Annotated in this window: 47 protein-coding genes (2 of these 47 cut by a window edge); 28 read left to right on the plus strand and 19 right to left on the minus strand. The window is 38.3% G+C overall.

Annotated features, from left to right (window positions below; all coding sequences use genetic code 11):
- On the plus strand, nt 1–335 hold the 3' end of the coding sequence (locus tag IEX65_RS07630; protein ID WP_188765450.1) for a bifunctional helix-turn-helix domain-containing protein/methylated-DNA--[protein]-cysteine S-methyltransferase. The gene continues 514 nt to the left of window position 1, outside the view; the window shows 335 of its 849 coding nt (coding positions 515–849); its start codon lies off the left edge, out of view; it ends in the stop codon at nt 333–335.
- Between the two features lie 40 nt (nt 336–375).
- On the opposite strand, the gene IEX65_RS07635 is transcribed toward IEX65_RS07630, so the two are convergent.
- Both IEX65_RS07635 and IEX65_RS07640 read right to left on the minus strand, forming a co-directional pair.
- Entirely contained in the window at nt 376–639 is a 264-nt protein-coding gene (locus tag IEX65_RS07635; RefSeq protein ID WP_188765451.1) for an Ada metal-binding domain-containing protein, read from the minus strand.
- Nucleotides 636–1,328, minus strand: coding sequence for a 2OG-Fe(II) oxygenase (locus tag IEX65_RS07640; protein WP_188765452.1), 693 nt, complete (start codon nt 1,326–1,328; stop codon nt 636–638). Before IEX65_RS07640 ends, IEX65_RS07635 begins: the two co-directional genes overlap by 4 nt.
- A 160-nt stretch (nt 1,329–1,488) precedes the next feature.
- Between IEX65_RS07640 and IEX65_RS07645 the strand changes: the two genes are divergently transcribed.
- The 7 genes from IEX65_RS07645 to IEX65_RS07675 all read left to right on the plus strand — a co-directional run bounded on the left by IEX65_RS07645 (nt 1,489) and on the right by IEX65_RS07675 (nt 6,285).
- Entirely contained in the window at nt 1,489–1,980 is a 492-nt protein-coding gene (locus tag IEX65_RS07645) for a MarR family winged helix-turn-helix transcriptional regulator (protein ID WP_188765453.1), read from the plus strand.
- A 66-nt stretch (nt 1,981–2,046) separates the two neighbouring features.
- Nucleotides 2,047–2,538, plus strand: coding sequence for a GNAT family N-acetyltransferase (locus IEX65_RS07650; protein WP_188765454.1), 492 nt, complete (start codon nt 2,047–2,049; stop codon nt 2,536–2,538).
- 121 nt (nt 2,539–2,659) lie between these two features.
- The gene (locus IEX65_RS07655) at nt 2,660–4,105 is read left to right on the plus strand and encodes a pyridoxal phosphate-dependent decarboxylase family protein (RefSeq protein WP_188765455.1); all 1,446 of its coding nucleotides are present in this window, start codon (nt 2,660–2,662) and stop codon (nt 4,103–4,105) included.
- A 6-nt stretch (nt 4,106–4,111) separates the two neighbouring features.
- The gene (locus IEX65_RS07660; protein WP_188765456.1) at nt 4,112–4,582 is read left to right on the plus strand and encodes a GNAT family N-acetyltransferase; all 471 of its coding nucleotides are present in this window, start codon (nt 4,112–4,114) and stop codon (nt 4,580–4,582) included.
- A gap of 233 nt (nt 4,583–4,815) precedes the next feature.
- Nucleotides 4,816–5,577, plus strand: coding sequence for a triose-phosphate isomerase (tpiA, locus tag IEX65_RS07665; RefSeq protein ID WP_188765457.1), 762 nt, complete (start codon nt 4,816–4,818; stop codon nt 5,575–5,577).
- Nucleotides 5,578–5,764: 187 nt separating this feature from the next.
- Nucleotides 5,765–6,013 (plus strand): hypothetical protein, encoded by a 249-nt coding sequence (locus IEX65_RS07670; protein ID WP_188765458.1) that lies wholly within the window; start codon nt 5,765–5,767, stop codon nt 6,011–6,013.
- A complete protein-coding gene (locus IEX65_RS07675) occupies nt 5,998–6,285 on the plus strand; it encodes a type II toxin-antitoxin system RelE/ParE family toxin (protein ID WP_188765459.1) in 288 nt (95 codons plus the stop codon). Before IEX65_RS07670 ends, IEX65_RS07675 begins: the two co-directional genes overlap by 16 nt.
- Before the next feature lie 4 nt (nt 6,286–6,289).
- On the opposite strand, the gene IEX65_RS07680 is transcribed toward IEX65_RS07675, so the two are convergent.
- Both IEX65_RS07680 and IEX65_RS07685 read right to left on the minus strand, forming a co-directional pair.
- Nucleotides 6,290–7,465, minus strand: a complete 1,176-nt coding sequence (locus IEX65_RS07680) for a glutathionylspermidine synthase family protein (RefSeq protein WP_188765940.1) — start codon at nt 7,463–7,465, stop codon at nt 6,290–6,292.
- 105 nt (nt 7,466–7,570) lie between these two features.
- Complete coding sequence (locus tag IEX65_RS07685; protein ID WP_188765460.1) at nt 7,571–8,242, minus strand: Cj0371 family chemotaxis-regulating polar lipoprotein; 672 nt, start codon at nt 8,240–8,242, stop codon at nt 7,571–7,573.
- Between the two features lie 128 nt (nt 8,243–8,370).
- Here IEX65_RS07685 and IEX65_RS07690 point away from each other — a divergent pair, with 128 nt between their 5' ends.
- The 4 genes from IEX65_RS07690 (at nt 8,371) to IEX65_RS07705 (ending at nt 12,874) form a co-directional block, all read left to right on the plus strand.
- Nucleotides 8,371–9,270 carry an MBL fold metallo-hydrolase gene (locus tag IEX65_RS07690; RefSeq protein WP_188765461.1) on the plus strand — a complete coding sequence of 300 codons (900 nt, stop codon included), beginning with the start codon at nt 8,371–8,373 and terminating at the stop codon, nt 9,268–9,270.
- A gap of 169 nt (nt 9,271–9,439) precedes the next feature.
- The gene (locus IEX65_RS07695; protein WP_188765462.1) at nt 9,440–10,483 is read left to right on the plus strand and encodes a DUF2971 domain-containing protein; all 1,044 of its coding nucleotides are present in this window, start codon (nt 9,440–9,442) and stop codon (nt 10,481–10,483) included.
- Nucleotides 10,484–10,498: 15 nt separating this feature from the next.
- On the plus strand, nt 10,499–11,206 hold the full coding sequence (locus IEX65_RS07700) for a hypothetical protein (protein WP_188765463.1): 708 nt from the start codon (nt 10,499–10,501) through the stop codon (nt 11,204–11,206).
- Between the two features lie 21 nt (nt 11,207–11,227).
- Nucleotides 11,228–12,874, plus strand: a complete 1,647-nt coding sequence (locus IEX65_RS07705) for a S8 family peptidase (protein WP_188765464.1) — start codon at nt 11,228–11,230, stop codon at nt 12,872–12,874.
- Nucleotide 12,875: 1 nt separating this feature from the next.
- Here the strand turns inward: IEX65_RS07705 and IEX65_RS07710 are convergent, their stop codons facing one another.
- A complete protein-coding gene (locus IEX65_RS07710) occupies nt 12,876–13,742 on the minus strand; it encodes an SDR family oxidoreductase (RefSeq protein WP_188765465.1) in 867 nt (288 codons plus the stop codon).
- A 192-nt stretch (nt 13,743–13,934) separates the two neighbouring features.
- Here IEX65_RS07710 and IEX65_RS07715 point away from each other — a divergent pair, with 192 nt between their 5' ends.
- From IEX65_RS07715 to IEX65_RS07765, 11 genes are all read left to right on the plus strand, one after another.
- Nucleotides 13,935–14,948, plus strand: coding sequence for a proline iminopeptidase-family hydrolase (locus IEX65_RS07715; protein ID WP_188765466.1), 1,014 nt, complete (start codon nt 13,935–13,937; stop codon nt 14,946–14,948).
- Between the two features lie 116 nt (nt 14,949–15,064).
- Nucleotides 15,065–16,831, plus strand: a complete 1,767-nt coding sequence (locus IEX65_RS07720) for an AMP-dependent synthetase/ligase (RefSeq protein WP_188765467.1) — start codon at nt 15,065–15,067, stop codon at nt 16,829–16,831.
- Nucleotides 16,832–16,997: 166 nt separating this feature from the next.
- Entirely contained in the window at nt 16,998–18,542 is a 1,545-nt protein-coding gene (bshC, locus tag IEX65_RS07725; RefSeq protein ID WP_188765468.1) for a bacillithiol biosynthesis cysteine-adding enzyme BshC, read from the plus strand.
- A gap of 44 nt (nt 18,543–18,586) precedes the next feature.
- On the plus strand, nt 18,587–19,366 hold the full coding sequence (locus IEX65_RS07730; protein WP_188765469.1) for a hypothetical protein: 780 nt from the start codon (nt 18,587–18,589) through the stop codon (nt 19,364–19,366).
- Nucleotides 19,367–19,598: 232 nt separating this feature from the next.
- Nucleotides 19,599–20,231, plus strand: a complete 633-nt coding sequence (locus tag IEX65_RS07735) for a TetR/AcrR family transcriptional regulator (protein ID WP_188765470.1) — start codon at nt 19,599–19,601, stop codon at nt 20,229–20,231.
- Nucleotides 20,228–20,578, plus strand: a complete 351-nt coding sequence (locus IEX65_RS07740) for a DUF4260 domain-containing protein (RefSeq protein WP_188765471.1) — start codon at nt 20,228–20,230, stop codon at nt 20,576–20,578. The genes IEX65_RS07735 and IEX65_RS07740 overlap by 4 nt, the downstream gene beginning before the upstream one ends.
- A gap of 3 nt (nt 20,579–20,581) precedes the next feature.
- Complete coding sequence (locus IEX65_RS07745; RefSeq protein ID WP_188765472.1) at nt 20,582–21,019, plus strand: PaaI family thioesterase; 438 nt, start codon at nt 20,582–20,584, stop codon at nt 21,017–21,019.
- A gap of 157 nt (nt 21,020–21,176) precedes the next feature.
- On the plus strand, nt 21,177–22,538 hold the full coding sequence (locus IEX65_RS07750) for a TolC family protein (protein ID WP_188765473.1): 1,362 nt from the start codon (nt 21,177–21,179) through the stop codon (nt 22,536–22,538).
- A gap of 40 nt (nt 22,539–22,578) precedes the next feature.
- On the plus strand, nt 22,579–23,157 hold the full coding sequence (locus IEX65_RS07755; RefSeq protein WP_188765474.1) for an NAD(P)H-dependent oxidoreductase: 579 nt from the start codon (nt 22,579–22,581) through the stop codon (nt 23,155–23,157).
- Nucleotides 23,158–23,163: 6 nt separating this feature from the next.
- Nucleotides 23,164–24,204 carry an efflux RND transporter periplasmic adaptor subunit gene (locus tag IEX65_RS07760; protein ID WP_188765475.1) on the plus strand — a complete coding sequence of 347 codons (1,041 nt, stop codon included), beginning with the start codon at nt 23,164–23,166 and terminating at the stop codon, nt 24,202–24,204.
- Between the two features lie 157 nt (nt 24,205–24,361).
- Nucleotides 24,362–27,403, plus strand: a complete 3,042-nt coding sequence (locus tag IEX65_RS07765) for an efflux RND transporter permease subunit (protein ID WP_188765476.1) — start codon at nt 24,362–24,364, stop codon at nt 27,401–27,403.
- Between the two features lie 40 nt (nt 27,404–27,443).
- On the opposite strand, the gene IEX65_RS07770 is transcribed toward IEX65_RS07765, so the two are convergent.
- From IEX65_RS07770 to IEX65_RS07805, 8 genes are all read right to left on the minus strand, one after another.
- Nucleotides 27,444–28,118: a TVP38/TMEM64 family protein gene (locus IEX65_RS07770; RefSeq protein WP_188765477.1), complete on the minus strand. Its 675-nt coding sequence runs from the start codon at nt 28,116–28,118 to the stop codon at nt 27,444–27,446.
- A 77-nt stretch (nt 28,119–28,195) separates the two neighbouring features.
- Nucleotides 28,196–28,819, minus strand: a complete 624-nt coding sequence (locus IEX65_RS07775) for a hypothetical protein (protein WP_188765478.1) — start codon at nt 28,817–28,819, stop codon at nt 28,196–28,198.
- Nucleotides 28,812–29,285 (minus strand): hypothetical protein, encoded by a 474-nt coding sequence (locus IEX65_RS07780; RefSeq protein ID WP_188765479.1) that lies wholly within the window; start codon nt 29,283–29,285, stop codon nt 28,812–28,814. The genes IEX65_RS07775 and IEX65_RS07780 overlap by 8 nt, the downstream gene beginning before the upstream one ends.
- A gap of 168 nt (nt 29,286–29,453) precedes the next feature.
- Complete coding sequence (locus tag IEX65_RS07785) at nt 29,454–29,915, minus strand: isoamylase early set domain-containing protein (RefSeq protein WP_188765480.1); 462 nt, start codon at nt 29,913–29,915, stop codon at nt 29,454–29,456.
- 478 nt (nt 29,916–30,393) lie between these two features.
- The gene (locus tag IEX65_RS07790) at nt 30,394–31,791 is read right to left on the minus strand and encodes a hypothetical protein (RefSeq protein ID WP_188765481.1); all 1,398 of its coding nucleotides are present in this window, start codon (nt 31,789–31,791) and stop codon (nt 30,394–30,396) included.
- A 69-nt stretch (nt 31,792–31,860) separates the two neighbouring features.
- On the minus strand, nt 31,861–32,436 hold the full coding sequence (locus IEX65_RS07795) for a pentapeptide repeat-containing protein (RefSeq protein ID WP_188765482.1): 576 nt from the start codon (nt 32,434–32,436) through the stop codon (nt 31,861–31,863).
- A gap of 39 nt (nt 32,437–32,475) precedes the next feature.
- The gene (locus tag IEX65_RS07800; RefSeq protein ID WP_188765483.1) at nt 32,476–33,546 is read right to left on the minus strand and encodes a hypothetical protein; all 1,071 of its coding nucleotides are present in this window, start codon (nt 33,544–33,546) and stop codon (nt 32,476–32,478) included.
- Between the two features lie 17 nt (nt 33,547–33,563).
- Complete coding sequence (locus tag IEX65_RS07805) at nt 33,564–33,752, minus strand: hypothetical protein (protein WP_188765484.1); 189 nt, start codon at nt 33,750–33,752, stop codon at nt 33,564–33,566.
- 233 nt (nt 33,753–33,985) lie between these two features.
- Between IEX65_RS07805 and IEX65_RS07810 the strand changes: the two genes are divergently transcribed.
- On the plus strand, nt 33,986–34,480 hold the full coding sequence (locus IEX65_RS07810) for a dihydrofolate reductase (RefSeq protein WP_188765485.1): 495 nt from the start codon (nt 33,986–33,988) through the stop codon (nt 34,478–34,480).
- A gap of 272 nt (nt 34,481–34,752) precedes the next feature.
- Nucleotides 34,753–37,737 (plus strand): DEAD/DEAH box helicase, encoded by a 2,985-nt coding sequence (locus tag IEX65_RS07815; RefSeq protein ID WP_188765941.1) that lies wholly within the window; start codon nt 34,753–34,755, stop codon nt 37,735–37,737.
- 9 nt (nt 37,738–37,746) lie between these two features.
- Here the strand turns inward: IEX65_RS07815 and IEX65_RS07820 are convergent, their stop codons facing one another.
- The 6 genes from IEX65_RS07820 to rpoB all read right to left on the minus strand — a co-directional run bounded on the left by IEX65_RS07820 (nt 37,747) and on the right by rpoB (nt 48,103).
- Nucleotides 37,747–38,088 (minus strand): hypothetical protein, encoded by a 342-nt coding sequence (locus IEX65_RS07820; protein WP_188765486.1) that lies wholly within the window; start codon nt 38,086–38,088, stop codon nt 37,747–37,749.
- 170 nt (nt 38,089–38,258) lie between these two features.
- On the minus strand, nt 38,259–38,708 hold the full coding sequence (locus IEX65_RS07825) for a T9SS type A sorting domain-containing protein (protein ID WP_188765487.1): 450 nt from the start codon (nt 38,706–38,708) through the stop codon (nt 38,259–38,261).
- A gap of 287 nt (nt 38,709–38,995) precedes the next feature.
- Nucleotides 38,996–39,499, minus strand: coding sequence for a DUF6169 family protein (locus IEX65_RS07830; protein WP_188765488.1), 504 nt, complete (start codon nt 39,497–39,499; stop codon nt 38,996–38,998).
- Nucleotides 39,496–39,675, minus strand: coding sequence for a hypothetical protein (locus tag IEX65_RS07835; protein ID WP_188765489.1), 180 nt, complete (start codon nt 39,673–39,675; stop codon nt 39,496–39,498). The genes IEX65_RS07830 and IEX65_RS07835 overlap by 4 nt, the downstream gene beginning before the upstream one ends.
- A 170-nt stretch (nt 39,676–39,845) precedes the next feature.
- Nucleotides 39,846–44,162 carry a DNA-directed RNA polymerase subunit beta' gene (gene rpoC, locus IEX65_RS07840; RefSeq protein ID WP_188765490.1) on the minus strand — a complete coding sequence of 1,439 codons (4,317 nt, stop codon included), beginning with the start codon at nt 44,160–44,162 and terminating at the stop codon, nt 39,846–39,848.
- A gap of 83 nt (nt 44,163–44,245) precedes the next feature.
- Complete coding sequence (gene rpoB, locus IEX65_RS07845) at nt 44,246–48,103, minus strand: DNA-directed RNA polymerase subunit beta (protein ID WP_188765491.1); 3,858 nt, start codon at nt 48,101–48,103, stop codon at nt 44,246–44,248.
- 518 nt (nt 48,104–48,621) lie between these two features.
- Here rpoB and IEX65_RS07850 point away from each other — a divergent pair.
- The 3 genes from IEX65_RS07850 to IEX65_RS07860 all read left to right on the plus strand — a co-directional run.
- A complete protein-coding gene (locus IEX65_RS07850; protein WP_188765492.1) occupies nt 48,622–55,182 on the plus strand; it encodes a PAS domain-containing protein in 6,561 nt (2,186 codons plus the stop codon).
- A gap of 168 nt (nt 55,183–55,350) precedes the next feature.
- Nucleotides 55,351–57,063, plus strand: a complete 1,713-nt coding sequence (gene lysS / locus IEX65_RS07855; protein ID WP_188765493.1) for a lysine--tRNA ligase — start codon at nt 55,351–55,353, stop codon at nt 57,061–57,063.
- A gap of 125 nt (nt 57,064–57,188) precedes the next feature.
- On the plus strand, nt 57,189–57,671 hold the beginning of the coding sequence (locus tag IEX65_RS07860) for a hypothetical protein (RefSeq protein WP_188765494.1). It continues 1,140 nt past the right edge of the window; 483 of the gene's 1,623 nt are visible here — the first part of the coding sequence; the start codon lies at nt 57,189–57,191; its stop codon lies beyond the right edge, outside the window.

Consider the following 57,671-nt stretch of genomic DNA (forward strand, 5'->3'; position numbering starts at 1 on the left):
ACTTCACGAAGCCATTTATCGAACAAATTTTCTATGAAAACATCAACACAAGCGAACCGCTCACGCTTTTGTTGCGAGGAACAAATTTTCAGATAAAAGTTTGGGAAGCCCTTCTTAAAATTCCGTTTGGACAAATGGTCAGCTACGAAACCATTGCCAACGCCATCGGCAAACCCACTGCCCAACGAGCTGTCGGGACAGCCATCGGAAGCAATCGACTTGGCTATATTATTCCGTGCCACCGAGTGCTGCAAAAAGTAGGAGGAATTGGCGGCTACCGTTGGGGTACAACTCGTAAAAAAGCAATTTTGGGCTGGGAAATGGGGCATTCGTAGCACAAGTTGCCCGTAACCGCTACGGCGGACCGTTCCGATTTCAAATTGTGCCTTTCCAAATCAAATACTCCGACCGCATACAAATCGCACAGGGGCGATAACCAAGATTTATCGCCTCTGCTTCGCTCTGAAAAAATACTCTATTTTCCACTTTCATTCGTTTCCCCGCTCGGCAATCCAAACGTCCAAAAATCTTCAATTTTCTGTTTCCCCCTAATGAGATTTCACCTGATTCTATTTTCAAAAATAGATTTCTCGAACGCTCAAAATTACTTTTTCCTAAGTCAATATGTTTTAAACTCACTTCGCATCATGAAAAATAATTCCAAGATTAATTCTTTTACCGCTCCGTACTTCACTTACCCCATGCCGCATTGAAGTTCGATAATACCCACGGCTGCCCAGCGTTGGTCGGAAATTCGTTGTAAAAATCACTGCATCGCCTTTATTTGGCTGTAAAACTATTCCCTTCGATTGCATTCTTGGGCGATTTTCGAGCATCATAAATTCTCCACCCGTATAATCACCATTAGGTTGAGTCAAGAAAATAACCATCTGAAAAGGGAAAAAGATTTCACCGTATAAATCTTGGTGCAGGGCATTCCAATCGCCAGTTTCGTATTTCAAAATCAAAGGAGTTGGGCGGTTTTGCCCATTTTCGTGACACAATTTCAATAACTCACTCAACTGATTCGGGAAAGTTTTCTCGATACCCAATTTTATCATCCAATCATTGGCAATGTGTGCTAAATGTGGATAAATCTCATGCCGTATTTCATCAATAATAGTAGGTAGCGGATACTTAAAATATTTGTATTCACCACTTCCAAACTGATAACGTTTCATATTAATTACACTTCTGAAATTCTCAGATTCATCATAAGTTGTGGCCAATTCATCGCAAATTTCATCCGAAAATAACTTGGGCAAAACTGCATAACCATTTTGATTAATATTAGCTAAATGAGTTTTAAAATCTATATTTTTAAGCATTTTTCATTTGTTTTTCTGCAAAAATGACATACTTTCTTGCATTTATCAAACCGAATCTTGCTTTGTTTTTAGTAGAAAAATAAAAAAATAATCGTCTTCATCTTGCAAATCTTTTTAATCGTGCTACTTTTGCGTAATCAATTACGTAACTAATTACATAATGCAAGATGTTTTTTCAAAACTGGGGCCATTAATCATTGCCAGCCGAATGAAACGCATGAGCGATTATATCATGCGAGCAGGGGCAGAATTTTATCGGAGTAATGGAGTGGAGTTTGAGCCTAAGTGGTTTCCGTTATACTATTTGCTTTCGCAAGAAAAGGAACTGGGTATTATGGATATTGCCCAAAAACTCAATATTTCGCATCCAGCGGTTATTCAGTTGGCCAAAGAATTAGAAAAAGAAGGTTGGATAACTTCTACAAAATCGAAAGAAGACGCTCGCAAAAGATTATTAAAATTAAGCAAGAAAGGGCTTAGTATGCTGCCGCAACTACAACTTATTTGGGACGATATTCGAGAAGTAAACCGCCAAGTTGTAGAGTCTCAACCAACCAATATTTTAGATGCTTTAGGTGAAATAGAATTGTTTTTTGCTTCAAAATCTTACACCGAACGCATGAAAGAATTTCAAGAATCGAAGAAAAAATAGTTGTAGGGGCATATCGCATACGTCTGCTACGGAATAATATTTAGTCAATATTAATAAGAAAAATTTATGAAAATTTCAATACAGACATATTCAAATATCTACCAAAAGCAAGTTGAGAAATTAGTTTTGGGCATTCAAAACGACGAATTTGGTTTAGGATTGACCGCACAAGACCAACCAGATTTGCCAAATATCGAAGAATTTTATAAAAACGGGAGGTTTTGGATTGCACTTGATGAAAATAACCAATTAATGGGAACAATCGGTATAGAGCCACTCACTGGTAGACAAGCTTCACTACGAAAAATGTTTTTGGATAAAACCATGCGTGGAAATAAAGATGAAAATTTAGCCCAGCGACTTTTTGAAACCTTGCTTCAATACGCCAAAGAAAAAGGTTATCAAGAATTATGGCTCGATACGCCGCCGCCAGCAAAAGCTGCCCACCGATTTTATGAACGAAACGGTTTTGAGCTGATGCCCGTTGAAAGTACGCCTTCAACCTACAAGCACCCAGCCATTGAAGGTTTGAAAATTTACCGATTGACAATAAAATAAAGGTTTTCGTAGGAACGTCCAAACTGGACGTTCACAAACAGATGAAACAAATTGTAATTTTCATTGAGAACGTCCAATTTGGACGTTCCTACGGTGGAAACAAATCTAAATTAAATAACCTATGAATAATAATACTTTAGATTTTAGTCAAGAAGAGTTTAGTAAGATTTTGGAGAAAGCATCTTCGATGATTCTTGAAAAATACGCCAATCTTGATGCTATCAAGGGGTTTAATGTAAACTCCCAAGAAGAAGTTGAAAGTTGGTTTGATGAACCACTTCCCCGAATTGGAAAAGATAGCTTTGAGCTGCTCGACGAAGTAAAAACAAAGGTTTTTGATAGTGCAACGGGCAATTTGGGCAAAAATATGTACGCCTATGTGATGTCGGGTGGAAATCAGATTTCTACGGTGGCCGAGTTGTTGCTCTCAACCGTCAATCAAAATAATACGAAATGGCATTTGGCTCCAGCCATGACCGAAATCGAAAAACGTGTCATTAAATGGGCGGCCGAAATGATTGATTATACACCAGAGGCGGGTGGTGCAATGGTGAGTGGTGGCTCGGAAGCTAATTTGGCTGGTTTGACGGTTGCCCGAAATATCTTTTTCAAGAAATTTGATATTAAACGCAACGGGCTTTTTGGCTTAAAGCCTTTTATGGTTTACTGCTCAAAAGAAACCCATAATTGTACTGATAAAAGTTTATCATTGTTGGGTATCGGCACAAATCAACTTCGTAGAATAGACACAAACGCTGATTTGACGATTGATGTAAATGCTCTTGAAAAACAAATCGAAGCCGATATTACCAGTGGTTTTATGCCTTTTTGTGTAGTGGGAAACGCTGGAACAGTGAATACGGGTGCTATTGACAACCTAACTGCATTGGCCGATATTGCCCAAAAATACGAAATGTGGTTTCACGTTGACGGTGCTTATGGTGGTTTGGCTTCGGCTTTGCCTTCAATCAAACATAAATATGCAGGTTTGGAGCGTGCCGATTCGATTGCCCTTGATTTTCATAAATGGCTCTATCAGCCTTTTGAAATCGGTTGTGTTTTGGTGCAAGATTGGGAGAAAATGCGAGAAACGTATTACAAAGAAGCAGATTATTTGGCGACTGAATTGCAGACAAATGCCAATGCTCGCTTGGAATTTAATGAGCATTATTTCCAACTTTCTCGCAATGCAAAAGCCTTTAAAGCATGGATGTCGGTGAAGGCGTATGGTTTTGACCGAATCAGAGAGATGATTCAAAAAGACATTGATTTGACCAATTATTTGATAAAACTCGTGGAAGAATCGACTGATTTTGAATTGAAGTCAAAGGCCGATTTAGCAGTGGCGTGTTTTAGGTATAAAGGAAAAATGGCTGATAATGAGGCGATTAGCGATTTAAATCAAAAACTGATTCCTGCTCTCGAAGCTGATGGACGAGTGTTTATTACCAGTACAAAACTTAATGGAGAGTTTGTGTTACGGGCGTGTATCATCAATCACCGAAAAACTGAAACTTCGATAGAATATTTGTTGGATACAATTCGTGATGTGGCTTCTAAACTATAAATTATCATGCAAAAAATAGAAATCATCGAACTTGACCCAAATAATGAAGCCCAAAAATTGGCTTTCAAACAAATCAATTATGAGTGGATTGAGAAATATTTCAAAGTAGAAAAAGGTGATTTGGCTTCGCTCGAAGACCCCGAAAAATATTTCTTGATAACTGGCGGAGCGGTACTTTTAGCACGTAGAGGAGAAGAGTATCTCGGAACTTCTGCTTTAAAACCAATGGGCAATGACTCTTATGAACTTTGTAAAATGGGCGTAAGTGAAGCCGCTCGTGGCTTAGGAATTGGTGGACTAATTGGTGAGGCAGCTATTCAGAAAGCCCGTGAGTTGGGAGCCAAACGTGTATATCTCGAAACCAACTCGAGTCTTACGCCTGCACTCACACTTTATGCAAAATTGGGTTTTGTACGAATCGAAAACTTTACATCGCCCTACGAGCGTGCCGATGTGGCTATGGAGTTGTATTTGTAACACAATTCTCCGAATTGTAATCTTGACCAAACAATTTAGAAAATTGTTCTACAATTTCAATTTGTCAGACTATTAAAAAAGCGGTATCTTTGGGCGTTTAAGAGGGTATTTTATGTAATGTAAGTGTAAAACATAAAATTATTACCCCAAGTCAACTATTAATTAAATTAGTCGTTTTCTGTGGACTGTCGTCTATTGACCATCGACTAAAAACAATCAAAGATTCTAAGAAAATGAGAAAAAAAATCGCCGCTGGTAACTGGAAAATGAACAAAACTTTTGAAGAAGGTCAAATCTTGCTTTCGGAAGTTGTAAATATGGTAAAAGACGAAGTTGTAAATCCTAACGTACAAGTTGTGATTTGCGTACCGTTTCCTTATTTAAGCACTTTCGGAAAATTGATTGATACGCCAAAGGTTTCGTTGGGTGCTCAAAACTGTTATCCAAAAGCTTCGGGTGCATATACAGGTGAAGTTTCGGTACCGATGTTGAAATCAGTTGGCGTTGGTCACGTAATCATTGGTCACAGTGAGCGTCGTCAGTATTTCAATGAATCTGATGCGTTTTTAGCTGAGAAAGTCGATGCTATTTTGGCTGAAGGTCTTACACCGATTTTCTGTTGTGGTGAAACTTTGGAACAACGCAACGAAGGTATTCATTTCGATTTCGTTTGTGGACAAATCACTAATAGCCTTTTCCATCTTTCGGCTGAAGATTTGAAGAAAACCGTAATTGCTTATGAGCCAATTTGGGCAATCGGTACGGGTGTAACTGCTTCAAACGACCAAGCACAAGAAATGCACAAAGTTTTGAGAGACCACTTAGCATCAAAATACGGTCAAGAAGTAGCTGACGAAATCTCTATCCTTTATGGTGGAAGCGTAAACGGAGGAAATGCTCAAGAACTTTTCGCTTGTCCAGATGTTGATGGTGGCTTAGTTGGTGGAGCTTCGTTGAAATCAAGAGAGTTTACGAATATTGCAAAGTCATTCTGATTAAAATAAATTTTGTTAGAAACCTTACAGGATTGAGAAGTGTTGCAATCTTGTAAGGTTTTTTATGTAAGACCCTTTTATAGGAATTCTATCAATAGTTGTAACTTTTTAGTATATAATTTTAAGTACCTGTTTTTACAAAAATTTGAAATATATCTTTATATTTGTTTCAAAACATATAAGAAATATGCTAACTGATGCACAGTTGAAACCTGCTTTTCATCAATTAATTGATACGATTGATAATAAAGAGTATCTGCGTGAACTCTACGATAGCATTGCAGGTCTTTTACCTATCAAAGGAGATATACTTGATGGTTTAACTCAAAAAGAACTTGAAAGAACGCAACAATCTATTAATCAAGCTAAATCAAATGAGACAATATCTGACGATTTAGTTCGTCAAAAAATTGCTCAAAAATGGAATATTCAATAGTTTGGACTACAACTGCTGAAGCAGACTTTGATGCAATTATTGGATATATCTCAACAAGTCAAAATCATGAACGAGCTATTGATTTTGTTCGTTTGGTTTATAGTAAAATTGATTTGATTGCAAAAATGCCCTTTATTGGTATCGAATCTCAACAAATAAAGACAATTCGTCGTATTTTAATTTCAAAAAACTACTCCCTGCTTTATCAGGTAAATAACGAACAAGTGCTTCTAATCAGAATTGTAGATAATCGAAGTGCATTTAGTTTTTGAAAGTTTAACCTTCAATCAAATGTCCGCAAAATTGAGCTTTATTATCTAAAATTTTCCCACCTCTACGATAACCCAGCCCACAGGCTTCACCTACAAAAAATACACCTGCTTGGTATGAGTTTCCTGCATTATCTTTCAAAAAATCGGTATATTCTTGAAAAACTGTGTTTTGTTCAAAATACTCTCCTTCGGTCGAGGTTTCGGTAGTGCCTGATGGCGAAATGATGCGAATATTTGCTCCTTCTCGCCCAAAAAGTACTTTTTCTACACAAGTTTTGCCTAAAATTGCTTGCGAGGAAGTCTCTAAAAGTAGAGGATGATTTGGGTACAATTCCCACAGAATTTTCAAAATTGCTTTTGATTGAAAAAGTAATGTATAGGCAGGATTCAGAATTACAGCCTTTTGGTTTTTCGAGATTTCGGTTAAAATCTGAGCTAATTCGGGTTCGTCCCAACCAATATATTCCCACGGAATAAGTTTGAACCAAAAGTCATATTTCGTAAAACTTCCACTATCAGTGTTGTACTTGAAAATACCTTCAATGGCCGAAAATTCCACGTTTTCGATATAATCAAACGTTACTTCAAAGCCTGCTTCTTTGGCGGCTTCGCCCAAAACTTGCATGTTGGTATCGTCTTCGGGAAAATCTTTCATCGTCGAAATCAGCAAAGTTTTCTGAAAACTCGGATTTTGGCGGTGCAATTCTCTGAATTTTTCTACGAAAGTTTCATACAAAGTATTGAATTGTTGGCTTTCATCGAGATAATTTGCTTTCAACGAAGCCCACTGCACAACGGCAGTTTCTGGAATACAAGTAGCCGTATCGGCATTGAATTCTATCAATTTTATTGGTTTTCCATCAACGCCACCACTCAAGTCGAATCGGCCATAAATGTGCCAATTTGCATCGTTTTCCCACGAATATTCAATTAATTCAATCAAATTTTCAGGAATACCGAGTTCGGCGTAACGCTCGTTATCAATTACATGTTGGGCGGCTGCAATGTACATTTCGTAAAGCTCATTGGCCGCATCGAAATAGCTTTCGGCTTCTTCTTCCGACACAACCACCATTTCGTTGGTAATATAAGGCAAGGTATCTTCGCCGAGCATCCAATTCCAGCCAATGTTGCGGAGCGATGCTTCGGGTGAGATTGTGAGATTTTTTAATTTCATGATTTTTAGTCCATGGTCAAGAGACAATTGTCCATGGTCATTAAATATGTTTTGTCTAAAAACTTTAAATTTATACTGTTGACTATCGACGGTTGACCGTGGACTTTCTTACGAACTATGGCTACTATGGCTCGAACTATGGAAAAATCCGCTACGGCCACCCACGGGGCGTGCCATCGTAGTACGAGAATTACCGATGTTTTGGTGAATTTGGTTCGACCTATCAAACGCACTTCGAGTGGCGTAATAAGTCATTAATCCAGTACCACCAAAGTGATGACGACGATGACGTGAAGTATCTGCCCTTGAACCCGAATTTTGTGCAACACCATTAACATCGGGGCGATAATTGGCATAATTCGGACTCATCGTTTTAGCCAATAAATAGCCCATTCCGCCAAACAAAAGAGCATTTGAAAGATTACTGCTTTGGCCAATTGTGTTCGGACTTGTTTTCACTTCGCTGTCGATAAGGCCTTGCACAACTTTGGGTGATAGACTATCTTTTTTACCATCGAGGTAGGTTACGATGGCTACCGAACTATCAATCGGCACCTCTTTTTCGTTAGTGATTTTGAAAACTCCTTTTTCGGTTTCCGAAATATAGGTTTTCACACCTTTGGTATAAACTTCTTCGTATTCATACTCTTCTTCGTCGGAGCTATCGCTTCCACAGCTTTGGAGTGCAACACTATTGCCCATAATTGTAAGGGCGATTGTGCCACTAATGGTAATATCTTTAACTTTTTTGATAAAAGTTTTTTTGCTAATAGGAGTCATTTTTCGATATTGTAAGAGCGGTTTAGTAAATTTATGTGTCAAATATTTAGTAAATGCTGCAATTAAGAAAGAATCTTGGTAGGAATGGTTATTTTTCCTTGTAATTTGGTGTTTTTCTCGGACAATTTATGAAGTATTTTCTGTTTTTGATATTTTTAGGATTTGGGAGGGCAGTGGCTCAAAACCCTTATGTACAGGTGCTGGGTGTGGCACAAGATGGCGGTTTTCCGCAGGCAAATTGTCAAAAAGAATGTTGTAAAGCTGTTTTTGATGGAAAAACTGCCCGCCAGTTTGTTTCGTGCATAGCGGTTATTGACCCAGTTTCAAAACAACAATGGATATTTGACGCCACACCAGATTTTACGCAGCAATTACATTTGCTCAATAACCCCGTACCTAAAAACTTGGGTATTTTCCTGACCCACGCACATATTGGGCATTATACGGGAATTATGTATTTGGGTCGAGAAGCAATGGGAGCCAACCAAGTGAAGGTTTATGCCATGCCCAAAATGAAAAACTTTATCGAGCAAAATGGGCCGTGGAGCCAGTTGGTAGCCTTACGAAACATTGATTTACAGCCAATTAAGGAAGATTTGGTCATTGTCTTAAACGAACGTGTGAGCGTACAGCCTTTCAGAGTGCCACACCGTGATGAGTTTTCGGAAACGGTTGGTTATAAGATATTTACGCCCAATAAAAGTTTAGTGTTTATTCCTGATATTGATAAATGGCAAAAATGGAATAGAAGTCTGGAGGAGCTAATCAAATCAGTCGATTATGCTTTTTTAGATGGTACTTTTTATAAAGATGGAGAAATTAATCGCCCAATGAGTGAAGTACCGCACCCGTTCGTGACCGAAACGATGGATTTATTGAAAAACTTACCAGCTACCGAGAAAGCCAAAGTACATTTTATTCATTTTAACCACACAAATCCTGTAATAAACCCTAAATCTTTAGAAAATAAAGAAGTCAGACAGAAAGGTTTTAAAGTAGCTTTTCAAGGGGAGAAAGTGGAATTGTAAAACTCGATTTAATCGGGGGAGGGATAATAGAAAGAATCGCAACTCTGAAAGGGTTAAACCCATTTAGGGTTCGTTTTTGTATTTCAACTTTTACACCGATTAGCAATCGGTGCTATTCGAGTTTGACACTTTTAGTGTCATTAAATACATGATTGACTAATTAGAAAATATGAAAGGATATAAATATAGAGGGAGAGATACTTTTGAAAGAGATTTGGAGAGCATTTTAAATAATCAACTATATGCGTCTTCATTTGACAAATTGAATGACCCATTTGAAGCTACTTTTAAAGAAGAGATTTCTCAATTTGGTGAAACTCTTAAAATGTTAGGAGTAGATTCAAGTGAGGTTAAACACAATTTCAAAGAGGTACTTGATTACACTTCAAAATTGGGTATTTATTCTTTATCTTATACTCCAATAAATGAATTGATGTGGGCACATTACTCTTCCTCTCACGAAGGTTTTTGTATAGAATATGATATTGAAAAAATCAAATGGAGTGAGTTTGAAAATAGGTTTATAAAAGAGTTGGATGTAGATTATAAAGATGCTATACCTGTACTAAAATGGGATGATATTTATGATTTAGAAAATGTGTTAAAAAAAATGTATGCAACTAAATCGTTATCATGGCAATATGAAAAAGAGGTACGACTATTATTTGATAATTATGGATTAAAGAGTTATCACTCCTCAGCTCTGACAGGGATTTATTTTGGAGCTAAAATGTCAGACAATTTGAAACAAATACTGATAAATTCTTTGAAAAACAGAGATATAAAGTTTTATCAAATATCAAAAGGACTAAACTCTTATCATATAGAAAGTAGATTAGTACATGAAAATAAGCGAATAATAATCAATAAATTAGATTTTGATTCCTTTGAAATACTAAGAACTAATCATTCTATACAAATAGAGGTTTTTGATATTTGGTATAAAGATAATGATATAAGCACTGATGCTATTCTTTCCTTCGTTAAAGCATTTACTGAGAATATCTCAACAAAAAAATGTATAATAAATATATTTAATGATAAATCTATTCAGCATTTACTTGGAAAGTCTCCTTTGACAAAAGAAGAATATTTACAATTTGCAGATTGTTATATTGCCGACTATAATTACGTAACTCCTAATGTTATTTATCCATATCCTTACCAAGATATAAGGTATAAAGAATATGGCGGTCAAAACTGGAAAAAGTAAAACAAACACAATTATATGGACAAAAAACACCGCACATTGCTCATCATTATATCAATCGTTGGCTGGACTGCTATTGGTGGTTTGGGTTGGTATTTTATCAATAGCTATACTTCTAAGCCTAAAAAGGTTCGAGGTGTGGCCGAGTACGATACGCTCGTTCAGCCGACGCATTACAAAACGATTCCATCACAAGCTTTCAAAAATGTAATACTCGAAACGGATTTAGGCCCAGTACAAATTTATTTTGAACCAAGCGAAAAACATTCGGTAAAATTTCATCAATCGTATCTAAAATATGTAGATATTGCATACAGGGGAGATACCTTAGTCATTCATGCCAAAAAGACACCAAAATCTACCAAAGAAGAGCCAGTGTTTAAGCAAATATATGTTTATACGCCCGATATAAAATATTATCAAGGAGAAGCAAGTCAGACTACTTTTTCGTATTTTAACATTGAGAAACTAAAAGTTGACAGCCGTAGCAGTTGGATGCGTTTTTACGGGTGCAAAATTGAAAATTTAGAACTTCTCACCGACCATCCGTGCAATTATCGTTTAGAAGAAAACTCTTATTTTGGCAAAGTGAGAGCCGATATAAACGAAAATAGTGCCATGACTTGCCTGAGTTATATTCAGAATGACCTCATTATCAAAACCAAAGATTTCAAGAAAATTGATATTAGTAAGGAAAATGTGAAGAAGTTATTGGTTGAAAAATAGCCTGAGTAAATATTTGAAGCCATGAAACAAGGATATTTATTGGTAATGTATTTTATTTTAGGATCAATTACTGATGCTTACTCTCAAACAAAATACAAATACCTTGTCTTGCTCAAAGACAAGGATAATTCGCCATATTCGGTAAATACGCCTCTTGATTTTCTTTCAAAAAAAGCCCTTGACCGACGCTTTAAGCAAGGAATTACTGTAAAAACTACTGATTTACCGCCAAATCCCGCTTATATTTCGAGTATTCAGCAAACAGGGGCAACGGTCATTTATAAATCTCGATGGATGAATGCAGTTTTGGTAGAAGCCACCGAAACACAAAAAAATACAATTTTGGCCTTGCCATCGGTCAAAGGAGTTGAGTTTAATCGACCACTCAAACAAGCTCGACAGCAGTTAGTAAAAGATAAGTTTGCCATTGAAAACACCGAAAGTCTAAACTATGGCGATGCAACTGCCCAAATTCAATTATTGGGAGCAGATGCGATGCACAATTTTGGCTTTCATGGAGAAGGAATGCTGGTGGCTTTGCTTGACGATGGTTTTCTGAATGTCAATACGAGTGCATGTTTGCAGCATCTCGTTCAGCAAAATAAAATCGTAAAGGTGTATGATTTTGTGGATAATGACAATACTGTTTATACGCAAGGCGGACACGGAACTGCTGTATTGAGTACGATGGCGGGTTATATTGATAGTCAGATGATTGGCCCCGCTTTTGGTGCATCAGTGGCATTATTTCGGACAGAAGATATTTTTTCAGAAACACCACTCGAAGAAGCAAATTGGCTTTTTGCCGCCGAAATGGCCGATAGTTTGGGGGCTGATATTATTAGTTCATCGTTAGGGTATAGTACTTTCGATAACTCAGCCGATAATTATACACCCGCCATGATGGATGGTAAAACCGCCCTCAGTACACGAGCAGCCGATTTGGCTGCTGCAACGGGTATGGTCATTGTGATTTCGGCAGGGAATTCGGGCAATGACCCTTCTTGGCAAATAATCACTGCTCCAGCCGATGCCGATTCTGTTTTGGCGGTTGGTGCGGTAACTCGTGCAGGAGTTTACGCTTCGTTTAGTTCGAGAGGGAATTCGGCCGATGGACGAGTAAAACCCGATGTGGTAGCAGTTGGCAGCGGAACCGCTCTTTGTAATACTTCGGGATTTGCTTCAACCAGTAATGGTACTTCGTTTTCAGCTCCTTTGGTGGCGGGTTTGGTAGCAGGATTTTGGCAGGCCAACCCGTATCTTACGGCACAGGAAGTAACGAGGGCTATTCGTAGGTCGGGACATCAGTTTGTATCTCCGACCATTCAGTTGGGTTATGGATATGCCAATTTTTCGAGGGCAAATACGGCCGTACTGAATGATTTTCCATTGACAGTCATCGAGCCAAATGCTGACTTAGTCTCGGTGGCGGTTTTGCCTTCAAATAAGTCGGATATTAGCTTGAAATTTTCTAATACACTCATAAACAATAGTTTACGTGTTAGCCTCATAGACCAAAATACTAAACAAATTGTTTTTCAAGAAACTTTCACACTTTTGGCCAATCAGGTTACAAAAACCATTTCGCTTAATACGCTCACGCCCGATATTCTACTCCGAATCGAAGACCTAACACAAAAAAAGACTTTGAAAATTATGCGTTGGTAGGCTACAAACTTTCGGCAAAATCTTTTAGTGTAATACTCGGCTTACCCAATAAATCCCATGTTGATTGTGCTTCAAACTTTTCGGGATATTTATTCAGAGCCTCTACGATATGATAGCCATAATCGAATTTCTGACTGAATTTACCCATGATTTTCATCACAAACATCGGAGCCCACATCGTGCGAAGCTTTTCTTTTTTATAATGCTGAATAAAAGTTTCGGCGGCTTTGTCTTGCGTAAAAGCTTCTAATCCCTGTATCACAAAATCTCGATTTTCGTTTTCTTTCAAAACCTCAAATGATTTAGCTACTTGTCGGGCATAGTCTTCGGCAGCAACATAATACATCGCATACTCCGATTTTCCACCCAGAGCAATCATGCTTCCTTGCTTTGATTGATGTATGATGCTTTCCATAAAAATAGAAGGATAAAAAATCGTATAGACAATACCCGAATTCTTGATTTTCTGCACAGCTTCTTGTTTGATTCTAAATACCCACCAGTCAAAATCATTCATGCCTTGATACAAATGCACCAACGAAGAAAGATAAGCTATTCGCTTTATTTTTAGTTTTTGAGCAACTGTCAAAATGGAGTCAAGACCTTCTCCTTCGGGGTGAAATTCGTTGGGTTTTTCGGTCTGTTTCACTGATAAATTTAAGAAGACTGCATCTTGGCCTTGCATGGCCGTTTCAATATCTGCACGATTGTTTATATCACCTTTAATGATTTTTGTGGTAGGAAAAAGCTCTGTTGCCAAGTCGGTACTACGCACCAAAAGAGTCAGTTCAAACCCTGCTGTAATTAATGCCTTCGTGACGGGTTTTCCGAGCAAACCAGTTGAACCGATGATAAGTATCTTTTTCATAATGTTTTTTATAAAAATAGCTTTTGCTTGATAGTCAACGTTTTATGTAGCTACATTGAATGCTTAAACAAATAAAATACTGAAAACTAATAAAGCCAACCTTTCAATAACTTTATTTAAAAAATCTGTGTAGAATGATAACCATGCTCATTTTTATGAGTTATTTTGTATGAATCTAATCAAACTGACCTTATGAAGAATCTTTTTGTAATATTGGCTGCGGTCATTTTACTCACAAACTGCGAAAAAAAGACAAGTAATGAAATTTCTCAAGCCTCAACGACGGTTTCGGACGAAATCCAGACAGGAGGAGTGAAGATGGTAGAAATCGAAACTTTAGCTGGAAAATTTAAAGTATGGACTAAAAAATTTGGTGATAATCCACGAATAAAAATCCTATTGCTACACGGAGGCCCAGCCATGACCCACGAATATATGGAGTGTTTTGAGAGTTTCTTCCCGAAAGAAGGCTTCGAGATGTACGAATATGACCAACTTGGCTCTTACTATTCAGACCAACCCCAAAATGATTCTCTCTGGACAACCCCACGATTCGTAGAAGAAGTTGAGCAAGTACGCAAGGCTTTGGGCTTGAACAAAGATAATTTTTATCTCCTCGGAAACTCTTGGGGTGGTATTTTGGCAATGGAGTATGCCCTCAAATATCAAGAAAATCTGAAAGGATTGATAATCAGCAATATGATGCCGAGTATTCCTGATTATGCCAAATACAATGAAGTGTTGCGAAGCCAAATGCGTAAATCATTGGTTGATTCGCTCAATGCTTTTGAAGCCGCTGGAGACTTCAAAAACCCAGTCTATGTCGATTTGGTTACTCGTGAATATTACAACCAACACATTTGTCGCTTGCCCGAATGGCCTGAGCCAGTCAATCGTACTTTTAAACACTTAAACGAGCATGTTTATGTTTTGATGCAAGGCCCAAGCGAGTTTAAGGTAGGTGGAAGATTACTGACTTGGGATAGAAAAGCGAGTTTACCGAATATAAAAGTTCCAACGCTCGCCATCGGAGCAAAATATGATACAATGGACCCCAAAGCAATGGAGTCTATCAGTAAATCGGTGCAAAAAGGGCGTTACCTATATTGTCCAGATGGCAGTCATCTTTCTTTTTGGGATGACCAAAAAACTTATTTCCCAAATGTTATTCAGTTTATAAAAGACGTTGATGAGAATAGGTTTTAAAAATAGCCTTATAAGCTATTACTTTTGAAATGAGTGAAATTTCAGATAGTTTTGCTATTATTATATGGGCAAATATCCAGTTTGTCCTACTGTTAACCTATTGAACACCATAAAAGATGTCACAACCTATAAACCGAGTTTTCGAATTATTAGATACTTCTATTGCCAAATACAATAAACCAGATGTTTTTGCTTCAAAAATAAAAGGCGAATGGCACCGTCTGACAGCCAACGATTTTTTACAAGCCATTAATCAGTTAAGCCTCGGTTTACTAAGTATTGGCATCGAAAAAGACGATAAGATTGCGGTTATTTCAGAGAGCCGTCCCGAATGGAATATCGTAGATTTTGCCATTCAGCAAGTTGGAGCGATTGGCGTACCACTTTATCCAAATATCACGGTTGACGATTATAGCTATATATTCAATGATGCCAGTATAAAATTGGTTTTTGTGGGCGACGCCGACCTTCTCAAAAAAGCTCAAGAGGCAGCCAAAGAAGCCCCCAGTGTACAAGAAATTTATTGTTTCGATAAAATTGTCGGTAATAATTATTGGAAAGAAATTTTAGAGAAAGCCAATAGCAAAGATGGCGAAAAGCTGGAAAGCATTAAACAAGGTATCAGGACTGACGATTTATTGACAATCATTTACACATCAGGTACAACTGGTAATCCAAAAGGTGTGATGCTTTCGCACCGAAATCTGATTAGTAATTTCGAATCATGCCGAGATAACTTTCCGATTGATGAAACCTGTCGAGCTTTGAGTTTCCTGCCACTCAACCATGTGTATGAGCGTATGGTTTTGTATCTCTACATGAGCAAAGGGATGTCGATATATTACGCCCAAAATATGGCAACAATCGCCGACGATTTGCGTGATGTACAACCACATATATTTACAACCGTACCACGATTGCTCGAAAAAGTATATGATAAAATTGTGGCAAAAGGCTACGAACTAAGCGGGCTAAAACGTCGAATTTTCTTGTGGGCTTTAGATTTAGGTCTGAAATATGACCCTAATCAAGAGTTTGGAGCGTGGTATAGTTTTCAGCTAAAATGGGCGAGAAAGCTTGTTTTTAGTAAGTGGCAGGAGGCTTTGGGCGGAAATATCCGCATGATTTGCTCGGGAGCGGCAGCTTTGCAGCCACGCTTAGCGAGAGTTTTCTGGGCGGCGGGCATTCCTGTTTCGGAAGGATACGGCATGACCGAAACATCGCCCGTAATTGCTACTAATCGAGTAATGCCTTTAGATTTAAGGATAGGCACAGTAGGCCCAATCATTGACGGAACGACAGTAAAAATTGCCGAAGATGGCGAGATACTCGTAAAAGGCCCCAACGTGATGCTGGGATATTATAATAAACCTGAACTTACGAAAGAAGTAATCGACCACGACGGCTGGCTGCACACAGGCGACATTGGCAAACTCGAAGAAGGAAAGTATTTGAAAATCACCGACCGTAAAAAAGAAATTTTTAAGACATCGGGTGGAAAATACGTTGCTCCGCAAGTGCTTGAAAACAAGATGAAAGAGTCGGTGTATATCGAACAAATGATGGTTGTGGGCGAAAGTCAGAAATTTCCTGCGGCCTTGATTATTCCTGAGTTTGTGTCCCTTCGGGAATGGTGTAAATCGCAAGGAATTGCCTATACTTCTGACGCCGAAATGATTAAAAATCAGCAAGTCTTGAAGTTAATTTTTGGTGAAATTGCCAGATTCAATAAAGAATTTGCTTCTTATGAGCAAGTAAAGAAATTTACGCTTTTATCAAACCCGTGGACGGTTGAAGGAGGTGAAATCACGCCAACCCTAAAACCTAAACGCAAGGCAATCATGGCTAAATACAAAGATGTGATTGATAGAATGTATGAGTGATTTTTAATGTAGAATTAAGAATGTAGAATTAAGAATGCAGTGTAACTTGTTGATTGTCAGTTTAATATGTCGATAATTATTAATTATTAATTCTTAATTCTTAATTTCATTGAAACCTGTCGGCATTTTTTCGTGTTGTGTTTAGAGCAAAGAAAAAAACCTAAATATGCCCTCTCAACAAATAGAGTTAAATTCGGTCGGTGCATTTCCGAAACTGTTTTTAGATTATATTTCAAAAAACGAAAATCTTACAAAATTCTACAATCAATATCCTGATTTACAAGGGTTTAGTAAAGTAATCGAATCAAGGAAGTTTTCGGATGATAAACGTTCTACCTTGGTTTCGGTTCTCAAAAAACAGTATCAAGGCTTAGAAAATACCCCCGATTTTGATGCCCTATTGCAAGCCAATACTTTTACCGTAACAACTGGCCACCAGCTAAATATTTTTACTGGCCCGCTTTATGTGATATATAAAATTGTTACGATTATCAATTTGGCAAAAAAATTAAAAGCCGAATTTCCTGCTTATAATTTTGTGCCTGTTTATTGGATGGCCAGCGAAGACCATGATTTTGCCGAAATCGCTTCTTTTAATCTTTTCGGAAAGACCTATAAATGGGAAACCGAACAAAAAGGAGCAGTTGGACGCATGAACCCTGCTGAATTGCAGACTATTTTCGACGAACTTTCTGAAAAACCAGCACTATTCGAAGAGGCGTATCTGAAAAACCCTACATTATCGGCGGCGGTTCGCCAGTATATGCACCAGCTTTTTTGTAGCGAAGGTCTGATTTGTTTAGATGCCGATGATGTTGCCTTGAAAGGTATCTTTAGCGATATTATCAAAGATGATTTATTGCAAAATTCAGCCAATAAAATTGTCAGCGAAACTTCAGAAGAACTCAATAAAATGGGTTATCATACCCAAATTACGCCTCGTGAAATCAATTTCTTTTATCTCGAAAATGGACTTCGTGAAAGAATAGTTTTTGAGGAAGGACAATTTAAAGTGCTAAATTCTGAGTTAGTATTTTCGCAAGACGAAATTCTCCAAATACTTAAAGAACATCCCGAACGCTTTAGCCCGAACGTGGTTTTGCGTCCACTTTATCAAGAAACAATCTTGCCAAATTTGGCCTATATCGGTGGTCCGTCAGAAGTGCCGTATTGGTTACAACTCAAAGGTATTTTCGACCACTATGGTGAGCAGTTTCCGCTGTTGATGCCACGAAACTTTGCTTTGGTAGTCAATCAAGCCAATAAAAAACGCATTGATAAACTCGGTATCACGACCGAAGAACTTTTTGCCGATGAAGTTGCTCTTCGCAGAAGTTTTGTGGAGAGAAATTCAGAAAATTCACTGAGTCTTGCCTTTGAAATTGATGATGTAAGCGAAGTTTTTGAACGCATCTTGAAAAAATCATTGGTAATAGACCAAACAATGAAAGGTGCGGTAGAAGCCGAGAAAGCAAAAATCATTACTTCGCTCGAAAACCTCGAAAAACGCATCAAGAAAGCCGAAGAACGTAATCAAGAAACAGCAGTTACCCAGCTTTTAGGTTTAAAACAAAAACTCTTCCCTGATGGTGGTTTGCAAGAGCGTAAAGAAAATTTCTTGAATTTTTATCTCAACGATAAGGAATTTATCAACAAACTCCTCGAAGCTTTCGACCCGATTGATTATAGCTTTAATATTATTGAGATTTAAAGTATAAATCAAATATAGAAAAATATACAACCACACTAAAAAACATGAAAAGACTCATATTTTCTGTCTTAATACTCTCATTCATTAGCTGTGAGCAAAGCACAATAACAAAAAACATTGATACTTCTTGTTTTTTGGAAAAAGTATCCAACGAAAATGGTACTTTTAATAGTTCATTTAAATATGATGTACAAAATAGAGTAACAAACTTTACCGCTTTTAATAGTAAACTTAACTTTGATATTTCTTACGACGATTCTAAGCGTTCTAAAACTATTAATAGTTCATTTTTAGGACAAATACAAATATTTTATGATGCAAGTGGAAACATTACATCTGCAAAAACTCAGTATGGGGATTTTTCATTTCAATATGATGGAGAAGTAATTAAACAAATAACCGTAGAATCTAACGTTTCGCAGATTGTTTCGGGTAGTAAGACTACAATATTTAGATTTGAGTTTTTAGGTAGAAATGTAAAAAAGGTATTTCTCAATAAAGGTAGCCAACTTCAAAACTTTTTGATTTTTGAAGGAGTCGATTATGATAATAATAAGACAATCTATTCGAAGGAGGCAAAAGAGTATTTTTTAATTGCTAATATTATAGGTTATATCAGTAGTAATTCTGAAATAGACTTTTCGGTAATTAGTGATAATAATGTATTAGCAACTAATATTTATAATTTTAAAGGAACAGGGTATTTCGCTAACCAAAAATACAATTACAAATACAATACGAATGGTTATCCAGTTTCACTACAATATTCTTTACAACCTTCGGGGGCAACTGTAATTTATAATTACTCTTATATTTGCCAATAGAATAACTTTATGATCTCGGAACGTATACCTCCTAAGGCAATTTCAAAATCAAGTTTTGAATATTGTTTGCACAAAAGTATATATTGTTTAGCTTGATTTTTAAGGTTTTAAAAGTAAAAAATTAATAGGTGTGGTACGTTTTAAAAATGTGCCACACTTTTTTTATAAAATATTTGCATTTCTGAACACTGTTCATTTTATTTGCATCGTTAAGTAGAAAATTGATTTTCAAATGGGTGTAATTGATAGAAAAGAAAGAGAAAAAGTTGAAATGAAGCGACAAATTTTGGATGCCGCTCGGTCGCTTTTTTTAGAGCAGGGATTTGAAAAAACGAGTATTCGTAATATTGCCGAAGTAATAGAGTATAGTGCCGGTACAATTTATTTGTACTTTAAAGATAAAAACGAGATTCTTTTCGCTTTGCACGTAGAGGCCTTCGGGGCGTTGATGCAGGCCATGCAAGCGGGTATCATGAGCGAAAATGACCCTTTTGAAAGATTAGTTGCACTCGGTAAGCATTATCTAAAATACGCTTTTGAAAACCCCGAACTCTATGACTTAATGTTTGTCATGACGGCTCCGATGGAAACCTTGGAATGTCGTGAAGAAATTTGGTGCGATGGTGAACGTGCCTTTGAAACCCTCAAATTTGTGGTTGGCGAATGTATGCAAGCAGGGTATTTTGAAGGTTTCGATAACGAGACGTTTTCGGTGATGGTTTGGAGCTTGGTGCATGGCTTGGCTACACTTCATTTACGCCGCCGAACCATGATTTTTGCCGAAGAAAAAAGAATTCAACTATTAGAAGATGCTTATGCCCAATTTGTGCAAATAATCAAACAATACAAATCTTTGGCAGCATGAAAAAACTTCTAATTCTTGAAGAAATTGCTCAGTTTTTACTCGGAATATTTCTTTTTAGTCAATTAAATTTTGCTTGGTGGTGGTTTCCTGCATTGATTCTTGTACCCGATTTTAGCATGGTGGGGTATCTTATAAATCCGAAAATTGGAGCGTGGCTTTATAACTTTTTTCATCATAAATTATTGGCCGTAATTGTTTTTGTTTTAGGGTATTATGTTGATAGTCAGTATGTTATTCTTGCAGGTGTAATTCTTTTTGCTCACTCGGCAATGGATAGAATTTTTGGATATGGTTTAAAATATGAAGATGCTTTCAGCAATACGCATCTCGGAAAAATTGGAAAATAGAAAATGACAAATCAAGTTTTAGATTATTTTATATCAAATATTGGTAAAAATGCCGCCGACATTAGTCCATCGGCTTTGGGGCGTTGGCTAAATGGTAAGTTGATTGCGGTTGAAGAAGGTTCTCTCACGGTTGAGTTTGTGGTGCGTGAAGAAATGACCAATCCTGGCAAAATCTTGCACGGAGGCGTAACGGCTTCGATGCTCGATGATGTGATGGGAATGACGGTTTTTTCGTTGGGTCGTGAAAGTTTTTACTCTACCATCAATCTAAGTATTGATTATCTGCTTCCTGCCAAAGTAGGCGATAGTGTCTATGTAAAATCGAAGGTGATTAGAGCAGGAAAAACGGTTATTAATATGGAGTGCGAGGCACGTAATTCGGAGCATAAAATTATAGCTAAATGTACTTCTAATTTGGTCACTACGGGTATTAAAATATGATTTTTGAGGTCTGACTATAAGTCTGACCTTTTTTCAGAAATATAACTTAACAGTGTTCAGAAACTATCAAATGGTTATTTTAAATGTAGCGAATATTAAATAAGGGCAATAAAGTTGGAATTGCAATTCGATTTGTCTAAGATTTTATACATGATTTATGAAAAAGTTACCTATTTATTTACTTTTCGTGCCTTTTGGGGCATTCGCACAAGCTGGCAGTATTCCTTCGTCACCCATTCTTGAATCATACATTCAGGAAGGATTGAAACAAAATTTGGGTTTGAAACAAGAACGTCTCGAACTCTTAAAATCTGCCGAAAACATCACGCAAGCGAAGGCTAATTTTATGCCGAGAGTGACATTCAACCCCAATTATACTTTGGCAGCGGGTGGGCGTAGATTAGAGTTCCCGATTGGAGATTTGTTGAATCCAGTTTATTCTACGCTCAATCAACTCACTAAAACCAATAATTTTCCGCAGGTCGAAAACGTCAATCAGTTACTTGCCCCCAATAATTTTCATGATACAAAACTGAGTTTTCAGTACCCCATTTTCAATACTGATATTCGTTATAACTTGCTCATTCAGAGAGATTTACTTTCGGCACAAGAAGCAAAGAAACGGGTTTTAGAAAACGAAATCAGATATAGTATCACGACCGCTTATCTACAATATTTACAAACCCTCGAAGCCCAAAAGATTTTCGATGCGTCTCGAAAACTGCTCACTGATTTCGTGAAACTCAACGAAAAACTGGTGGGTAATAATGTAGCTACCAAAGATGTGATTTATTCGGCCGAATACGAAGTGAGCAAACTCGACCAGCAAGTAGCGGTTTTGGATAAAAACAGGCAATCGGTGCAGGTTTTTTTGAATTATTTAATGAATCGTGATTTTTCTGCCGAAATCGTTGCTGATACCAACTTAGTAAGTGCTCCCATCTTAGCAAGCAACTTGGCCGAACTAAAAGCCGATGCTCTCAATAATCGTCAGGAATTAAGCCAGCTACGTACAAATATAAAGGTTAGCGAAACCGCCATCAAATTACAAGAAATGAATGCCATTCGTCCGCAGGTTTTTGTGGGTGGAAGCACTGGTTTTCAAGGGTTTGGCTATACTTTCAAAAACCAAGCTTATATCATTGGTCAGATTGGTTTGAGTTGGGATTTATACCACGGATACGAAAAAAAATCGAAGATTCAGCAAGCAAAAATCCAGAAAAATATACTCGATGTAAAGTTTGAAGAAGTACAAAAACAGATTCAATTACAGATTTCGCAGGCATATTTTGAGCTGGAAGCAGCTAAAAAAGCACTGAATACAGCAAAAGATGGTACTATAAAAGCTGAAAAATATTTCAAAATAGTAGAGAGTCGCTACCGAAATGGGCAAGCGATAATGATTGAGTATTTACGGGCATCTAACGAAATAATCACGGCTCGTTTGCAGGAGTCAGTTGCCAAATATGATGTTTTGGCGAAGCAAGCAAATTTAGATAAGGTTGGGGCGGTGAAGTAAATATTATCGGTACGAATGTCATTATAACAGCTATATATTTATGAAAAAGATATTAATTATTCAAGGACATCCCGATGACGAAAGCTTCAATTTTGCTCTTTATGAAGCCTATAAAAAAGGAGCAATTGCTTCGGGTGCAGAAGTAAAAGAAATCATCGTTCGAGATTTGCAGTTTAATCCAAACTTACAATATGGCTACCGAAAACGTACTGAATTAGAACCCGATTTGCTCGAATCCATCGACAAAATCAAGTGGGCCGAGCATATTGTGCTATTTTATCCAGTTTGGTGGGGTTCTATTCCTGCTATTCTGAAAGGTTTTTTTGATAGGATTTTCTTGCCAGGAATTGCCTATGAAAAAATCGAAAATTCGTTGTGGTGGAAAAAACTCTTGTCAGGCCGAACAGGACACATCATCAGTACGCTCGACCAGCCAGCTTGGTTTTATTGGCTTTATTACGGTCGCCCGAGTTATCATGCAGTTAAGCAACTTACGTTTCACTTTGTGGGCATAAAGCCAGTCCGCACAACTACAATCGGCCCAATTCGATTGTCGAAAGATTCATTTAGAGCTAACTGGTTGAAAAAAATAGAAAAATTAGGTTTTGAACAAAAATAAAAATATATGAAAAGTTATACTTACATAATTCTTGCAGCTACCTTATTGATAGCCAGTTGCGGAAAGAAACAAGAAACGAAAAAGGCCGAAGCCGAAGAAACCTTAACGGTTGAAGTTCAACCCGTTAGCCGGAAATCGTTGAGCGAACCAATTATTGCGAGTGGGGTACTTTCGTCAAAATCAGAAATGAAATTGGCGTTCAAGACTGGCGGAATGATTCGCCGTGTGTATGTGCAAGAAGGGCAGTTTGTAAAAGAAGGTCAGCTTTTGGCCGAACTCGATTTATCAGAAATTGATGCCCAAGTTCGTCAAGCTAAATTGGGCTTAGAAAAATCGGAAAGAGACTTGGAGCGAGCAAAGAAACTCTACGCCGATGAAGCCGCTACGCTCACAAACGTACAAGATGCTACCACGGGCTACGATGTGGCCAAGCAAAGCGTGCAAGTAGCTGAGTTTAACCAAAAGTTATCAAGAATCTACGCCCCAACGAGCGGACGAATCCTTAGAAAAATCTCTGAGCAAGGCGAACTCATCACGCCTTTTGCTCCTGCTTTTATTCTCGGTACGGGCGAAAGTGCCTATATTGTAAACGTAGGTTTGGCCGACCGTGATGTAGTGAAAGTAAAAATCGGCGATGTGGCCACGGTTTATTTAGATGCCTATCCAAACGAAGCTTTTCAAGCCCGAATCACACAAATTGCCCAAACCGTAAACCCCGCAACTGGCACATTCGAGGCCGAATTACAGATTCAGCCGAACGGCAAAAAGCTCATTTCTGGCTTCGTAGCTAAAGCCGAAATTTCTACGGGCAAAGGTGCCGCAACACTCGCTGTTCCAATAGAAGCACTGATTGAAGCCAATAAAAATACTGCATTTGTTTATGCGTATAATGCTTCAAATCAATCAGTTAGCAAAGTGCCAGTTAACATAGGTAGTATTTTCGGCAATAATGTATCCATCATTTCAGGCATCAATGAAGGTACTCAGATTGTAACTAAAGGAGCAAATTTCTTGAGCGATAAAGCGAAGGTGAAGGTGATAAAATGAGTTTTAATTCATTAATTCTCAACATCTAATCAATAATTAATGTAAAAAATTTACCACTGAGAGACTAAGTGACACTAAGAAAACACTTAGTGAAAACTTTGTGTCCTTAGTGCCTTAGTGGTGAAGAAAAGGCACGGTTTCCAATATTTTTATAAACATGAAATTAGTCGAATTTTCCGTCAAAAACTACCAATTTACCATTATCATTTTCGTGATGATTATGGCAATTGGAGTTAACTCATTGCTCAATATGCCCAAAGCCGAAGACCCAGCTTTGAAGGCAACTTTTAATAGTATCGTGGTTGTTTACCCCGGTACTTCTCCTGCCGATATGGAAAAACTCATCGTTGACCCTATCGAAGATAAAATGTCTGAAATCAGCGATATTAAAAAAGTAATTTCGTCGGCTGACGAGGGTGTTGCTCAAATCCGTTTGGAGTTTGTTCACTCTATCAATCCCGATGATAAATACAACGAGGTTGTGCGTGAGTTAAATGCTATTCGCACCAAACTGCCAGCCGATATTTATAGCATGGATGTACTACGTTTCACACCCGAAGGCGTAAACATCATTCAATGTGCCGTGATGTCGGAAACAACGCCGTATAAAGAATTAGAGAAAGAAGCCGATAAACTGAAAGACAAACTTCTGAAAGTAAAATCAATCAAGACTTCTGAAATTTGGGCATTCCCGAAACAACAAGTGACAATTTCGGTCAATTTAGATAAAATGGCACAGTTCCGAATTCCGCTGAACCGAGTTTTAGGGGCAGTCCAGTCAGAAAATGCCAATATTCCCGCAGGAAATATCGAAATCGGTAGCCGAAAATTTAGTGTAAAAACATCGGGTAGTTACGAGAATTTAGATGAAATCAAGAATACTATCGTTAGCTCGTCTGGCACGACCGTAACTTACCTGCGAGATGTAGCCGACGTAAAATTTGACTACGAAGAAGAAAATTATCTGGGGCGTTTGAATGGCAAAAGAGCCGTTTTCATCACGGCTACTATGAAAGACGGTAGCAATATCTTCAAAACTGGCGAAGAAATCAGACCAATCATTGATGATTTTGCTAAGAGTTTACCAGCTGATATAAAATTTGAGCAGAGTTTCGACCAAGTAAAAAGTGTTTCTACTCGTTTATTCGGCTTGGCTCGTGACTTTGGTATTGCCATTTTATTGGTGCTCATCACACTCATTCCGTTGGGTATTCGTCCTGCCATTATCGTAATGATTTCGATTCCATTGTCACTGGCGATGGGACTCACGATGCTCGATTTGGCAGGTTTCGGAATCAATCAGCTAAGTGTGGTGGGGCTTGTTATCGCATTGGGTTTATTGGTGGATGATTCGATTGTAGTGGTCGAAAACATCGCCAGATTTCTTCGCACAGGTATGCCTCGCCGAGAAGCAGCCATCGAAGCTACCAAACAAATCAGTTTAGCAGTTTTGGGCTGTACGGCAACCTTGATTTTTGCGTTTTTACCACTTTGTTTTCTTCCAGAATCAGCGGGTGATTTCATCCGAAGCCTTCCGATGGCCGTAATCATGACCATCATTGCATCGCTCTTTGTTTCGCTTACGATTGTTCCGTTTTTAGCGAGCCTTTTAATGCCTCGTGAAGAACACGGCGAAAACGTGGTGCTTAGATTGATGAAAAAAGGTATTGAAGGCTCTTATCGTAAAGTATTGCACAAAGCACTTTCGTATCCTAAAACCGCCTTATTGATTGCTGTTTTGATTTTTGTTGGCTCATTGGCTCTCATTCCTGTGGTGGGTACGAGCGTTTTCCCTCGTTCCGAAAAACCCCAATTCTTGATAAACATCGAAACCCCGCTCGGCACCACACTTTCCGAAACCGATAAAGCTGCCCGATTCGTTGAAAATGAGTTGTTAAAGCATAAAATCGTTAAGAATTTCGCCACAAACGTAGGAAAAAGTAATCCACGTATCTACTATAATACATTGCCCGTTGGTGGAACCCTCTCGAATTACTCACAACTTTTTGTGCAGCTACAAGATAAGGTAGAAGTACCTGAGCGTGAGCAATTTATTGATGAACTACGGGCAATTTTTGATTCTTATCCAGGGGCAAAAATCCGTGTGATTCAGTTTGAGCAAGGAGCTCCATTTGAAGCACCTTTGGCAGTGAGAATCATGGGCGAAAATCTTGACTCGTTGCGAGTAATTTCTGCTAAAGTTGAGAAGGTTTTTAAGGAAACCCAAGGTACAATCTACGTAAATAATGCCCTTGCCGCCCAAAATGTTGATTTGCGAGTAAACATCAATAAAGATAAAGCAGGAATGTTGGGTATTCCGACGGTTGATATTGACCGTACTATCAGAATGGGAATTGCGGGTGTAAACTTAGGGATTTATAAAGAAAAAGACGGCGAAGAAATGAATCTCAACGTCAATCTCCCTCGTGAACAACGCCCAAGTATGGATGTGTTTTCAAAAATATTTGTGGCCAATCAGATGGGAAATCTTGTGCCTTTGAGCCAGTTAGCAACTGTTGGTTTCGAGACATCGCCTAATCGCATCAATCACTACGACCGTGACCGATATTCTACGGTTTCGGCTTTCATTAAAAGTGGCTTTCTGACACCAAATGTTACGAAAGAAGCCATGGCAAAATTGACACAAATCAAGCTTCCGAAAGGCTATGAGTTTAAAATGGCAGGAGAAGTAGAGCGTTCGGCCGAAACATTCGGTGGGCTTGGTACGATTATCATCATCACCATTTTCGGAATTATCGCCATCTTGATTCTTGAATTCAAAACTTTCAAAAGCACATTTATTGTACTTTCGGTAATTCCGCTCGGGATGATTGGGGCAATTTTGATTCTACTTTTTACTGGAAATTCGCTTTCTTTTACGGCCATCGTCGGTATCATCGCATTGGCTGGTATTGAAGTGAAAAACTCCATTTTACTTGTAGATTACACTAATTTCTTGCGTAAAGAAAATGGTTTGAGTATTGATGAAGCCATCGAAGAAGCTGGTGAAACTCGTTTTATACCAATCGTTCTGACAACCATGACCGCCATTGGTGGTATGATTCCGCTTATTATGGAACATTCTCCGCTTTATTCACCATTGGCACTTGTAATTGTTGGCGGGCTGATTTCATCACTGATTTTAACTCGAATCGTTACGCCTGTAATGTACAAACTATTGCCACCGAGTTTGAAGTAATTCAGAAAAGCCTGTAAGGTTTAAAGCAGACTTTACAGGCTTATATTTGAGTTTTTTTAGGCAATAAATAGTACATTACTCCACCTACTGAAACAATTATCAGAACGATAATTAAAATCTTCTGAACATTCCCCTCATTCGGATTTTCGAGTAGTTTTCTGATTTCTTTGGCCTGTGAGCCAGTCCAAACCGCCAATAATGTACGAGGTATCATTCCCAAAAAACCACCTAAAAGGATATTTTTCAGCTTAGCCCCCGACAAAGCAAACACAAAATTTGTTAGTGCAAAAGGCAAAATGGGTGAAAGTTTGGTGAAGAAAATAAACTTTAATTCTTCTTTACGGATATTCTCAAGAATACTGGTAACATTCTTATTATCAGATAAATAGCCTCTGAATTTATCGCCGTCAATGCGTTTTGTAATGCTATTTACGAGAAAAATAGCCACCATATTCATCAAGAAAACTGGTAAAATGGCATGCCACCCGATAAAGTACCCAAAAATAAGGGCCAGCAGGGTAGGAGGGGTAAAGGCAAATGTACAGGTAAGGCAGCAAACAAATGTGATGAGTGTCCAGTCTTGCCAAGTGAAAGCCGAAACTGTGTTTTCGTGAGTAACGACCGCAACAGTAAGTGCCGAACTAAAAATTAATGGAACAACCGTCAGAAAAATAGAAGAAATGAGCGGAAAAGAGTATTTGTTGGAGATTTTCAAACCAATAAAATTAAAAAAATCTCCTTCTCTATTAAAAGAAGGAGATTGAATGAAAAATAATATTTTGACTCACAAAGTTAAAATAAAAATCCATAACGGAGCGTAATTGGGGTCTGACTACCAAGTAGGCTTTGTGGACTGATAAACCCTCGGTTTGGATAACCTAAATTATACATCAACGAGATGAAACTTCCACGTCGGCCATCGCCTCCCTGATAAAAACCTGCCCCAATGAGCGGCGAACTTCCCCAGATTCTTTTATTGGGGTCTGTTGTGTTGAGATTATATGAATAAAATTGGTCGGCGTAAGCATTGATAAACTCATATTCAGCATGAGCAAAGAATCGTCTAAAGACCTGCTGGCGAACGAATATTTTAGGCCCAAAAATCGTATTGTTTGTGTTGGTTGCACTATTACGATTGAATGTTCCTTGAAATATAAAGTTTGCACCTATACCCGCAACCGTTCCTTTATCGTTTAGTTCGTAACCCAACATTGGCGAGGCATCAATATAAAAAGCACCAAAAAAGCCTAACCAAAACGTGCCACCGTATCTCAGTTTTTCTTTCCATTCGGGTTTTGGTTTCTCAAAAAATACTTGAGTTTGGCTGTCTTTATCACCCGAAGTTGGTATTCCTTCCTGGGCAAAAACGCTCAATGTGCTTATAATCAACGCACTCGCTAAAATGATTTTACGCATATTCTAAAGTCTTCTCTTCCTGTAAAAACTCAGGCAGTTTGATGGTATCGAGGAGTTGTTCTTCGAGCATATTTGCCCACTCCGTAAGATAAACGATTACATCAGCCCGAACATTGTGGCGAAGATAACGATTTTCGATAGGCAGACGCATTAAAATTTTTTTATCTGAAAGCTTTTCGAGGTTTTGAAGGTCTTCCAACGAAAATCCAGAGGTAAGCATTTCGTGGATGAGCATATCAATCGGCATTTCCGAAATACCACAGTATTCGTTGAGTTGCTCATTCCAGTCTCCATTGCCTTGCATAGCGTAGGCATGAATCTCAGCTTTTGTGCGTTTGGTTACTTCCTGCACGAGGTTTCCACAGTTACAGCTGCCCATGTGGCCCCACATATATTCGTTTCCCGAACTAAGTTTTTTTGCAGTACGACGCAGTGCGTCAATGATTTCTACTTTTGCCTGTGCCATTTTTAATCAATAAGTTTATATATAAAAATGTATATGTATCTGTTTTTGATTAAAACATACTGTGATATGCTTTTGTTTCTTGAATTTGAAGTAAAAATAAAAGGTCTCTCGAAAAATATTCAAGAGACCCTCACAATAATTTTTAACTAACTACTCTAATCTGCTCGATTATGCTTTTTTAGCTTTAGTAGTCTTAGTTGCTTTGGCTTTAGTTTCAACTTTTGGTTCAGCAGCAACTTTAGCTTTTGCTACTTTTGCAGGAGCTTTAGTTTTTTCGGCTACTGGCTCAGGCTTTGCTTTAGCTTTTACAGTTTTAGCGGCAGCTTTTGGAGCAGCAGGAGCAACTTCAGCAGCTACTTCGATTACACAGTTTTCAACTGAAAATTCTGAATTATAATTATATTTTGAAGCTTGTGTATCGTTTACCCAACGTCCGTCATTTAACAAGTAACGGTATTCGTAAGAACCTGATTGTAAGCTAACTGAAGCCTTTAATGAACCGTCTTTTTGTTGTTTTAAAGCAACACCTTTATTAGAGTCCCAATTGTTAAAATCACCCAATAAAATACCCGAAGTTGCACCAGCTGCTACATCGGCAGGAAGAAGAAAATCAATTTTTTTGCTTGACATAATATGTATTTTCGTTTGTTTACAATACAAAGTTTTGCATAAAAAAATATCTTTTCCTAAAAAAATCATTGAAAAGTGCAAAAATTCTTTTAAAAGTACAATTTTATTAAAGAATGATTAAAAAAATAAGCAATTTAAGTCGATATTTTAAGACTTAAATTGCTTATTATCAATGGGTTATTCGTTATTAGTAAACTGGTTATTTGTAATTACTAAATTAGTTTTTGTGTGCCATTAGGCACTAAATATTGGTAGAAAAAATAACAACCCATCAAAGAATGTGTGCCGTAGGTACACTACTTTTATTGTTGCGTACCTACGGCACGCTTACCATCAACGCTATTGCAATACTCTACCAATATTTAACCCCTAATGGGGTAGTTTCAAGCCATTTTTCAAATTACTTTGGAAAACTTGTGAATACTACTTTGTTTTCTAACAAGTCGATGACACATAATTGTTTAATAACAACCAATCACTAATTCTGATTAAATTGCTCAGTAATTACTTTGCGTAAAGCCTGATGCGGACGAAGGCCGTTATTGCGATAAACTTTCGGCCCTGCATCTGTTTTAGTGTCTTGAGCATTTCGCATCTGACGCACCGACGTACTTCTAAATTCTTCGTATTCTTCGTCGGTCATTTCGTCACGGTTGGCTTTGCCTTTTTCTAAACCATCATCAAACGTATTGATGCGGCGGTCTTGGTCGGCAACTTTCGAGCGGTTGAGCATATCTTCTATATGAGCCAAAATTTCTTTTCTTTCAGCTTTCAGTTCGGCTAAGTTGGGCAATAAAGCTAAGTCATTCTCTAAGATACCTTTTTGCGTAATTTGTTGAGCCAATTCGCCTTCGGCTGCTTTCAACTCTTCAATCAATTTCAGATTACGTTTCTTTATTCGGCGAATGGCTGGCCCAGCTTGCAGCCAACTGTACCAGTAAGCTTGCATAATCGGGAAGGAAATACCTAAACAAATAGCACCCGCAATGGCAAATAAAACACCACTCAAAATAAACGACATCAATGCCCACGGACTATTTACCAAATCAAGATTGAGTTTGTCGTAAGCTTTGAGTTGCTCATCCATTTTCTGAATAAGAGCCTGATTATCAGCAGGATTTGCCGCCGTTGGGTCCATTGGCTGGCTATTGAGCTGCATCGCCTTGATTTGCTTATTGATGCTCTCTTTTAGCTTATCGGTTTTGTAGGCTTCGTATCTGAACCAACCCAAAATAAGCATTGTAGCCACCGAAAAAGCCACTAAAAAACCTTGAAAAATAGCATAAGTACGCTTCGTTTTTGGCGAGTATTCGTTGATATATGGCTGCTCGACCAATCTATCATAAGCTGGTTTGAGTAATACCGAAAGCATCGCCAAGCCGATTGCAAAGGCCCAAGCCTCATAATTATCTCGGATATTGAGGGCATAAGCCACAATTTCGTGCGAAATAATCAAATCTCCAGTAACGAAAGCAATACCTGCCAACAAATACAAGATTCCGGCAAATAACGAGTACGGCGACTCATTACGGTTACGTTTGCCTTCGATTCGTTTGATATTTGCCAAGTTATCATCGATTTGGTCTTGCACGAAACTAACTTTTCGCCCGTGCGTATTCACACCCATGATGTATTCTTGCAGTTTATCGAACGAAGTTTTCTGTTTTTCTTTCGTTTCGGCTATTTCGGTATCAATTTTAGCCATTTCTTGTTTTTTCTCAGAAATGCGTTCTTGTAACCATTCGTAGGTTACGTGGCTTGAGATGTAGCCCTCATAAGGGTCATCATCTTGGTCTTTATCTTTTCGGATATTCTCAACACCGATCAAATAACCATGCTGGAAGTCTGAATTATAATAATCTTCTGGGTTTTCCATGTTTTTTGCTTTTAGCTGTTGGCTATTAGCTTTTAGCGTACTTTTTTGCTAAAAACTAACAGCTAATGTCTAATTTTCTATTTCAATATTATATTTATCCAAAAGCCCTCGGATATTGCTGAGCGAGAACCTTGCTTTTTTTATACGATTTAATTCGGGGTCGATTGAAAAATTTTGTGAGGTTCGTAAATCGACTTTTTCTAAGACTGTTCGTTCAAAAACTGCCGAAATAAATTCACAATTGTCAAAAACGGCACTCGTTAGGTCGGTTTCGGTAAAATCGGCTTCTTTCAGATTACAATTTTTAAATTTTGTGCCTTTCATTTTTAGCTTGTAAAAGCCAGCTAAATGCAAGAAACAGTCATCGAAACTAACCGAAAATAAAAACGGATTACATTCACCAAAATTTACGCCCAGCAACTTACAATTCGAGAATTTAACTTGTTTGAAGGCCGTATTACTGATTTTTACGTTGCTCAAGTTGCAGTCTTCAAATTCACACTCCACAAAATCGAAGTTCGAGATGTGTAAATTCGAGAAATCACAGTTAGTAAATGTACAGCCCTCGTATTCGCCTTTGCGGAGGCTTTCTTGGGTGAAATTTATTCCATTAAATTCTTCTTCTTCTATGATTGGTTTTATCATTACTATTCATCGGCGAACCAGAGATTCGCCCCACAAATGTTATTTCAAAATATCTTGTATCTGCTTGCCTGTTAGTTTTTCACGGTAGCTGCGAGCCAAATTAAACTCACTTTCAAAGAGTTTTACGAGCATTTCACGGCGTTCGTTGAGGCGTTTGAGTTCGGCTTCGGGAAGCTTTAGGGCATCAACGATTTTCCATTTTTCTACTCTTTGCTCATCAATTTCGAGTTTGAGTTTGGTTATTTCATCTTCCCATTCTTGGACTTTGTTGATTTTGTCTTTTTGTAAGCGAAGGTTATCAAACCAAATTCCCGAATCAGTTTTTAACACAGTCAGATTGCTCAAAAGTAGTTTTCCCGCAAACAAAAACAAGAAAAATACAAAGAAAAACAGGGCAAATGAGCGAAGAAAGCTCTGATTGTCAAGCGATTGCACAAATACAAAAACCGAAGCTGCCAGAGGCATTCCGACCTCTTCGAGGAGTTGTCGCCATGAAATGGAAGAATCTTTTTCGTGAAAAAGCGATTTCGGATTGAATAAATTGAACATTCCTGCCAAGAAAATTCCGAGTGCAATCACATAATGATTTTGCGGGAAATTAGTCAAAATAGATTCATCAATCAGATAATAGTTACCGATACACATCGCCAACGAAAGCACGATACCGATAAAAGTACGAGGGAGCTGATGGTCAGTACGTTCACGATTTTCGAGAACTCGTGCTTTTTCGGTCAGTTCGTTGATACGAGTTTCTTTTTGCTCAATGAGCAGATTTATCTCACCGATTTTTTCTGAGTGATACTCTACCGTTTTTTCGAGTTCGGCGGTTTGATGAGCAAAATAATTACGGATAGCCCCAATTTTCTCTTCTGCTTTCGATTCAGATAAACCAAAAATCACACCTTCATCACGCAGTGCATCTTCATTTTCGAGCCAAAATGGTATGATGTCCATTTCGGGTGAAAACGGCTGTACTTCAGATGTGGGAACTGTAATTACTTCTTGGGAAATTGGTACTTGTGGGGTATTCAAAACAATTGCTTCTTCGTCTGGCGAAGAGACAGTCGGTTTTGAACTAAAAAGGTTTTTTACTCGGTCAAAAAAAGACATGGGCTTATAGGCTCGTTTTAAGCACTCATGCTCACGGGTGTATTGGGAAAAATCGGGTGAGTCGTGTTTTTTTCGTACTCAATAATAGCAGTTATTATTTCACGAAAATATTTTTCACGTTCAAAATTTCCGCCAAAACCAGCGTCTATCATTATAGCAGCTTTTTCGTAAGCAATTGTGTATTCTCGGTGATTGCGTATCTTCATGGTGATTGAGGTTGGTAAATGTATGCCTACATATAAGCAACCACAATGCCATATTAACTCGAAATTGGGGAAAATATTTTGATTTTGAAAAAATAAAAGTGAAGAAGGGATTTTTCGATGGTTGAAGGGCGTAAATTTGTGACTGATTTGAATAAAAACGAGGTTTTGTAGAAGGTTTTATGAAACTGAAACCTTTCGGTAAATCAATCAGCTAAATCAAAGTTTAAGACGAAATGATTTCAATAATAGTAGCTACCGCCGAAAATGGCGTAATCGGAAAAGATAATCAATTACTTTGGAAGCTCTCAGCTGATTTGAAGCAGTTCAGAGTGCTTACAACGGGGCATTCGGTCATTATGGGACGCAAGACTTTTGAGTCAATCGGCAGGCCATTGCCAAATCGTACAAATATTGTTATTTCTCGCCAAAAAGATTTGGTTTTACCCGAAGGTATTCTAAAAGTAAACTCGCTCGAACAGGCCATCGAAGCTGCTAAAAATCACGCAGGAAATGAAGAAATATTCGTAATCGGAGGTGGAAATGTATATGAACAAGCCTTAAAAATTACAAATAAAATATATCTCACCGAAGTTAAAGCCAGCATCGAAGGCGATGCGTTTTTTCCTGCATTAGATACCAATGTATGGAAAGAAACTGCAAGAATTTCGCACCCAAAAGACGAAAAAAATGAATATGATTTTGATTTTGTTGAGTTGGTGAGGAAGTAGCACGATTTTCTAAATTGTGCTACATGCCATCCATTAAATAAAAAACCTTCATCTTCTTTGTTCTGCTGCTGGCGTTTGCTTATATTCGTTGTTTGGGCTTTATGCTCATCATTATTTTTATTTCAAACACTACTTTTTGGAGTCTTAAATTTGATTTACAGGCTAATCCTGCTCATTTTTGTGGTTTGGTTTAATTCTAAGTTTGAGAAATGACACAGATAAGATTGGTTTCACCCAAATTCCCAAGTGGGAGGGCTTCCTATTTTGTTAATATGAAAGTATCTACACTACAACCTTTTCAGATGGTCTATTCGTTATTCGAACACGAATATCTGGGATTTTTATTTGAAGCCTTTGTGGTGCAACTCAACAGTAAAGGCGAACTGACACTCCAAAATCAGAGTGTATCGTCGAAAAATATTTCCGAATTTTCCGAACGAATTGATGCCGATGATTTTACGCTCGTAAAACTTACCGAAGCCATTCAGCAAGATGCCGTTGTAAAGAAATTTAGTCCAAAAAAGCTCGCTCCACTTGATTTTTTCCTAAAGATATTCGACCCCGAAAAAGGAGATAAACTGCTCCAAGAAACGATTCACGGCTACATGGAAAAACACCGAGCCGAAATTTTGGAGAAACTGCTGAAAAAGCCACTTTATATTATGAGCAACGATGGCGACCCTACTTGGAAAGCCGTCAATAATATTCAAGAAGGAGCGAAAGCCTACTTTAATTTTATCCGAAACGAAGAAAATACGCATTATTTTCCGAGTATCAAATGTGGCGGCGAACGAGTACATTTTCAGTTTAAAAATGCCAGAATTTTGTGTGAAGAACCTGCTTGGCTACTCATTGACGATAAATTATATCATTTCGAGAAGCAAGTTGATGGCAAGAAATTAAAGCCTTTTCTGAATAAAAATCATATCATTATTCCTCGAAACATTGAGGAAACTTACTACCAAAAATTCATTGCTCCGCTGGTGGCTCAGTTCGATGTTTTTGCACAAGGATTTGAGATTAGATTCGAGAAACACGAACCCAAACCACTTTTATCTATTTCGGAAGTAATGGCCACAAAAAAAGTTGCCGTAGCGTTATTTGATAATAATGAGGAAGAAGAAGAAAATGATGAAGAAAACAAAATAGTTTTTGATTTATCGTTTCAGTACGGTGATTATACTTTTCGTTTCGATAATTTCTCGGCTGAGGCTTACGTAAGCGTCGAGCGGGCGGGCGATAGCTGGTTTTTTCATAAAGTAAAACGAGATTTGAAGTATGAAAAAACACAGGTAAACTTACTAAAAGATTTGGGTTTAGATGTGCGTCAGGGCCGTAGTTTAGTGCCAAAAAGACCCGCTTTTTCGTGGTTGCAGAGCAATGCAATAGTTTTGGAAGAAAATAATTTTGAGGTAAGACAAGTTGATAATAGCCAAAATCAAAAGCAATATTTCTTGGGCTATTCGTCGATTGAGGTGCATATCGAAGAAAAAAACGATTGGTTTGATATAAAAGCAAAAGTGCGTTTTGGCGAATTTGAAATTCCGTTTTTGAAACTTCGGAACTTGATTTTGGCCAATAAACGAGAGTTTACGCTGCCAAACGGACAAATTGCGGTCATTCCCGAAGAATGGTTTACGAGATATTCAGAATTATTTAGCTATGTTGATAAGCTGGATGAAAGTGACATTACGATTCTAAAAAAACATCATTTGGTTTTAGTACAAGATTTGACCAATGAAGGTTTAGCGTTTTCGGTCATTACTCGAAAATTGGAAAGACTACGAAACTTTGATAAAATTGGTCAATACGAACTTCCAAAAGGCTTAAATGCCAATCTCAGACCTTACCAAAAAGCTGGCTACGATTGGATGAGATTTTTGGCAGAATACAAATTAGGTGGCTGCTTGGCCGATGATATGGGTCTGGGTAAAACTATTCAAACATTAGCTTTCTTGCAATCACAAAAAGAACAAAATCAAAGTGAGAGTCTTAAAAACTCCCCTTTAGGGGCTGGGGGTGGACCTCCAACCTTATTGGTAATGCCTACTTCGTTGATTTACAATTGGTTAAAGGAAATAGAAAAATTCACGCCAAATCTCCGAGCGTTTATTTATACAGGCACAAATCGAGAGAAAAATACTGAACAGTTTGATAATTATGACCTGATTCTGACTTCCTACGGAATTCTCAGAATCGACATTGATTTTATCAAAGATTACCGATTCAATTACGTAATTTTGGATGAATCTCAATCAATCAAAAATCCAAGTTCGCATATTTCAAAGGCTGTTATGCAGTTAAATTCGGCCAATCGCTTGATTCTGACGGGTACGCCACTCGAAAACAGCACGATGGATTTATGGACACAAATGACGTTTATTAATCCAGGGCTTTTGGGTACGCAAAGTTATTTCAAAAACGAATACCAGATTCCGATTGAAAAACACCAAGACGAAAAGCAAAACAAGCGTCTGTATAGTTTGATAAAACCTTTCATGCTTCGACGCCACAAATCGCAGGTAGCAACCGAACTTCCGCCGAAAGTAGAAAGTATTCATTATTGCGATATGACCGAAGAGCAAGAAAAATGCTACGAAGAAGCCAAATCGTATTATAGAAATATCATTTTGGAGCAAATCGAAGAAAAAGGTTTCGGGAAATCTCAGATGGCGATGCTACAAGGTTTGACCAAATTACGCCAGTTGGCCAACCATCCACAAATGATTGATGAAGACTATGATGGAGATTCGGGTAAGAATGAAGAAGTGCTACAAAAACTCGAAACTATCATCGAAGAAGGTCATAAAGTGCTGGTTTTCAGTCAGTTTGTGAAACATTTGGATATTTACCGTGATTATTTGGAGAAAAATAATATTCGTTATTGCTACCTCGATGGCTCAACAACCAACCGCCAAGAGCAAGTAGATATTTTTCAGAATGATGATTCGATAAAGATTTTCTTGATTTCGTTGAAAGCAGGAGGTTTGGGCTTAAACCTGACAGCCGCCGAATATGTTTTCTTGCTCGACCCGTGGTGGAATCCTGCCATTGAAGCACAAGCCATTGATAGAGCACATCGAATTGGGCAGCAAAACACGGTTTTTACCTATAAATTTATCACCCGAAATTCGGTAGAAGAGAAGATTCTGACCCTACAGCGAAACAAACGCAAGCTTTTCGATAACCTCATCACAACCGAAGAAAACTTTGTAAAATCGCTCTCGAAAGATGATATTTTGAGCTTGTTGGAGTAGAAATCATAATTACCGCAAAATCCCTAAATCCCAACCGACTTTAAAGAATTTCTGAGGTGGTTGGGTTTTTATGTATTTGGGCATCTGAAAACCAACTTGTAGCCGCAATGCCGATTTCTTTTTCTGATTGTTTTCTTCTTTTACCGTTTCTTCAACGCCTTTCAAAGATAATCTTAACCCAAAACCCAAAAAAGTGGTCATTTCTTCTTTCAATTCTTGGTCGTTTTTTTCGTTTTCTTTAGCGTTCACTGCTTCATATTTTACTTTTTCCGCCAAAAGTAGCTTTGTTTTTTGGGCATAAGCATTTGTACTAAATATGGCGAGTAAGAGCAATAAAAAGGCTTTTTTCATAATTTTAGTATTGGATTTAGATAAAACGAATCATGCTAAGATTAGTTTTGATTTGTTTAGAAAATTGTGGTCAGATATTTATTAGCAAATCTAATCAGCTATTGGATATAAACAAAAAAGGTCAGGCAAAAACCTGACCTTAAAATATGTTTTCCGTGAGTCAAACAAAATTATCGAATTGCCACACTATGCGTGTAATCTTTATGGATTTCAAACTTTTTATTCCAGATTTCATCACCACTTTTGAGCGTAAACTGATATGAGCCTGCCGATAATGTTGAAATATCATATTTTGAAATAAAATTTCCCCAATCGTATCTTCCCAATTCTCTTTCATAAATTAAATGTGAGTTGGCATCGTATAAAGAAACCGTCATTTTTATTCCTTCTTTTTTCCAATATCTCAATTCTATCTTCTGCCCTTTTTCTATTGGACGAATGTTTGCCAAAAATAATTTTGATGGAGTTGCCAACGGAGTGAAATTTGGCTTTTCGGGAATTTCGCTTTCCGATGATTCTATGACAGTAGCAAGAAATTGTGCTTGAGTATTTAGGCTTAGGAAACAACCAAATACCATTAAAAGTGCAAGTTTTTTGAATGCGTTTGTAAAGTTTTTCATGTGCGTAAGTGTTAGATTATTGATAAAGAAATTTGTATAACTATTTAGTTTACAGTTACTTATGTTTTAATTCTTTCACTAAAGAATCTATTACAATGTTGAAAATTTTTCTAAACACTTCAAATAGCACTCTCCGAATAGTACAAGTACTCGGTTGGAAAATTCAACGAATATTAGAATAATACCGTAAGTTCATCTTAAAGTTTTATGAGATTTTGGCTTATTTTTCAATAAAAAAGGCTTGAAATGTGTTTTCAAGCCTTGAATTATTTATTATTTTGGATATACTATTTGTGCGTAAATCCATCGGTTAGCTTTTCAAAAGCCTCCATAATTTGATATTTGTAAGGATTATCTCGTCGAAAAATAATTGATACAGGAACAACTTCTTCTCCAGACGTTAGTAAAATTGCATCAGTTTTCAGATAATTCTCATTCTGAAAAGCGAGAAACCATCTTGAAAACTTTCGCTCTCGGGCAAATTGTTTTTCGTCAGATGTATCGCAAATATAAATGGTAATTGTTTGATTATTTCTTTCGTAAAAATCGTCAAATATTTTGGCTATTGTAATACCCATATTTGAGTCAAGACGTAGATTTTGTTGATTGGGATTAGAAAAAACAGCAATGACAAACTCAAAAGTATTTTGTGCAAAAGGCTCGTTTGAGTCAAATAAATAGGGGAAGGGCTTAAATTTTATCTCATAAGCTATATCATTTTTTGTTACGAAGAAATAGCGGTTATCTTCTGTTCCCGAAAAATAAAACTCATAAGATTTTATTTCACTCATTTTGGCATTTTATTTTTAGCTCTTAATGAAGAAACAATTTCTTGAAATTTTGGATTTTTTGCATCTTCCAAAATCTCTAACTTTGTCAATTTCTTTCTTTCCAAAAGAAGATTAGCCAAAGCCCTACGGTTTCGGATACGCTCTTCAACAGATATTGGTACTACTGATGTTGACATTTTCTGTAATTTTATTGATTCAAAGCTAATTAGTATTTGGTAAAAACGCAAGTTAGGGTTTGAAGATTTATATTGCCAACAAAAAAGGTCAAGCAAAATGCTCGACCTTTTTTGTGTTTTATATAAAGAGAACAAGAATTCTACATTCTTAATTCTCAATTTTTCATTAATTAAACATACTCTCTGCGTTGCTTCGCTGCCTCTTGTTGTCTTTTCTTTTCGGCTGCTGCTTCGAGTTCTGCTTTGCTACCAACGATAATGTTTTGGTATTTACGGTTACCAGTTCCGGCTGGAATCAAGTGACCAACGATAACGTTCTCTTTCAAACCTTCGAGTGTATCACGCTTACCTCTTACGGCAGCTTCTGATAATACTTTAGTTGTCTCTTGGAACGATGCCGCTGACATGAATGATTCTGTACCGAGCGATGCCGTAGTGATACCTTGTAATGTAGGACGAGCAACCGCTGGCATAGCATCACGAACCACGAGTTGTGCTAAGTCAGCACGTTTCAAGCGGCTATTTTCGTCACGCATTTCACGAGCAGTGATGATTTGTCCTGGTTTGAACTTATCAGATGCACCTGCGTCCATTACAACTTTCTTATCAAGAATCTTATCGTTTCCTGCACGTACAACCCACTTATCAACCATTTGGTTATCTAAGAAGAGCGTATCGCCAGAGTCAATAACCTCTACTTTTTGCATCATTTGGCGAACAATCGTTTCGATGTGCTTATCAGAGATTTTTACCCCTTGCTGACGATATACGGCTTGTACTTCGTTTACTAAGTATTCTTGTACAGCGGTTGGCCCTTTGATACGAAGAATATCGGCTGGCGTGATAGCTCCATCAGAAAGTGGGTCACCTGCCAATACGAAGTCTCCGTCTTGTACTAAGAATAGTTTCGACAAAGGCACCATGTATTTCATCTTGATACCATCTTTCGCCTCAACAAAAATCTCACGGTTACCACGTTTGATAGCACCGTATTGTACGATACCGTCAATCTCCGACACAACCGCAGGATTTGATGGGTTACGAGCCTCAAATAACTCAGTGATACGAGGCAAACCACCCGTAATATCTCGGTTCATGTTGATGGCACGAGGAATCTTAGCTAAGATTTGTCCAGCTTTGATGATTTTGCCATCTTCCACCGTCAAACGAGCCAATACTGGCAAGTTGTAGGCTTTTTCTTCTTCACCATTGCTTGTTCTTACGATGATTGAAGGGTTTTTCGTACGGTCTTTCGATTCGATGATAACTTTATCACGGAAACCGGTTTGCTCATCGGCTTCTTCTTTATAAGTGATGTTCTCTTCGATTGCATCGTATTCTACAACTCCATCAATATCAGCAAGGATAACGGCGTTGAATTGGTCCCAATGGCAAAGTGTATCACCTTTGGCAACTTGTTGTCCGTCTTTTACTTCCAAAGTAGCACCATAAGGTACGTTATTTACGATAAGTACGTTGTTTGTACCTGTTTCGATGATACGAATCTCACCACGACGACCCAACACTGTTGTAATTTCGTTACCTTCACGGTCAGTTGACTGTACGGTACGCATTTCTTCGAGTTGGATTGTTCCAGCAAATTTCGCTTTGATGTTTGCTTCCGAAGCAACGTTTTGGGCAGTACCCCCTGTGTGGAACGTACGGAGTGTAAGCTGAGTACCTGGCTCACCGATTGATTGTGAGGCAATTACACCAACTGCTTCGCCACCTTCCGACATACGGCCAGTAGCCAAGTTACGTCCATAACATTTCGCACAAACGCCCGTTTGTGTTTCACAAGTCAATACCGAGCGAATTTCTACTGTTTCGATAGCTGTTTCGTCGATTTCTGCCGCAATTTCTTCGGTGATTTCTTCGCCAGCTTTTACGATAAGTTTCTTCGTCAATGGGTCAATTACATCATAAACCGATGTACGGCCCAAGATACGCTCAGAAAGTGGCTCAACGATGTCTTCGTTGTCTTTCAAAGCCGAAACTTGAATACCACGTAAAGTTCCACAGTCGATTTCGTTTACTACTACGTCTTGAGCAACATCGTGCAAACGACGAGTTAAGTAACCAGCATCGGCAGTTTTTAGGGCTGTATCGGCCAAACCTTTACGAGCACCGTGTGTTGAGATAAAGTATTCGAGTACGTCGAGACCTTCTTTGAAGTTAGACAAGATTGGGTTTTCGATGATTTCTCCAACCGAGCCTTGAATATTCTTTTGTGGTTTCGCCATCAAACCTCTCATACCACCTAACTGACGCACTTGTTCTTGCGAACCACGAGCTCCAGAGTGCATCATCATATAAATTGGGTTGAAACCTGCTTGGTCTTCTTCCAATTGTTTCAATAGAATCACACGCATCGAACTATTTACACGTCCCCAAATATCAATGATTTGGTTATAACGCTCACGCTCAGTAATGATACCGAACATATAGTTGTTTTGTACTTCTTCTACTTCTTTTTTCGCATCTTCAACGAGTTTTGCTTTTTCTGGCGGAACAATGATGTTGTCCAAACCGATTGACAAACCTCCACGGAAGGCTGTTTGATAACCCAATTGCTTGATGTCATCTAAGAATTGTGCTGTACGAGCATAACCAGCTTCTTTGAATACACGACCAATAAGCTGTTGTAGCTTTTTCTTAGTCAATAATTCGTCGAGGTAACCTACTTCTTCAGGTACACACTGGTTAAACAAGATACGTCCAGCAACGGTATCAACGATTTTCCAAACTAAGTTGCCGTTTTCGTCTTTTACCTTCACACGACACTTAATGTGAGCGTGTTTTGAAACCGCACCTTCGTTCATCGCAATGATTACTTCTTCTGGCGAGTAGAAAGTAAGACCTTCACCTGGCTCTTTGTGAGTTGGTGTTGACTTACGTCCTTTCGTTACGAAGTAAAGACCCAACACCATGTCCTGAGAAGGTACAGTGATTGGAGCTCCGTTGGCAGGGTTCAAGATATTATGAGCAGCCAACATCAAGATTGAAGCCTCCATGATTGCTTCCTGACCAAGCGGCACGTGAACGGCCATCTGGTCACCGTCAAAGTCAGCGTTGAAGGCTGTACAAACGAGTGGGTGCAATTGGATTGCTTTTCCTTCCACCAATTTAGGTTGGAAAGCTTGGATACCAAGTCTGTGGAGCGTAGGGGCACGGTTCAAAAGAACAGGGTGTCCTTTCAATACGTTTTCCAAAATATCCCAAACTACTGCATCTTTTCTGTCAACGATTTTCTTAGCAGATTTTACCGTCTTAACGATTCCACGCTCAATTAACTTTCTGATAATGAACGGTTTGAAAAGCTCGGCCGCCATATCTTTTGGTAAACCGCACTCGTGTAGTTTCAATTCTGGACCTACAACGATTACCGAACGACCAGAGTAGTCAACACGCTTTCCAAGTAAGTTTTGGCGGAAACGTCCTTGCTTTCCTTTCAACATATCTGAAAGTGATTTCAAGGCACGGTTCCCTTCCGAACGAACAGCGTTTACTTTACGAGAGTTGTCGAACAATGAGTCAACAGCCTCTTGTAACATACGTTTTTCGTTACGTAAGATTACTTCTGGAGCTTTGATTTCTAACAAACGTTTCAAACGGTTGTTACGAATAATCACACGACGGTAGAGGTCATTCAAGTCAGAAGTTGCGAAACGACCACCATCCAATGGCACGAGCGGACGCAATTCTGGTGGAATAACTGGCACCATACGGATAACCATCCACTCAGGTTTATTTTCGATACGAGTGTTTGCATCACGTAAAGCTTCTACGATTTTCAAACGTTTCAAGGCATCAGCCTTACGTTGTTGTGAAGTATCGGTAGCCGCAGCGTGACGAAGGTCGTATGATAATTGGTCTAAGTCAAGGCGAGAAAGCATCATTTCTAAAGCTTCAGCACCCATTTTGGCGATAAATTTATTAGGGTCTTTATCGTCGAGCATTTGGTTATCACGTGGCAATTTGTCCATGATGTCCAAATATTCTTCTTCAGTCAAGAAGTCGTTTTTAGAAACGCCATCTTCACCTTTGATACCCGGTTGGATAACGACGTATCTTTCATAGTAAATAATTTGGTCGAGTTTCTTCGACGACATACCTACTAAGTAACCAATTTTGTTTGGTAAACTACGGAAGTACCAAATGTGAGCCACAGGCACAACGAGTTCGATGTGTCCCATACGTTCACGACGTACTTTCTTTTCGGTAACTTCTACACCACAACGGTCGCAGATAATACCTTTGTAGCGAATACGTTTGTATTTACCACAGTGACATTCCCAGTCTTTTACCGGACCGAAGATACGCTCGCAAAACAAACCGCCCATTTCGGGTTTGTAAGTACGATAGTTGATTGTCTCAGGTTGAGTAACCTCGCCAAAAGAGCTTTCTAAGATTGACTCTGGTGAAGCCAAACTGATAGTGATGCTCTGGAAGTCACTATTGAGTTTTTTATTTTTCTTTAAAGACATTTTCAAGTATGATTGATGTGAAAATGATAAGCTCATTTTGAGGTGTGTAATTCCGTAGAAAAACACACCTTTATTTTTTCAGACTACTGCAAAGTAATCTCTAATGCTAAGCCTCGTAATTCGTGAACCAATACGTTGAATGATTCTGGGATATTTGGTTTTGGCAAATTCTCTCCTTTTACGATTGCTTCGTATGCTTTGGCACGACCCAATACATCATCAGATTTTACAGTCAAGATTTCTTGTAAGATATGCGATGCACCGAATGCTTCCAATGCCCAAACCTCCATCTCTCCGAAACGCTGACCACCAAATTGTGCTTTACCACCCAATGGTTGTTGCGTAATGAGTGAGTATGGTCCGATTGAACGGGCGTGCATTTTATCATCAACTAAGTGACCGAGCTTCATCATATACATGATACCTACGGTTACTTTTTGGTCGAATGGCTCACCAGTCAAACCGTTGTATAGTTGAGAACGTCCGTAAGGTGGTAAACCTGCTTCTGCCAATTCGGCTGATACTTCTTCTTCAGTAGCACCATCAAAGATTGGCGTAGCATATTTACGGCCTAATTTTCTACCCGCAAGACCCAATACAACTTCGTATAGCTGACCGATGTTCATACGAGAAGGTACACCAAGTGGGTTCAACACGATGTCCATTGGCTGACCTTCTGCTGTAAATGGCATGTCTTCATCACGAACGATACGAGCTACAACCCCTTTGTTTCCGTGACGACCAGCCATTTTATCACCCACTTTCAACTTACGTTTCTTAGCGATGTAAACTTTAGCCAATTTCACGATACCTGCTGGTAATTCGTCACCAACTTCCAATACAAAACGCTCACGTTTGAATCGACCGATTACTTCGCTACGACGAGCCAAGTAGTTCTTACAAAGTGTTACGATTAGTTTGTTGAAAGCAGGGTCTTCTGTCCAACCATCCAAGATAACATCGCCCAATAAGTTTACTTCTTCAGGTACATTATATTGGCTTTCGTCAACATAATTGTTTTTGTCTGGGAATAAATTATTGGTGATGTTTGCACGGTTGAATTTCATGCCTTTAGAGATAAGTTCGTCTCCAAATTTATGTTTCACACCTACAGTTGTTTTGCCATCAAGCAATTCAACCATTTTATCAATCATCAATGCACGGAGTTCGATTAATTGGCGTCCGTGTTTTTTCATCAATGCTTTTAATTCGTCTTTGTGTTTCGAACGCTCTTCTTTGCTTGGGCGAGAGAAAAGTTTTGTGTCGATAATTACACCATCCATTGATGGTGGTGCTTTTTTCGAAGCATCTTTCACGTCACCTGCTTTATCGCCGAAGATAGCACGGAGGAGTTTTTCTTCTGGAGTTGGGTCTGATTCTCCTTTTGGAGTAATCTTACCGATTAGAATATCTCCTTCACGTACACGTGTACCAGTGCGAACGATACCGTTTTCGTCGAGGTTCTTCACTGTTTCTTCCGAAACGTTTGGAATCTCAGCCGTTAATTCTTCTTCACCACGTTTTGTATCACGTACTTCGAGTTCGTATTCTTCGATGTGAATTGATGTGAAAATATCTTCACGAACAACTCTTTCAGAGATTACAATCGCATCCTCAAAGTTATATCCTTGCCAAGGCATGAAGGCAACCAAGAGGTTACGTCCGAGAGCAAGCTCTCCGCCTTGAGTAGCATATCCTTCTACAAGGATTTGACCTTTTTTCACTTCTTGGCCTTTCAATACAATCGGACGAATGTTGATACAAGTATCTTGGTTCGTACGGCGATGTTTGATAAGTTCATAAGAAGTTACGTTTGTATCGAAGCTCACCAATGATTGCTCGTGAGTCCAGTTATAACGAACCTTGATAACATTTGCATCAACGTATTCGATAACACCATCTTCTTCGGCAACTACTAAAGTACGTGAGTCACGAGCCAAACGGCCTTCGAGACCTGTACCTACGATTGGAGCTTCTGGACGCAACAATGGCACCGCTTGACGTTGCATGTTCGAGCCCATCAAGGCACGGTTGGCGTCATCATGCTCAATGAATGGAATCATTGAAGCGGCCACTGATACAATCTGATTTGAGGCAATATCCATGTAGTCGATTGAATCAGGAGTCTTCATTGGGAAGTCACCTTCATAACGACACTTCAATGTATCAACCAAGAAGTTTCCTTCGGCATCAACATCGGCAGTTGCCATCGCAATATTTTTTCCGTCTTCTTCTTCGGCAGTTAAGTAAACCAATTCTTTGGTTAATTTACCGTTTTCAATCTTAACATAAGGGGTTTCGATGAAGCCCATGCTGTTAATTTTGGCATACGTACAAAGTGACGAAATCAAACCGATGTTTGGACCCTCTGGCGTTTCGATAGTACACAAACGACCGTAGTGCGTATAGTGAACGTCACGAACCTCGAAACCTGCACGCTCACGGCTCAATCCACCTGGCCCGAGTGCCGACATACGACGCTTGTGCGTGATTTCGGCCAATGGGTTGGTTTGGTCCATGAACTGTGATAGCTGGTTGGTTCCAAAGAATGAGTTGATTACCGATGAAAGCGTACGAGCGTTAATCAAATCAACTGGTTTGAAATCTTCGTTATCACGAACGTTCATACGTTCTTTGATTGTACGGGCCATACGAGCCAAACCTACACCAAATTGTGCGTAAAGTTGCTCTCCTACGGTACGTACACGACGATTCGATAAGTGGTCAATATCATCGACAACTGCTTTTGAGTTAATCAATGAGATAAGGAACTTAACGATTTCAACGATATCTTGAGTTGTCAATACACCTGTTTCGAGTGGTGTAGTGAGGTTCAATTTTGTATTTACACGGTAGCGACCTACTTCTCCTAAATCATAACGTTTATCAGAGAAGAACAAACCTTGGATAATCTCACGGGCTGTTGCTTCGTCTGGTGCTTCTGTATTACGTAACTGACGGTAGATTTGCTCAACGGCCTCTTTTTCAGAGTTTGAGCTATCGCGTTGTAACGTATTATAGATAATGTTAAATTCTGATACGTTGGCATCTTCACGGTGCAAAATGATTGATTTTTGCTCAGTGTTTAAGATAGTGTCAATGTCATCGTCAGAGATGATAGAGTCACGCTCTAAGATTACCTCGTTACGGTCGATAGAAACAACCTCACCAGTATCTTCATCTACGAAGTCTTCTGTCCATGTACGTAATACACGTGCGGCAAGACGACGACCGATTGCTTTTTTCAAGGCTTCACGCGTGCCAGGAATTTCTTCCGACAAACCGAAAAGGTTAAGGATGTCTTTATCAGACCCGAAACCGATTGCACGAAGCAATGTTGTAACTGGGAATTTTTTCTTACGGTCGATGTACGCATACATTACATTGTTTACGTCAGTCGAGAATTCAATCCACGAACCTTTCATCGGGATTACACGAGCTGAGTAAAGTTTCGTTCCGTTAGTGTGCTTGCTCATTGAGAAGAACACCCCTGGCGAACGGTGTAATTGTGATACGATAACACGCTCAGCTCCGTTGATAACGAATGAGCCACGACCATTCATGTATGGAATGTTACCGAGGAATACTTCTTGCTCGATTGTCTCGAAGTCTTCGTTGTCGGTATCATTACAAATCAAACGCAATTTTGCTTTTAAAGGCACAGCGTAAGTAAGACCACGGTCAATACACTCATCAACTGAGTATTTTGGTGGGTCGATGGTGTAATCGACGAATTCCAACACGTAGTTTTCACGTGAGTCGGCGATTGGGAAGTTTTCGGCAAATACATTGAAAAGCCCTTCCATTTTGCGATTTTCGGCTGGAGTCTCAATCTGGAAAAAATCTTGAAAAGATTTTACCTGAATATCCAAGAAGTCTGGGTATTCGATGAGCGGCTTTACCGTTGCGAAACTTTTTCTACCGGTTTCTGTCAGATTCAAGGTTTGAAAAGTTTTAAGTGATATAAAATTTTTAAACTTTTTGTTTAAAGCACAAAACAGACCGAACGTTTCAAAAACGTTTAAAAGGACTGAAATTAGTTTGCTAAAAACTTTTTTATATCGTAGTGAAGCGAATGATTATCCCTGTGCGACTATCCTACGAAAACAGCCGTGTATCGGACAAAAATTCTACTAATGAAAAGCGTATTTTTTTGGGGTAATCTTAAATAGGGTGCGAAATTACGAAATGATAACGAAAAAAACAAAGATTTATTGATGTTATTTGTTTATAATGAGTAGTTTTTGTTAGATTGTGTAATTAATATATAATTAAATGGTAGGTTATATATTTTTTTAAAAATTTTAGGGGTAAATTTAAAAACTAATACCGTCTAATCATTAAATCTCGTTTTTATCGCAAGTGTCCTAATTTTTATAGCAGGTGCCGTTTAAAATAGTATGATATTTGCTTATTTTAGATTTACTTACGAACCTTTCTATTTCACAAAGTTTCATTCATGAGCGAAGCTCTCCAATATTTAGTTTTTGTATCAATTGTCGCAATTGCTTTAGTAGTGGTGTTTTCACTGATGAAAAACTCCTATGCTAAGTATCGACATATTTATATAAACAACGTAGAGGAATTATCGAGGCATTATTACCGCTATGTGCAGTATTTTTGGGGCGTTGGGGTCTTTGTTCCGTTTAGTGAGCTTTACATAGACTTATTTGGTGTTAGGAAAGAAAGCGAACTAAGTTATAATTTACTTGTGGGGCTTTTTTGCCTTGGGATAGCTTTTTTTAGCCGATATTTTGATATTATTCGCAAGAATCTGCATCGGCTTTTTGCTGCTTTTTTTGTCATTTATAATTCATTAGTTTTATATAAAATTGCCACTCTTGGGCAAATGGATTATCTGACATTGGCTGAGTTTACGCTCGTCAATATGATTTCCTACTACGTTTTTTATACTTTCCGATACTTCTATACTTATCTTCTTGCTATCGTTATCGCTCTGTTGGGTTTAGTTTATTGGGGTTTTATCTCAACAAAGGACTTTATTATTTATTTCAATAGCTCATTTATTGCCTTCGTAATCAACTACGTGATTCATTACATTGACCTAAGTATTAAAGAAAACCTCTTCTTTGCTTATAAATTTGTGAACCGTGGTAATTTGGTCATCATAGGCGTTAACACAGAAGGGGTCGTAACATTTGTCAGTAAAAACGTTGAGCAAATTTTGGGATACACAGATGAAGAATGGATTGGTAAAAGCTGGGAAAACGATATTGCAAAAACCTTAGGCTTAGAGCAAAACGATGTTAGTAATACAAAAAAAGTAAAGGTAAAAGATGGCAATCATAAGTTTCTCGATTGGCACGAAGAGGTATTTAATAATGACTTAGTACTGAAAGTTGGGCGAGATGTAACTGACATTAAAAAAACCGAAACCCAACTCACAACCACTAATAACCGCCTCAATAGTTTATTATCGAATATCGGAGACTTGGTTTTTGTGTTGAACTTAGACTATATTTTTACTGAATATTATCAGAATGAAAATAACGAAGATTTATTGATTCCCCCTTCTGTGTTTTTGGGAAAAAGTATCAACCAGATTGGTTTCCCCGATGATGCCCTCAATGCCATCAAGGCAGCAATGGATAAGACAATTGCTACTCACAAAAAATCAAATGCGGAGTATAGCTTACAATCTGAGGCTGGTCGTCAATGGTTTAGCGTAGTTATTTCGCCTCTGGCTGACGATGATGGCAACCTAACCGAAATTATTTGTATTGCTCGAAATGTTACTGATAGTAAAAAGGCCGAACTCGAACTTAAACGCACGAAAGAGGTACTCGAACAAACTAATCGTGTGGCGAGAGTAGGTGGGTGGGAATATAATCTGCTTGAACAAAAAGTATATTCTTCGAAAATCACCAAAGAGATTTTTGAAGTTATTGACGAAGCCGAGTCTGATTTTAGTCAAGTAATTAATTATTTTGATGAAAGTGAGTCAAGAGATTTGCTTTTAAATTCCATCGATAGGTGTATAAAAGAGGGTGTTTCTTACGACCTCGAACTGGCAATTATCACTGCCAATAGAAAAAAACATTGGGTAAGAGCCAAAGGTGCTGCCGAGTTTGTGGATGGGGTTTGTAGAAGAGTATATGGTATTGTACAAGATATTGACCAGCAAGTTAAATCCAAAGCAGCTCTCAAACAGAGCGAAGAGAAGTTTAGGTATATCAGCGAGAATATATCGGATGTGGTGATTGTTTTTGAAAACAATAAAGTGTCGTATCTATCATCGGCTCACGAACGCCAGTTTGGATATACTACTGAAGAAGCCATTGGGATTTCGGAACGAAATATTTATGAGTTTTTCCATCCAGATGACCACGAATTTCTTAGGAATCTGTACCGTAATGCCATAAAGAGCCAGACATCTAAGCTGACATATATTGTTCGTTTTTTACACAAAAATGGTTCTTATGTATGGCGAGAAGACTCCGTTACGCTCATTTATGATTCGACTGGGTATCTTGTTATGCGTCTGATTACGGCAAGAGATGTGAGTGAGCGTAAAAACCAAGAAATTGCCAGTCAGCTTCGACAAGAGCGAGTGCTTTTGCAAAATAATATTTTGATTCGGCTTTCTAAAACCCATCTCGATGAAGGTGATTTTTGGAAAGAAGGGTTACATACAATTACAGAGGCGGCAGCCGAAGGGATTGGTGTTGGTCGTGCAAGTTTTTGGATTTTTGAGAGCAATAAAATTGTATGTGTTGATTTGTATATCAAAGCCGAGCAAACACATTCATTCGGTGCTGAAATCAGCGAAAACGATTTTCCACTTTATTTTCAAAGTCTCAAAAATGAAATGGCCATCGTTGCTGATGATGCCTATACCCACGAATGTACTAAAGAACTGGCCGACATTTACCTACGCCCCCAACAGATTGTTTCGATGCTTGATTTGCCAATTTATATTGGTGGAGAATTAGTGGGTGTTATTTGTTGGGAACAAACCGAAACAAAGAAAAACTGGTTAGAAGAAGACATAACTTTTGCCCGTTCGATTGCTGATATTATTTCGCTTGGAATCGAAGCCGATAAACGCTTAAAAGCAGAAAGAGAACTCAAACGCACGAAAGAAATTTTGGAGCAAACAAGCCTTGTAGCGAAAGTTGGAGGTTGGGAAATTGACGTACAGAATCAAACGGTATTTTTCTCTGATATTAATAAAGCTACTCTCGAAGCTCCCTCTTCGTTTACATTGGAATTAGAAACTGCTTTAGATTTCTTCAAAGAAGGCGAAAGTCGGGATAAAGTATTAGAGTCTTTCACAGATTGCTTCAAAAAAGGTACTCCGTTTGACATTGAAGTGCAGATTATTACTCTCAAAGGAAACGTGCGTTGGGTGCGTGCATTGGGGCAAGCGGAGTACGTAAATGGTCGTTGTAATAGGCTTTATGGTACATTCCAAGACATTGACGAGCAGGTAAAACTTGTTCAAATAATCAAAGATAAAGAATTACAGTATCGAACACTCATCTCTAATATTTCGAGTGTTACGTTTAGGTGCTTGAATGATGCTGAATGGACAATGATTTTTATCAGTGATGCAGTAGAGCAACTAACGGGTTATCCAGCCCAAGACTTTATCCTAAACAATAAGATAAGTTATGCCAATATTATTCACCCCGATGATAGAGAATACGTCAATGTTCATTCTAATGAAACTAATCGAGAATACACAATAGAGTATCGAATCATCAACAAAAACAATGAGATAGTTTGGGTAAATGAGAAGGGTAGATGGTATTTTGATGAGGTAGAAAAACGAATATTGTTAGATGGTATTATCTCTAATATTACGGAGCGAAAACATGCCGAAATTGCCCTTGTGAAGAGCTACGAAGAACTTAAAATTACCCAAACCCAGTTGTTGGCGATTCAGGTAGAGCAAGAGAAGTTCGTAAACTTAGTAAAGTATTCGGGTGCATTTATCGGTATGTCGGATATGAGAGGAAACTTAATTTTCTTGAACGAAAAAGCCAAGCAAATTTCGGGCTTTGGTGATAGCTTTGAAGGACTAACTGCCAAAGACTGCCATTCAATCCAAGGGGGAGTGTTACTTGATGATGTAATTGTGCCACAAGTTTTAAAGAATGGAATGTGGCAAGGTGAGCATGATTTGATTAATACCAAAACCAAAGAAATCAAATATACAGATGCCACAACTTTCTTAGTTAGAGACCCTCTCTCTAAAAAGGCGATTGCTTTCGCCACGATTCAGATTGATATTACCGAACGAAAAAAAGCAGAAGCCCAATTGCTCGAAAATCAACGAGAATTACTCTACAAAAGCGAAATGTTGGCCGCTATTGCCAAAACCACCGAAAAACTTTTGGTTAGTAAGAATATCGAAGAAACACTCAACGAAACCTTCAAACTCATCGGGGAGTCTATCGGAACAGATAGGGTTCATTACTTTGCTAATGATTTAGCAACCAATCGAATTAGTCAAAAAGTAGAGTGGGTGCGTACAGGTATAAGCTCTCAGTTACATAATCCAGATACACAAGATATATCGCTCGATGATGTTCCTTTTTATACCGAACCACTACTTCAAAATAAGATTTTCCAGAAAACACTGAGCGAAATCCAAAATCCTATAATCAGGGAAAGATGGGAAAAACAAGATTTGTTGTCGGTGCTTTTATTGCCGATTGTCATTAAAAACAAATTTTATGGTTTTATAGGCTTTGATGATTGTACGCACGAACAGATTTGGTCAGAAGATAAAATCAATATTTTGCTTTCGTTGGCTACTAATATTGCAAATGCCATCGAGCGTATCAATAACGAAATTATTATCAGCGAAAGCGAGAGCAATTTCCGCCAACTCAACGAAACCATCGAAGATGTTTTCTTACTATTTGATGCCGTTAACAAACGATACATTTATGTTAGCCCTTCGTGCAAAGAGGTTTTAGGGCCAGAACAATCTTATTTCTATGAAAAAAACTCATTCGTACGAGATTATTTATTCCCAGAAGACCAAGATATAAATGATATTATTGATGCTCAAATCAAAGCCAATAACTCGTCGGAAGTAGAATATCGCATAAAGACCAACGACGGACAAACCAAGTGGATTTACCAAAAATCGTTCGGAATCCGCAACGAAGCAGGCGAACTGGTCAGAATATCAGGAGTTTGCTCTGACATCACCGAGCAGAAACTCATACAAAGCCAAATCAAGGAACTATCGTTAGTGGCCGAACGAATTACCAATGGTGTATTGATTTGGGATACCGAAGGACGAGCATTGTGGGCCAATCAAAGTTATTTAGATATGATGGAGATTGAGATGGAAGACCTCATCTACAAGTCACCTATTGAGTTGTTTAATCCACGAAACGAAGACCTTGATGCTTCATCAGAGCTGAATGGTGTGAATTTTAATGTTGAGTTAGAAATAGATACCTTTAAGAAAAACATCAAATGGGTTGAAGCCATCAATACCGTTGTGAAAGATGATAATGGCAAGGTCGTCCAGCAAATAGCCGTTGTGATTGATATCTCGGAACGTAAAAAAGCCGAAAGTTTATTGAAAGAAAGCGAAGAAAGGTTCCGTTTCATTGCCGAAAATACCTCTGATGGAATCTTCGTTATTGAAAACACATTCATTGTTTATACATCGCCTTCTTTCCAAAAAATGTTTGGGTATAGCTTCAATGAGAGCGTAGAGCAAAGTAAAGGTAACCTCATGAATTTGGTGTATCCTGATGATATTGCAGGTTTTGAAAAGAAAGTTAACGATGCTGTAAATTCTCGAAGCACGGCTTTTACACACCAGTATCGAACACGCCACAAAAATGGGCATTATGTGTGGCGAGAAGACACCGTTACGATTATCTACCAAGATGATAAAGTTTTCAGATTTATCAGTGTAGTTCGAGATATAACCGAGCGTAAGAAGGCCGAAGAACGTCTCAGGGAAAGTGAGCGTAAATTAAGTAGTATTCTCAATGCTTTAGATGAGGTTGTGTGGGCTATCAGTGTGCCAGATTATAAGTTGTTATTAGTTAGTAAATCATTTGAAAAAGTCTATGGAAAAACCTCAAGACAATGGAAATTAGACTTTAGTTTATGGAAAGAGGCAATCATTGAAGAAGATAAACCGATTGCTCAAAAAATGGAGCAAGATATTTTGTTTTCAGGTGTTGCTTACGGAGTTTACCGCATTATAGATGCCCACGGAAACCTTAAATGGCTTGAAAATGCAGCCAAAGTTGTCAGAAATGAAAACGATGAGCCATTTATGATTATGGGTATCATGACCGATATAACAGAAAAGAAAATCGCCGAAGAAGCCCTCAAAGCAGCCCAAGAAGTGGCCGAAGAAGCCAACCGAGCAAGAGCCGAACTGGAGCTGAGAGCTTTACAAATGCAAATGAATCCGCATTTTGTGTTTAATGCCCTCAACTCGATTCAGAGCTACGTGATGAACCAAGATACCCTCACGGCAAACTTGTATTTATCGAAATTCTCACGATTGATTCGTTTATTCCTTGATTCGTCTCGTAGTCGATTTATTCCATTGGCCGAAGAAATCAAATTATTAACGCTTTATATTGAATTAGAAAAAATTAGATTTGAAAACAAATTTGATTTTGAAATAACAGTTGATGCACAAGTCAATAAATACGTTGAGATTCCGACGATGATTTTGCAACCTTTCATCGAAAATGCTATCAACCACGGACTTCGCTACAAACACCAAAAAGGACTTTTGAGTATCAGATTCTACAAGGAATTAGGTTATTTGATTTGTAAAATCGAAGATAATGGTGTTGGTAGAAGTAATGCCGAAAAAATACAATCAAAATCAAGTAAAGGCTATAAATCGCAAGGGCTAAAAATCACAACCGAACGCCTAACGACTTACAATAAAATCAACGATGCCAACATTGTGTTTTCAATCAAAGACCGCATCGAAAATCCCGCCAGTCCGAACGACGAAGTTGGTACATTAATCGAAATCCGATTCCCCGAAAATTAAACAAAAACTATATTCAGAAGTTAGCTTATAAGCTTTCGATAAAGAAATAGCTTAGCAATCATGTGTCATTCTTCACATTGATTGCTTAATTTTGCAAAAAATAAAGGTTTAATGCTTTCCGAAAGCTTTCATTGAGCATTTAACATTAATCATTATACATTACTATAAATGGCACTTAGCGAACAAGAATTACTACGCCGTCAGAAAAGACAAGACCTAATGGCAATGGGCATTGACCCATATCCTGCCGATTTATTTGAAGTAAACGTAACGGCCGCCGATATTGAGAAAAACTACGAAAACAATAAACTCGATTATAAAAACGTATCAATCGCTGGTCGTTTGATGTCGTTTCGTATTATGGGAAGTGCGTCTTTTGCCGAATTGCAAGATTCAACGGGCCGTATCCAATTATACTTCCGCCGTGACGACCTCTGTCCAGGTGAAGATAAAACGCTTTATAACACAGTTTTTAAGAAATTGCTTGATATTGGTGATATTATTGGTGTAAAAGGCTATGTTTTTACAACTCAAACTGGCGAAACTTCGATTCACGTAACCGAATTTAAAATTCTTAACAAATCGCTTCGTCCGCTTCCAGTAGTGAAAGAAGTTGATGGCAAAGTCTATGATGCCTTCTCAGACCCAGAGCAACGCTACCGCCAACGTTATGTAGATTTAATAGTAAATCCGCACGTAAAAGATGTGTTCATCAAACGTGCAAAAATCATCAGCACGATGCGTAAAATGTTTGATGAAAAAGGCTGGCTCGAAGTAGAAACACCAATCTTACAGCCTATTCATGGTGGAGCAGCGGCACGCCCATTTGCTACCCACCATAATACGCTCGATATGCCTTTGTATATGCGTATCGCTAATGAATTATACTTAAAACGCCTCATCGTAGGTGGTTTTGATGGCGTTTATGAGTTCGGGAAAATGTTCCGTAACGAAGGTATGGACCGCACTCACAACCCAGAGTTTACTTCGCTCGAATTCTACGTGGCCTACAAAGACTACGAATGGATGATGGGAATCACGGAAGAAATTTTCGAGAAAGTGGCAATAGCCGTTCATGGCTCAACGACTTTCAAACTGGGTGAAAACGAACTAAATTTTGCTGGTCCATTTGCTCGTTTGAGTATCTTGGAAGCCATTGAAAAATATACAGGTGTAAACTTAGCCGATTTGAGCGAAGAAGAAACCCGTGCTTATTGCCGCCAGTGGGGAATGGAAATTGACGACACAATGGGCAAAGCTAAGTTGATTGACGAAATTTTTGGCGAAAAAGTAGAAGCAAACCTTATTCAACCGACATTTATCATTGATTATCCAGTCGAGATGTCGCCACTGACTAAGAAACACCGCTCAAAACCAGGTTTGGTTGAGCGTTTTGAGTTGTTTGTAAATGGAAAAGAGGTGGCCAATGCGTACTCTGAGCTAAACGACCCAATCGACCAACGTGAGCGTTTTGAAGAACAACTCAAATTGGCTGAGCGTGGAGATGAGGAAGCAATGGCAATGGACGAAGATTTCATTCGCTCGCTCGAATACGGAATGCCACCAACCGCAGGTATTGGTATCGGTATCGACCGCCTCACGATGATGTTGACCGATAACGTGAGTATTCAAGAAGTATTGTTCTTCCCGCAAATGCGACCAGAGAAAAAACAAGAACTCTCGCAAGAAGCTGATTATGAAGCCATTGGTATTCCAAAAGTTTGGGTGCCAGCCTTACAAAAAATGGGTTTTGTGATGGTTTCACAACTTAAAGAAGTCAACGCCAATAAAATTTTCAATGATTTGGGTGGAATGAGAAAGAAACTCAAAATCGATGAAAAAATGCCAAGTAAAGAGGAAGTTGAGGCTTGGGTGAAGTAAGCGAAGTAAAACAATTATACTCTTTTAAAAAGCGGAACATTAAAATTCCGCTTTTTTTATTAAACGGTAAGGATGGATTCGATTTTATGTCGTTAAATTTGTTGAAAACAAAAAATTGTATCTCCATGAAGAAAATACTTAAATACGCTCTTATTTTTTTGCCATTTTTAACACAAGCCCAGTCAAACTTGAAGGCATCGCTTGATAAAGTGAAGATTTATGTAAAAGAAATAAAATTAGAAAAATCTACTGTTAATCAGCATTTTAGCTATGAGACTGCCACGCCATTCGATGTAAAAATTGCAATCACCACCACTGATTCAAAAGGCAAAAGTACCGAAGAACTTTATGAGTTTAATTTGGGCCTAATAGGCGAAATCAAACGCAGTGCTTCGACCAAAGAAATGAAAGTTGAACTTGCTTCGCAGAAAAGCCTAAAAGTGATTCGCTATACCAAAGGCGGAGAAATGCAAAACTACGAAAATAAAGTAGAGCTATTATCAGAGAATATTGATGATGCACGAGAGCTTGAAAAAAATCTCAAAGATGCTATTACTGCTGCTAAAACCGCTTGGGAAACATCAATAAAATTGCCGAAAGAAGAGTTA

Source organism: Emticicia aquatilis (genome assembly GCF_014644295.1).
Taxonomy (GTDB): Bacteria; Bacteroidota; Bacteroidia; order Cytophagales; family Spirosomataceae; genus Emticicia; species Emticicia aquatilis.

Coding starts and splice junctions, on each gene's coding strand:
- IEX65_RS07640 (WP_188765452.1), bottom strand. CDS start 1,328: ATGCTTAAAAATATAGATTTTAAAACTCATTTAGCTAATATTAATCAA.
- IEX65_RS07645 (WP_188765453.1), top strand. CDS start 1,489: ATGCAAGATGTTTTTTCAAAACTGGGGCCATTAATCATTGCCAGCCGA.
- IEX65_RS07650 (WP_188765454.1), top strand. CDS start 2,047: ATGAAAATTTCAATACAGACATATTCAAATATCTACCAAAAGCAAGTT.
- IEX65_RS07655 (WP_188765455.1), top strand. CDS start 2,660: ATGAATAATAATACTTTAGATTTTAGTCAAGAAGAGTTTAGTAAGATT.
- IEX65_RS07660 (WP_188765456.1), top strand. CDS start 4,112: ATGCAAAAAATAGAAATCATCGAACTTGACCCAAATAATGAAGCCCAA.
- tpiA (WP_188765457.1), top strand. CDS start 4,816: ATGAGAAAAAAAATCGCCGCTGGTAACTGGAAAATGAACAAAACTTTT.
- IEX65_RS07670 (WP_188765458.1), top strand. CDS start 5,765: ATGCTAACTGATGCACAGTTGAAACCTGCTTTTCATCAATTAATTGAT.
- IEX65_RS07675 (WP_188765459.1), top strand. CDS start 5,998: ATGGAATATTCAATAGTTTGGACTACAACTGCTGAAGCAGACTTTGAT.
- IEX65_RS07685 (WP_188765460.1), bottom strand. CDS start 8,242: ATGACTCCTATTAGCAAAAAAACTTTTATCAAAAAAGTTAAAGATATT.
- IEX65_RS07690 (WP_188765461.1), top strand. CDS start 8,371: ATGAAGTATTTTCTGTTTTTGATATTTTTAGGATTTGGGAGGGCAGTG.
- IEX65_RS07695 (WP_188765462.1), top strand. CDS start 9,440: ATGAAAGGATATAAATATAGAGGGAGAGATACTTTTGAAAGAGATTTG.
- IEX65_RS07700 (WP_188765463.1), top strand. CDS start 10,499: ATGGACAAAAAACACCGCACATTGCTCATCATTATATCAATCGTTGGC.
- IEX65_RS07705 (WP_188765464.1), top strand. CDS start 11,228: ATGAAACAAGGATATTTATTGGTAATGTATTTTATTTTAGGATCAATT.
- IEX65_RS07710 (WP_188765465.1), bottom strand. CDS start 13,742: ATGAAAAAGATACTTATCATCGGTTCAACTGGTTTGCTCGGAAAACCC.
- IEX65_RS07715 (WP_188765466.1), top strand. CDS start 13,935: ATGAAGAATCTTTTTGTAATATTGGCTGCGGTCATTTTACTCACAAAC.
- IEX65_RS07720 (WP_188765467.1), top strand. CDS start 15,065: ATGTCACAACCTATAAACCGAGTTTTCGAATTATTAGATACTTCTATT.
- bshC (WP_188765468.1), top strand. CDS start 16,998: ATGCCCTCTCAACAAATAGAGTTAAATTCGGTCGGTGCATTTCCGAAA.
- IEX65_RS07730 (WP_188765469.1), top strand. CDS start 18,587: ATGAAAAGACTCATATTTTCTGTCTTAATACTCTCATTCATTAGCTGT.
- IEX65_RS07735 (WP_188765470.1), top strand. CDS start 19,599: ATGGGTGTAATTGATAGAAAAGAAAGAGAAAAAGTTGAAATGAAGCGA.
- IEX65_RS07740 (WP_188765471.1), top strand. CDS start 20,228: ATGAAAAAACTTCTAATTCTTGAAGAAATTGCTCAGTTTTTACTCGGA.
- IEX65_RS07745 (WP_188765472.1), top strand. CDS start 20,582: ATGACAAATCAAGTTTTAGATTATTTTATATCAAATATTGGTAAAAAT.
- IEX65_RS07750 (WP_188765473.1), top strand. CDS start 21,177: ATGAAAAAGTTACCTATTTATTTACTTTTCGTGCCTTTTGGGGCATTC.
- IEX65_RS07755 (WP_188765474.1), top strand. CDS start 22,579: ATGAAAAAGATATTAATTATTCAAGGACATCCCGATGACGAAAGCTTC.
- IEX65_RS07760 (WP_188765475.1), top strand. CDS start 23,164: ATGAAAAGTTATACTTACATAATTCTTGCAGCTACCTTATTGATAGCC.
- IEX65_RS07765 (WP_188765476.1), top strand. CDS start 24,362: ATGAAATTAGTCGAATTTTCCGTCAAAAACTACCAATTTACCATTATC.
- IEX65_RS07775 (WP_188765478.1), bottom strand. CDS start 28,819: ATGCGTAAAATCATTTTAGCGAGTGCGTTGATTATAAGCACATTGAGC.
- IEX65_RS07780 (WP_188765479.1), bottom strand. CDS start 29,285: ATGGCACAGGCAAAAGTAGAAATCATTGACGCACTGCGTCGTACTGCA.
- IEX65_RS07785 (WP_188765480.1), bottom strand. CDS start 29,915: ATGTCAAGCAAAAAAATTGATTTTCTTCTTCCTGCCGATGTAGCAGCT.
- IEX65_RS07790 (WP_188765481.1), bottom strand. CDS start 31,791: ATGGAAAACCCAGAAGATTATTATAATTCAGACTTCCAGCATGGTTAT.
- IEX65_RS07795 (WP_188765482.1), bottom strand. CDS start 32,436: ATGATAAAACCAATCATAGAAGAAGAAGAATTTAATGGAATAAATTTC.
- IEX65_RS07800 (WP_188765483.1), bottom strand. CDS start 33,546: ATGTCTTTTTTTGACCGAGTAAAAAACCTTTTTAGTTCAAAACCGACT.
- IEX65_RS07805 (WP_188765484.1), bottom strand. CDS start 33,752: ATGAAGATACGCAATCACCGAGAATACACAATTGCTTACGAAAAAGCT.
- IEX65_RS07810 (WP_188765485.1), top strand. CDS start 33,986: ATGATTTCAATAATAGTAGCTACCGCCGAAAATGGCGTAATCGGAAAA.
- IEX65_RS07815 (WP_188765941.1), top strand. CDS start 34,753: ATGAAAGTATCTACACTACAACCTTTTCAGATGGTCTATTCGTTATTC.
- IEX65_RS07820 (WP_188765486.1), bottom strand. CDS start 38,088: ATGAAAAAAGCCTTTTTATTGCTCTTACTCGCCATATTTAGTACAAAT.
- IEX65_RS07825 (WP_188765487.1), bottom strand. CDS start 38,708: ATGAAAAACTTTACAAACGCATTCAAAAAACTTGCACTTTTAATGGTA.
- IEX65_RS07830 (WP_188765488.1), bottom strand. CDS start 39,499: ATGAGTGAAATAAAATCTTATGAGTTTTATTTTTCGGGAACAGAAGAT.
- IEX65_RS07835 (WP_188765489.1), bottom strand. CDS start 39,675: ATGTCAACATCAGTAGTACCAATATCTGTTGAAGAGCGTATCCGAAAC.
- rpoC (WP_188765490.1), bottom strand. CDS start 44,162: ATGTCTTTAAAGAAAAATAAAAAACTCAATAGTGACTTCCAGAGCATC.
- IEX65_RS07850 (WP_188765492.1), top strand. CDS start 48,622: ATGAGCGAAGCTCTCCAATATTTAGTTTTTGTATCAATTGTCGCAATT.
- lysS (WP_188765493.1), top strand. CDS start 55,351: ATGGCACTTAGCGAACAAGAATTACTACGCCGTCAGAAAAGACAAGAC.